This is a genomic window from Acinetobacter sp. TY1, from assembly GCF_048551395.1.
Classification (GTDB): Bacteria; Pseudomonadota; Gammaproteobacteria; order Pseudomonadales; family Moraxellaceae; genus Acinetobacter.
Genome location: NZ_JBLYZK010000004.1, coordinates 57,672 through 115,342, shown reverse-complemented (window position 1 = coordinate 115,342; position 57,671 = coordinate 57,672). Strand labels below are relative to the sequence as shown.

55 protein-coding genes and 1 riboswitch (2 of these 56 cut by a window edge) are annotated in these 57,671 nt (G+C 38.0%); of the genes, 37 read left to right on the top strand and 18 right to left on the bottom strand.

Translation table 11 applies throughout. The features are described from left to right. Window positions 1-302 carry the 3' portion of a DNA topoisomerase IV subunit B gene (gene parE / locus ACK2M2_RS04125; RefSeq protein ID WP_419346205.1) on the top strand. 1,576 nt of this gene lie to the left of the window's left edge, so the window shows 302 of its 1,878 coding nt (coding positions 1,577-1,878); the start codon falls outside the window, past its left edge; it ends in the stop codon at window positions 300-302. A 41-nt stretch (window positions 303-343) separates the two neighbouring features. On the opposite strand, the gene ACK2M2_RS04120 is transcribed toward parE, so the two are convergent. The 4 genes from ACK2M2_RS04120 to ACK2M2_RS04105 all read right to left on the bottom strand — a co-directional run bounded on the left by ACK2M2_RS04120 (window position 344) and on the right by ACK2M2_RS04105 (window position 3,248). Further along, window positions 344-1,042, bottom strand: a complete 699-nt coding sequence (locus tag ACK2M2_RS04120; RefSeq protein WP_419346204.1) for a phospholipase D family protein — start codon at window positions 1,040-1,042, stop codon at window positions 344-346. Between the two features lie 60 nt (window positions 1,043-1,102). After that, on the bottom strand, window positions 1,103-1,858 hold the full coding sequence (locus tag ACK2M2_RS04115) for a hypothetical protein (protein ID WP_419346203.1): 756 nt from the start codon (window positions 1,856-1,858) through the stop codon (window positions 1,103-1,105). 28 nt (window positions 1,859-1,886) lie between these two features. Further along, window positions 1,887-2,399 carry an N-acetyltransferase family protein gene (locus tag ACK2M2_RS04110; RefSeq protein ID WP_419346202.1) on the bottom strand — a complete coding sequence of 171 codons (513 nt, stop codon included), beginning with the start codon at window positions 2,397-2,399 and terminating at the stop codon, window positions 1,887-1,889. A 111-nt stretch (window positions 2,400-2,510) separates the two neighbouring features. Beyond that, window positions 2,511-3,248 carry an outer membrane protein OmpK gene (locus ACK2M2_RS04105; protein ID WP_409510675.1) on the bottom strand — a complete coding sequence of 246 codons (738 nt, stop codon included), beginning with the start codon at window positions 3,246-3,248 and terminating at the stop codon, window positions 2,511-2,513. A 490-nt stretch (window positions 3,249-3,738) separates the two neighbouring features. Here ACK2M2_RS04105 and ACK2M2_RS04100 point away from each other — a divergent pair, with 490 nt between their 5' ends. The 4 genes from ACK2M2_RS04100 (at window position 3,739) to ACK2M2_RS04085 (ending at window position 6,464) form a co-directional block, all read left to right on the top strand. Beyond that, window positions 3,739-4,104 carry an HPF/RaiA family ribosome-associated protein gene (locus ACK2M2_RS04100; protein ID WP_409510676.1) on the top strand — a complete coding sequence of 122 codons (366 nt, stop codon included), beginning with the start codon at window positions 3,739-3,741 and terminating at the stop codon, window positions 4,102-4,104. 282 nt (window positions 4,105-4,386) lie between these two features. Beyond that, window positions 4,387-4,929, top strand: coding sequence for an ankyrin repeat domain-containing protein (locus tag ACK2M2_RS04095; protein WP_409510677.1), 543 nt, complete (start codon window positions 4,387-4,389; stop codon window positions 4,927-4,929). Between the two features lie 19 nt (window positions 4,930-4,948). Beyond that, window positions 4,949-5,716, top strand: coding sequence for a transporter (locus ACK2M2_RS04090; RefSeq protein ID WP_419346200.1), 768 nt, complete (start codon window positions 4,949-4,951; stop codon window positions 5,714-5,716). Window positions 5,717-5,822: 106 nt separating this feature from the next. Next, window positions 5,823-6,464, top strand: a complete 642-nt coding sequence (locus ACK2M2_RS04085) for a glutathione S-transferase (protein ID WP_419346199.1) — start codon at window positions 5,823-5,825, stop codon at window positions 6,462-6,464. Between the two features lie 13 nt (window positions 6,465-6,477). Here ACK2M2_RS04085 and ACK2M2_RS04080 read toward each other — a convergent pair whose 3' ends face one another. The 3 genes from ACK2M2_RS04080 to ACK2M2_RS04070 all read right to left on the bottom strand — a co-directional run bounded on the left by ACK2M2_RS04080 (window position 6,478) and on the right by ACK2M2_RS04070 (window position 9,673). Then, the gene (locus ACK2M2_RS04080; protein WP_419346198.1) at window positions 6,478-7,569 is read right to left on the bottom strand and encodes a GGDEF domain-containing protein; all 1,092 of its coding nucleotides are present in this window, start codon (window positions 7,567-7,569) and stop codon (window positions 6,478-6,480) included. A gap of 197 nt (window positions 7,570-7,766) precedes the next feature. Continuing rightward, window positions 7,767-8,375 carry a GGDEF domain-containing protein gene (locus tag ACK2M2_RS04075; protein ID WP_409510681.1) on the bottom strand — a complete coding sequence of 203 codons (609 nt, stop codon included), beginning with the start codon at window positions 8,373-8,375 and terminating at the stop codon, window positions 7,767-7,769. Window positions 8,376-8,758: 383 nt separating this feature from the next. Next, the gene (locus ACK2M2_RS04070) at window positions 8,759-9,673 is read right to left on the bottom strand and encodes an alpha/beta hydrolase (protein WP_409510682.1); all 915 of its coding nucleotides are present in this window, start codon (window positions 9,671-9,673) and stop codon (window positions 8,759-8,761) included. A gap of 154 nt (window positions 9,674-9,827) precedes the next feature. On the opposite strand from ACK2M2_RS04070, the gene ACK2M2_RS04065 reads away from it, so the two are divergent. After that, a complete protein-coding gene (locus tag ACK2M2_RS04065) occupies window positions 9,828-10,259 on the top strand; it encodes a DUF2147 domain-containing protein (RefSeq protein WP_409510683.1) in 432 nt (143 codons plus the stop codon). A gap of 107 nt (window positions 10,260-10,366) precedes the next feature. On the opposite strand, the gene ACK2M2_RS04060 is transcribed toward ACK2M2_RS04065, so the two are convergent. Further along, window positions 10,367-10,714, bottom strand: a complete 348-nt coding sequence (locus tag ACK2M2_RS04060) for a Spx/MgsR family RNA polymerase-binding regulatory protein (RefSeq protein WP_419346197.1) — start codon at window positions 10,712-10,714, stop codon at window positions 10,367-10,369. 605 nt (window positions 10,715-11,319) lie between these two features. Further along, window positions 11,320-12,138, bottom strand: a complete 819-nt coding sequence (locus tag ACK2M2_RS04055) for an exodeoxyribonuclease III (RefSeq protein WP_419346195.1) — start codon at window positions 12,136-12,138, stop codon at window positions 11,320-11,322. 40 nt (window positions 12,139-12,178) lie between these two features. On the opposite strand from ACK2M2_RS04055, the gene pyrE reads away from it, so the two are divergent. Next, window positions 12,179-12,829 (top strand): orotate phosphoribosyltransferase, encoded by a 651-nt coding sequence (gene pyrE / locus ACK2M2_RS04050; protein WP_419346193.1) that lies wholly within the window; start codon window positions 12,179-12,181, stop codon window positions 12,827-12,829. A 108-nt stretch (window positions 12,830-12,937) separates the two neighbouring features. Further along, window positions 12,938-13,480: a hypothetical protein gene (locus ACK2M2_RS04045; RefSeq protein WP_419346191.1), complete on the top strand. Its 543-nt coding sequence runs from the start codon at window positions 12,938-12,940 to the stop codon at window positions 13,478-13,480. A gap of 104 nt (window positions 13,481-13,584) precedes the next feature. On the opposite strand, the gene ACK2M2_RS04040 is transcribed toward ACK2M2_RS04045, so the two are convergent. Continuing rightward, entirely contained in the window at window positions 13,585-15,012 is a 1,428-nt protein-coding gene (locus ACK2M2_RS04040) for a hypothetical protein (protein WP_419346190.1), read from the bottom strand. Between the two features lie 201 nt (window positions 15,013-15,213). On the opposite strand from ACK2M2_RS04040, the gene gshB reads away from it, so the two are divergent. From gshB to lpxC, 8 genes are all read left to right on the top strand, one after another. Continuing rightward, window positions 15,214-16,158 (top strand): glutathione synthase, encoded by a 945-nt coding sequence (gene gshB, locus ACK2M2_RS04035; RefSeq protein WP_419346189.1) that lies wholly within the window; start codon window positions 15,214-15,216, stop codon window positions 16,156-16,158. A 291-nt stretch (window positions 16,159-16,449) separates the two neighbouring features. After that, window positions 16,450-17,547, top strand: coding sequence for an undecaprenyldiphospho-muramoylpentapeptide beta-N-acetylglucosaminyltransferase (gene murG / locus ACK2M2_RS04030; RefSeq protein WP_419346188.1), 1,098 nt, complete (start codon window positions 16,450-16,452; stop codon window positions 17,545-17,547). Between the two features lie 17 nt (window positions 17,548-17,564). Then, on the top strand, window positions 17,565-19,013 hold the full coding sequence (gene murC / locus ACK2M2_RS04025; RefSeq protein ID WP_419346187.1) for a UDP-N-acetylmuramate--L-alanine ligase: 1,449 nt from the start codon (window positions 17,565-17,567) through the stop codon (window positions 19,011-19,013). A 93-nt stretch (window positions 19,014-19,106) separates the two neighbouring features. Beyond that, window positions 19,107-20,036: a D-alanine--D-alanine ligase gene (locus ACK2M2_RS04020; RefSeq protein WP_409510692.1), complete on the top strand. Its 930-nt coding sequence runs from the start codon at window positions 19,107-19,109 to the stop codon at window positions 20,034-20,036. Between the two features lie 3 nt (window positions 20,037-20,039). Then, on the top strand, window positions 20,040-20,894 hold the full coding sequence (locus tag ACK2M2_RS04015) for a cell division protein FtsQ/DivIB (protein ID WP_419346186.1): 855 nt from the start codon (window positions 20,040-20,042) through the stop codon (window positions 20,892-20,894). Between the two features lie 63 nt (window positions 20,895-20,957). Then, window positions 20,958-22,220, top strand: a complete 1,263-nt coding sequence (gene ftsA, locus ACK2M2_RS04010; RefSeq protein ID WP_419346185.1) for a cell division protein FtsA — start codon at window positions 20,958-20,960, stop codon at window positions 22,218-22,220. 158 nt (window positions 22,221-22,378) lie between these two features. Continuing rightward, on the top strand, window positions 22,379-23,578 hold the full coding sequence (ftsZ, locus tag ACK2M2_RS04005; protein WP_409510695.1) for a cell division protein FtsZ: 1,200 nt from the start codon (window positions 22,379-22,381) through the stop codon (window positions 23,576-23,578). A gap of 124 nt (window positions 23,579-23,702) precedes the next feature. Beyond that, a complete protein-coding gene (gene lpxC, locus ACK2M2_RS04000; protein WP_409510696.1) occupies window positions 23,703-24,605 on the top strand; it encodes a UDP-3-O-acyl-N-acetylglucosamine deacetylase in 903 nt (300 codons plus the stop codon). 98 nt (window positions 24,606-24,703) lie between these two features. Here lpxC and ACK2M2_RS03995 read toward each other — a convergent pair whose 3' ends face one another. Further along, on the bottom strand, window positions 24,704-25,144 hold the full coding sequence (locus tag ACK2M2_RS03995) for a DUF721 domain-containing protein (RefSeq protein WP_409510697.1): 441 nt from the start codon (window positions 25,142-25,144) through the stop codon (window positions 24,704-24,706). A 107-nt stretch (window positions 25,145-25,251) separates the two neighbouring features. On the opposite strand from ACK2M2_RS03995, the gene ACK2M2_RS03990 reads away from it, so the two are divergent. From ACK2M2_RS03990 to ACK2M2_RS03980, 3 genes are all read left to right on the top strand, one after another. Continuing rightward, complete coding sequence (locus tag ACK2M2_RS03990; protein ID WP_409510698.1) at window positions 25,252-25,962, top strand: M23 family metallopeptidase; 711 nt, start codon at window positions 25,252-25,254, stop codon at window positions 25,960-25,962. 233 nt (window positions 25,963-26,195) lie between these two features. Continuing rightward, window positions 26,196-28,904 (top strand): pyruvate dehydrogenase (acetyl-transferring), homodimeric type, encoded by a 2,709-nt coding sequence (aceE, locus tag ACK2M2_RS03985; protein ID WP_419346184.1) that lies wholly within the window; start codon window positions 26,196-26,198, stop codon window positions 28,902-28,904. 2 nt (window positions 28,905-28,906) lie between these two features. After that, complete coding sequence (locus ACK2M2_RS03980) at window positions 28,907-30,889, top strand: 2-oxo acid dehydrogenase subunit E2 (protein ID WP_419346286.1); 1,983 nt, start codon at window positions 28,907-28,909, stop codon at window positions 30,887-30,889. Between the two features lie 96 nt (window positions 30,890-30,985). Here the strand turns inward: ACK2M2_RS03980 and ACK2M2_RS03975 are convergent, their stop codons facing one another. Further along, window positions 30,986-31,657 (bottom strand): methyltransferase type 11, encoded by a 672-nt coding sequence (locus ACK2M2_RS03975; protein ID WP_419346183.1) that lies wholly within the window; start codon window positions 31,655-31,657, stop codon window positions 30,986-30,988. Between the two features lie 68 nt (window positions 31,658-31,725). Further along, window positions 31,726-31,868, top strand: a riboswitch (yybP-ykoY riboswitch). Between the two features lie 114 nt (window positions 31,869-31,982). On the opposite strand from ACK2M2_RS03975, the gene ACK2M2_RS03970 reads away from it, so the two are divergent. From ACK2M2_RS03970 to recJ, 7 genes are all read left to right on the top strand, one after another. Then, window positions 31,983-32,558 (top strand): TMEM165/GDT1 family protein, encoded by a 576-nt coding sequence (locus ACK2M2_RS03970; protein ID WP_409510702.1) that lies wholly within the window; start codon window positions 31,983-31,985, stop codon window positions 32,556-32,558. Window positions 32,559-32,727: 169 nt separating this feature from the next. Further along, the gene (locus tag ACK2M2_RS03965; protein ID WP_409510703.1) at window positions 32,728-33,525 is read left to right on the top strand and encodes an MBL fold metallo-hydrolase; all 798 of its coding nucleotides are present in this window, start codon (window positions 32,728-32,730) and stop codon (window positions 33,523-33,525) included. Between the two features lie 137 nt (window positions 33,526-33,662). Further along, window positions 33,663-34,028 carry a YkgJ family cysteine cluster protein gene (locus tag ACK2M2_RS03960; protein WP_419346182.1) on the top strand — a complete coding sequence of 122 codons (366 nt, stop codon included), beginning with the start codon at window positions 33,663-33,665 and terminating at the stop codon, window positions 34,026-34,028. 248 nt (window positions 34,029-34,276) lie between these two features. Further along, window positions 34,277-35,743, top strand: a complete 1,467-nt coding sequence (guaB, locus tag ACK2M2_RS03955; protein ID WP_409510705.1) for an IMP dehydrogenase — start codon at window positions 34,277-34,279, stop codon at window positions 35,741-35,743. A gap of 116 nt (window positions 35,744-35,859) precedes the next feature. After that, on the top strand, window positions 35,860-37,191 hold the full coding sequence (gene glmM, locus ACK2M2_RS03950; RefSeq protein ID WP_409510706.1) for a phosphoglucosamine mutase: 1,332 nt from the start codon (window positions 35,860-35,862) through the stop codon (window positions 37,189-37,191). Window positions 37,192-37,252: 61 nt separating this feature from the next. Continuing rightward, window positions 37,253-37,909, top strand: coding sequence for a pyridoxamine 5'-phosphate oxidase (pdxH, locus tag ACK2M2_RS03945; protein ID WP_419346181.1), 657 nt, complete (start codon window positions 37,253-37,255; stop codon window positions 37,907-37,909). A 140-nt stretch (window positions 37,910-38,049) separates the two neighbouring features. Next, window positions 38,050-39,744 carry a single-stranded-DNA-specific exonuclease RecJ gene (gene recJ, locus ACK2M2_RS03940; RefSeq protein ID WP_419346180.1) on the top strand — a complete coding sequence of 565 codons (1,695 nt, stop codon included), beginning with the start codon at window positions 38,050-38,052 and terminating at the stop codon, window positions 39,742-39,744. Window positions 39,745-39,834: 90 nt separating this feature from the next. On the opposite strand, the gene ACK2M2_RS03935 is transcribed toward recJ, so the two are convergent. Continuing rightward, complete coding sequence (locus ACK2M2_RS03935; RefSeq protein WP_409510709.1) at window positions 39,835-40,605, bottom strand: putative porin; 771 nt, start codon at window positions 40,603-40,605, stop codon at window positions 39,835-39,837. A gap of 446 nt (window positions 40,606-41,051) precedes the next feature. Between ACK2M2_RS03935 and prfB the strand changes: the two genes are divergently transcribed. From prfB to ACK2M2_RS03910, 5 genes are all read left to right on the top strand, one after another. Then, a protein-coding gene (gene prfB / locus ACK2M2_RS03930; protein ID WP_409510710.1) for a peptide chain release factor 2 occupies window positions 41,052-42,147 on the top strand; the annotation gives its coding sequence in 2 pieces (ribosomal slippage) (window positions 41,052-41,123 and window positions 41,125-42,147; 1,095 coding nt in all). A 165-nt stretch (window positions 42,148-42,312) separates the two neighbouring features. Further along, window positions 42,313-42,612 (top strand): ArsR/SmtB family transcription factor, encoded by a 300-nt coding sequence (locus ACK2M2_RS03925; RefSeq protein ID WP_409510759.1) that lies wholly within the window; start codon window positions 42,313-42,315, stop codon window positions 42,610-42,612. Window positions 42,613-42,650: 38 nt separating this feature from the next. Beyond that, complete coding sequence (locus ACK2M2_RS03920; RefSeq protein ID WP_419346179.1) at window positions 42,651-43,736, top strand: alkene reductase; 1,086 nt, start codon at window positions 42,651-42,653, stop codon at window positions 43,734-43,736. Window positions 43,737-43,826: 90 nt separating this feature from the next. Next, window positions 43,827-45,116, top strand: coding sequence for a 3-deoxy-D-manno-octulosonic acid transferase (locus ACK2M2_RS03915; protein WP_419346178.1), 1,290 nt, complete (start codon window positions 43,827-43,829; stop codon window positions 45,114-45,116). Then, entirely contained in the window at window positions 45,113-45,829 is a 717-nt protein-coding gene (locus ACK2M2_RS03910; RefSeq protein WP_419346177.1) for a 16S rRNA (uracil(1498)-N(3))-methyltransferase, read from the top strand. Before ACK2M2_RS03915 ends, ACK2M2_RS03910 begins: the two co-directional genes overlap by 4 nt. On the opposite strand, the gene ACK2M2_RS03905 is transcribed toward ACK2M2_RS03910, so the two are convergent. Beyond that, window positions 45,813-46,799 carry a mechanosensitive ion channel family protein gene (locus ACK2M2_RS03905; protein WP_419346176.1) on the bottom strand — a complete coding sequence of 329 codons (987 nt, stop codon included), beginning with the start codon at window positions 46,797-46,799 and terminating at the stop codon, window positions 45,813-45,815. The two genes, ACK2M2_RS03910 and ACK2M2_RS03905, sit on opposite strands and share 17 nt — an antisense overlap. 408 nt (window positions 46,800-47,207) lie before the next feature. Here ACK2M2_RS03905 and parC point away from each other — a divergent pair, with 408 nt between their 5' ends. Together parC and ACK2M2_RS03895 are read left to right on the top strand one after the other, a co-directional pair. Continuing rightward, window positions 47,208-49,427 (top strand): DNA topoisomerase IV subunit A, encoded by a 2,220-nt coding sequence (gene parC / locus ACK2M2_RS03900; RefSeq protein WP_419346175.1) that lies wholly within the window; start codon window positions 47,208-47,210, stop codon window positions 49,425-49,427. Between the two features lie 147 nt (window positions 49,428-49,574). Beyond that, window positions 49,575-51,248, top strand: a complete 1,674-nt coding sequence (locus ACK2M2_RS03895) for an AMP-binding protein (RefSeq protein ID WP_409510716.1) — start codon at window positions 49,575-49,577, stop codon at window positions 51,246-51,248. Window positions 51,249-51,333: 85 nt separating this feature from the next. On the opposite strand, the gene ACK2M2_RS03890 is transcribed toward ACK2M2_RS03895, so the two are convergent. Continuing rightward, window positions 51,334-51,729, bottom strand: coding sequence for a hypothetical protein (locus ACK2M2_RS03890; protein WP_409510717.1), 396 nt, complete (start codon window positions 51,727-51,729; stop codon window positions 51,334-51,336). Window positions 51,730-51,836: 107 nt separating this feature from the next. On the opposite strand from ACK2M2_RS03890, the gene ACK2M2_RS03885 reads away from it, so the two are divergent. Both ACK2M2_RS03885 and ppa read left to right on the top strand, forming a co-directional pair. Continuing rightward, complete coding sequence (locus tag ACK2M2_RS03885; protein ID WP_409510718.1) at window positions 51,837-52,235, top strand: MAPEG family protein; 399 nt, start codon at window positions 51,837-51,839, stop codon at window positions 52,233-52,235. 105 nt (window positions 52,236-52,340) lie between these two features. Further along, a complete protein-coding gene (ppa, locus tag ACK2M2_RS03880; RefSeq protein WP_086191770.1) occupies window positions 52,341-52,877 on the top strand; it encodes an inorganic diphosphatase in 537 nt (178 codons plus the stop codon). A gap of 87 nt (window positions 52,878-52,964) precedes the next feature. Here ppa and ACK2M2_RS03875 read toward each other — a convergent pair whose 3' ends face one another. Continuing rightward, complete coding sequence (locus ACK2M2_RS03875) at window positions 52,965-54,278, bottom strand: OprD family outer membrane porin (RefSeq protein WP_419346174.1); 1,314 nt, start codon at window positions 54,276-54,278, stop codon at window positions 52,965-52,967. 294 nt (window positions 54,279-54,572) lie between these two features. Between ACK2M2_RS03875 and ACK2M2_RS03870 the strand changes: the two genes are divergently transcribed. Both ACK2M2_RS03870 and ACK2M2_RS03865 read left to right on the top strand, forming a co-directional pair. Further along, the gene (locus ACK2M2_RS03870; RefSeq protein ID WP_419346173.1) at window positions 54,573-55,343 is read left to right on the top strand and encodes a TorF family putative porin; all 771 of its coding nucleotides are present in this window, start codon (window positions 54,573-54,575) and stop codon (window positions 55,341-55,343) included. A 510-nt stretch (window positions 55,344-55,853) separates the two neighbouring features. Then, the gene (locus tag ACK2M2_RS03865; protein WP_419346172.1) at window positions 55,854-56,624 is read left to right on the top strand and encodes a TorF family putative porin; all 771 of its coding nucleotides are present in this window, start codon (window positions 55,854-55,856) and stop codon (window positions 56,622-56,624) included. A gap of 143 nt (window positions 56,625-56,767) precedes the next feature. Here ACK2M2_RS03865 and ACK2M2_RS03860 read toward each other — a convergent pair whose 3' ends face one another. Beyond that, window positions 56,768-57,280 (bottom strand): GNAT family N-acetyltransferase, encoded by a 513-nt coding sequence (locus tag ACK2M2_RS03860; protein ID WP_419346171.1) that lies wholly within the window; start codon window positions 57,278-57,280, stop codon window positions 56,768-56,770. 78 nt (window positions 57,281-57,358) lie between these two features. Further along, window positions 57,359-57,671, bottom strand: partial view of a YifB family Mg chelatase-like AAA ATPase gene (locus ACK2M2_RS03855; RefSeq protein WP_419346170.1) — the final stretch only. Its footprint extends 1,175 nt past the window's final position; the window shows 313 of its 1,488 coding nt (coding positions 1,176-1,488); the start codon falls outside the window, past its right edge; its stop codon occupies window positions 57,359-57,361.

Sequence of the window (57,671 nt, the reverse complement as noted above, 5' to 3'; positions counted from 1 at the left end):
ATCGTATAGATGATGCTAAAGATGTCTACTATGCTTTAGATGATAGTGAACTTGAGTCTATTTTGAAAAAAGTAAAATCAAAAAATCCACAAATTACCCGATTTAAAGGTTTGGGTGAGATGAATGCGAGTCAATTACGTGAAACGACTTTAGATCCAAATACCCGCCGTTTGGTGCAGTTAGATTTGGATGATACGCAGTTCACAGCAGGTTTATTAGATAAGCTTTTGGCAAAGAAACGTGCGAGTGACCGAAAAGAATGGCTTGAACAGAAAGGTAATTTGGCTGATTTAGTTGTTTGATTGTTCATAAAAAATCCCCGATGATCGGGGATTTTTTATGATTAAATTTCCATATTTTCAATCCATAGGAAGTAGCCACCATATTGGCTTGTTTTAAATTCAGCGCCTATAGCTTTGCCTTGCTCCGTCAAAAAGTGTTTTCCATTTTCGTTTAAGGTCAACAAGCCCTTTTCTACAAATTTTTCTAGAAGTTCTGCCGTTTTAAGTTTATGTTTTGCTGCTAATTTAGATGAAGTTAATTTGTTAGAACTTTCATTGGATTCTACAATATTTTCATTTGTATTTTCTATTTTGACTTCATCAAGTGAGATTCTAACTTCATCGCTAATACGAATAATACGTTGAGCTTCTTCATAAGCATCTTTATAAACATCAAAATCATCATCTTTTTGAATTAAAATTCCCATTTCATTGTTATTGACTTGGCTAAACTCGTATAAGTTCAGACTAGAAATAATACAGCTTTGTTCATTTAAATAGCATTTAGCATGTAAGTTTTTGCAAAAACTGATACGGATATATTCTAATTTTTGCATCCATTTAATTTCATCTGGGTGTAAATCACTTTTACCATAAATAATACGAATATCAATTTTCAGACGATTTTTATCTTCTAATAATTCTTTGATCCGATCATTGAGTCTGAGATATGGGCTGATTAAAATAAGACGTTCTTTTGCATTTTTAATCAGTTCTTCTAAAAAGAAATTTGTTGCGCTCGTATTCAGGAATTTAGCCATTAACCCACCAAATTATTTCAAATATTTATATATGCATTAAAACATATAAATATCAAATTCTTAATTGTTTTCAACTTTAAAATAAATACCATCTGCATATACATTGTGTCCAAAACCACAGCCTGAATTGCCATCACTTTGTGTAACTTTAATTGAGTTTCCAGAAGTAGTATCACTTTTAAAATTTAAATCAATTTTACAATCTTCATAACGGTAAACGGCTTGTTTTTTAGAAAGTGGCATTGTGATATCAAATTCTCCCATATTTGGTCCATAAACCAGACTGCGAATGCCCATATATAAGCCATCAAATTCAATTTGATAAGACGTTTTATTATTTTTGACAGTAAGGTAATTCCACTCACCAAAACCAGCATAACGCACATATTGCCCTGATAAGTCTGTCGATGGTTTTGGCTTTGGTAGTTGTTGTAAATTAAAACGGGTACTTTGAGGTTCTATTTCATCTCGAATATTGAGTAAATACCATGCTCGTGCCCATAAAGGCTGATTCATTTTGGCATAAGTTAAACCAACATTATTATAGGCGATCGCAACATCACGATCGCTGACTTTGACTGTAGTATCATCAGCATTCAGCATACAGAATTGAGACCAAGATGCTTGATTTTTAAATTGCTCTAATGCTTTTTTATATTGTTTTTGATCATAGAGTTTTTTTCCATTATTGGCATATTGTTTTAATTTGGCACAGCCTTGTTGTAACTCTTGTTCATAAGAGAGCTCTGCATGAGTGGAGGTCATTGCGATTAATCCTAAAGCGCAAAGCGATCCTGAAAAAATTGTTTTGATCATGATGCTAATCCTAAAATATATTTCTGATTTAATGAGATTCATCTAAATTTAATTGCATTAACACTAAGTCACGCCATTTTCCAAATTTTTTCCCAACTTCGGGCATAAAACCCGATTGTTTAAAGCCTAATTTTCCATGGAGTTGAATGGAACTTATATTTTCTGAATCAATTGCTGCAACCATAACATGCTTGTGATGAGCGGTAGCATGTTCAATCAATTTACTCATTAATGCTTTGCCTAAGCCCAAACGTGTAAATTTCGGATCAATATAGACAGCATGCTCAACGGTTTGATCATAACCATTAAAATTTCTAAAACTGGAATATTCAGCATAGCCTGAAATGACTTGAGTTTCTGTTTCTTCTGCGACAAATAGTGGAAACTCTGCTTCCTGTAAATACTGAAACCATTGCTGATATTCTTCTAATGATTTTGGTTGATTATTCCATGTTGCAACACCATACTCAATTTCAGCATTGTAGATTTGCATAATATATGGAATATCGTGTAGCTGAGCGGGGCGGATGATTAAATTCATAAAAGACGGCATGGTAGCTTATTTATATTTTATTGTAGATCATCTGATTGATCAGGCAATAAAAAAGCAAGACCATAGTCTTGCTTTTCAAAAACATTGTTAAATATCGAATTAGAAGTGATATTTAACTAAAGCGCTGACATTATTTTCGTCTTTGCCTTTAATGCCGAATTTGTTATTCCACACAGAATGTTCAATACCTAAGTATAAACGTGTATCTGGAGAAATGTGTTTACCTGCATTCCATTTCCACTGAGTTGTCCAGTTGAGTTCGCTTGCATGAGGAACATCATCTTTTTCAGCAGTTGACCAATCTAGGAAACCATCAACTAGGAAATCTTCTGACCCTAGTTTAAATGGCACACCGTAAGTGATGGTCATTTGATAGTCATCTTTTTGGATGTCATTATTCGCGCGGTAAAAGTTTACACTTGCAAATTGTGTGTAAGGAATAGCAAGATCAAAACCAACGCCATAAAGGAAGTTGTCAAAATCGTTACCAAAATCGTCTTGGTTACTTTCCCATGTAGTTGAAATTAATACATCTTTAACAGGACCAGCAGAAAGTTTCATTCCAGACACTTCACCAAGGCTTAAACGAGGAGATAACTCGAAATAAGTCAGTTTATTGTCATCACCGCCACGCATACGATCCATAAAGAAGAATACATCTGCATATTTTACTTTTGCAGCATATTCAACGGTCAGCGTTGTTTGTTGCTCATCGACAACTTCATAGTTTTCACCATAAAGTCCAGTTAAGCTGAAGTCTTGCCAAATAGGCGCAGCTTGAGTGAATGTCGCAGTTGTTGCTAAGGCACAAATTGTTGCAAGTTGAGTCAGTTTCATGTGATTAATCTCTCCCCCAAGAAAGCGCCTTAAGGATACAGATTATTAAGCAAAAATAAAGTTAAAACTGATCAGACGTTGAAGAATAATGTAAATGCTGTCTTTAATGTAAAATTGTAGCAATTGATTAAAAGACAGAGCAAAAGACATTTTAAAATAATATTTGGATGACTTTTGATCAAAAAAAATTATTTTAAAATTAATAAAAAACAATCAGATGAATTCAAGTGTAACAAGTTGTCAAGTTTCATATTGTTTTCATAAATAATTGAAAAATATACTTGCATATTTTCCAATAAGGCTTGATATTGAAGACATAAGAACACGAATCTGCAGACTCAAAGGTGTTCATCCGATCAATTGTGGAGGTATATTCCAGTACATTGAAGATGATCAAGCTGATATGGAACAGCAAGCTAAAATTGAGCCCAAAATATAAAATTTTGTGCAAATTCTATAACTCTCAATTAAAGAAAGAGGATGATAATTTATGAACATTGAAATCCGTACCGATAAAAATATTCAAAATAGTGATCGTTTAATTACTTATGTGCGAGATGAGTTGAATAATGAATTTCAGCGTCATACTGAGCGTATTACGCAAATTTCAGTACATATTAGCGATGAAAATGGTGACAAGGGCGGAGATGATGACATCCGTAGCATGATTGAAGTGAAAGCTGCTGGTTTAAAACCTGTCGTTGTTACCCATAACGGTAAAAATATTGATACTTCACTGCACGGTGCAATTGAACGAGTAAAACGTAGTCTTGAGCATGTACTTGAGAAAAAAGAAAATATTCGTGGAGGTAAGCTTGAGCTTGCTGATGTCGATGCTGATCTTGATGAAGCATAAGTCGACATTTAAATAATACAAAAAAGCCCTTCGGGGCTTTTTTTATGCGTGAATTTTTTAAAAATTGAAAAATAATACATAATTTTTCTTTATTTAAATCTTTAATTTTAGAATGGCTTAGATATTTTTATAATGAGTTAGAATTAAAAAATGTTAGTTGATTTCAATATCGTTAAGTTGAATAGATAAAAAATACATTATTAGTATAAATTTTCATCAGACCCTAGATAAAGTTAACAAGAATTCGGCATAATGTTTATTCAGATAGAAAGAGTGATCAATATGTTAAATGCGCAGCAGCAAGTTTTTTTACAGGCCTTGGAAGAATTAGATCTTGCACAGGTTCAGCGTCTGCTCGCAGACGGTCTTGATCCAAACTTTATTGATCCTGAAAAAGGTCCTGCTGTGTCAGTATGGTCAGATGGTTTATTTAAATGGTGGGAAGCTATTTGTGAAGCCTATGAAGCAGGTCAAGAATTGACGGCTGAACAAAAACAACAGACTTTACAAGTACATCTTGATATTTTGGATGCACTTATTCTGGCAAAAGCAAACCTACATTTGTGGGATGCTGAAGAAAGCTATGGTCCGCTTTGGGATGCAGCAAGTGCAGCATGTACACCTGCGGTATTACGCTTACTTGATCATCAGGTTAATCCAAATACCCGTGATGAAGAAGGTAAAACTATTTTAACATCGATTAGTGATCTATTCTTTGATCAAGATTTTGATCAAATTGATTGGTCACAAGCATTACCTGAAGAAAAAGAAACACTTGAGTTACTGCGTAGTCGTGGTGCGAAAATGTCAAAAGAATTGAATTAATAGACCCCTGAGTAATAACATGATAACAATGCAAAAATTGACTTTAATCCTTGCTTCTACTGTGAGTATGGGAAGTATGGCTGCGGACTTTTCATTTGATCGTCCAGGAAGCGGTTTTGGTACAGGTATTACACCTGTAGGACAAGTGGCTTGGGAGCAAGGTTTACCAAGCGTAAACTATACCGAGTCTACTGTTGATGGCGCTAAGCAAAAAACACTGTCTTTAAACGGTGATACGTTACTTCGTACAGGTTTGGCATCAGGTTTAGAATTACAACTTGGTTGGCAAGGTCCTGCGTGGACTCAAGTCAAATACAAGGGCGATAAATTTGATGATTCAGGTTTAGGCGATGTCAGTATTGGTTTGAAAAAAGCAATTGATCTAGATGATGATAAATTATCTATGGCAATTTTAGCGCAAGCACAAATTGCAACGGGTAACGAAGGATTTACTGCAGAAGATGATATTTATAGCATTGGAACAGCTTTAGACTACCAATATAACGACTTACTGACTACAAGCTTAACGATGAATTATCAAGTTCAAGATGGTGAGTGGGGTGTGACTGCAATTCCAACTGTTGGCTATAAAATTGCAGGAAACTTATCAGGTTACTCAGAATTTGTTTACCGCAAAATTGAAAGCCAGCCTTATGAGTATGCTTTGGGTACAGGTTTAATTTATGCATTAAATGACCGTACGCAACTCGATGCGAGCATTGGTATTGATTTGGAAGGTCGTGACAAAGCTTATAATGGTGGTTTAGGGATTTCGTTCTTGTTCTAAGATCATAAGCTATTGACCATATAATAATATGAGAGAGTGGTTCGCCACTCTTTTTTATGCACTGTAAATTTGATTAAACTGAAAACGAATATAAAAAGAGGTTGTCATGGATTTATGGATTGGAAATAAAAAATATTTAAGTTGGTCAATGAGAGCATGGTTGGTCTGTCGCCATTTTGACATTGAATTTACAGAACATTTAGTCCAGTTAGATGGTTTAGCTGATGGGATATTTAAGCAAACCATTCAATCTATGAATCCTGTTGGTAAAGTACCTATTTTAGTGATTAATGATTTTTCGATTTGGGATTCATTTGCAATTTGTGAGTTTCTTGCTGAACAATTTCCACAAAAGCTTTTGTGGCCACAAGATACTCTAGAGCGTGCAAGGGCACGTTCACTTTGTGCAGAAATGCATAGTGGGTTTAGTGCATTACGTTCTTATTGTCCCATGAATATTCATGCCGATTTAAAAGAACTTGGGCAACAACTATGGCAACAGCATGCAGACCTTCGAAATGATTTACAGCGAGTAGAACAGATCTGGGAACTACATGAGCAAACAGGAGATTTTTTATTTGGTAAATTTAGTATTGCCGATGCTTTTTTTGCACCTGTAGTAATGAGGGTAATAAGTTACGGGTTACCCACCAATCAAAAAAGCCAAGCTTATATGAACAAAATAATACAAGTTCCTGCTATAGCTCAGTGGATTGCTGAAGCAAAGCTTGAGCTAACTTCTATTTAAATGAATATGAATATCAGCTTTGATAAATGTGTACCTGATTACGGCCTTTTTGTTTTGCAATATATAGCGCTTTATCTGCTGAATGAATAACAGAATCAATGCATTGTGTTGGGTTTGACATTGCTAGCCCGAAACTTGCTGTGAGTGAAATAAATTTATCGGCTGATACAGGAATGCGCAAATATGAAATGGCGAGACGACAGTGTTCAGCAATCGCATGTGTTTGTTCTAACGTAATATTTTGTAAAGAAAAAATAAACTCTTCACCACCAAAACGAGCAACAAGATCTTGTTCAGGTAAATGAGATTTTAGGCATTGAGCAACTTGTTTTAAAGCATTGTCACCCACGCTATGTCCATATTGGTCATTGATGGTTTTAAAATGATCAAGGTCGAGTAGAATAATGGCATAGTTGTGTGCAACTGCTTGAACTCTTTTTAATTGTTCATTGAAATGGCGACGGTTAAACAGAGTGGTCAATGGGTCTGTTTGGCTGAGGGTTTTAATTAAAGACTCACGATGACGCCATTGAAAGAGTAGAATTTCGCAAAGGATTAAGCTAGCAAATGCGATTGGTATCACAAAATAAGCCATGCTACTGACCCAAAATATATTTAAAGTGGGTGAAAGAAGTGCAGGTGTAAATAAAGGCGAATAAGGTAAAGCATGGGTTAGCGTCAGATAGCTGAGAATAATATATACAATACAAGCAAAAATTAGAGGGAAATAGACAAAGCGGTGTTCAAATAGAATTAGCCCCAAACCAGATATACAAATAAATGCGATCACGGTCGCTGGACTAAATAATCCAATGAGATAGCCATCACGCATGATCACGGCAACAAAAATATTGAGCATGGCATAGGGGAGAGCTGTTTCAGCCCATTGTTTACCTTGGAATAACCAGCATGGCAAAATTAAAAACAATAATAAAAAAAAACTAGCAAGATTGAGATAAATTTGAAATTTCAATAAACTCATATCGACCCAATGCCAAAGTGAAGGGGTCAATAAAATAAAAATTTTCCACAATAGCCAAAGCAAATGCATCGTACATGCAAGACTTAAAATCAAGATGCACTTATTGAGATTGCTCCAATTCATAATGATATTATTATGTAATATTTTATTAAGAACAAAGTGAAGTTTTTTTGTCTGTTTTCCAAGATTCATATGTGTATGTTGAGCGGTATGCTCTTAAGATATGGAATGATGTTCTACTAATAATAGGGCATCCAGATCTATAAAAAATTACAATATAAAATAGAAATTATTTCGGTAAACAATTTCTATTTTAGGTCTTAGCTTGCAATAGTACTGTGATCACGAATTTGGTTAATACCATTCGATTTCGCTGCAAAAAGTGCCTGATCTGCTTGTTGTAAAATGGCATCACTATAAGCATCTTGTTCAGAAACAGAAATACCACAGCTTGCCTGTAATAATATAGATTGAGTTTTTACTTTGAGTAATTTACTTTGTACATTTTCCGCAATTCGGCGTGCAACGCTGTTTGCATATTCAAGGGTAATATTGCTCAGAATAAGAATAAACTCATGCTCGCCATAACGACCAATTAAGTCGGTTTCACGCAAATTATCGGAAATAATACTTGCAGTTGAAATCAATGCGACTTCAGCAGCTTTAATTCCATATTGTGCTTGAATGTCTTTATAGTTATCGACATTGAGTAACACAATTGCATAGCTAATTCCAATTTGTGGATGTAATTCTTTTAAGTATGAATTGATACCAAATTGATTATATAGACCTGTTAAAGGGTCTGTAATCGTATCATCTGCCATTGTTTGGTTGTTATTAATCCATCCGTTTATAAACGAATTTTTAATCACATTTTTAAAAAATGTATGTAATTTGCGACGTCTTTCGGAATAAATTTTATTTCGCATAGCAAATTTCTCCTCCGATTATTTATGTATTTTTATTGCTCATTGACGAAAATATACGCTTTTAAATAATAAAGATCAAACATACTTATTCGTTAATTTGTTGAATTAACTCAATAATAATTATAAATAAGTGATTTTTATCACACTATTTACAAAAATAATCAGAGTAAGCGCTCTAATAATTTGGATGAATAACTAATCTTGTCACATTCCTATTTTTGGGAAAGACTATATCGTAAAGTATTGGTATTTATTAATTTGTTATTATTTTTAAATATAAACTATAGATTGTTAATTTAAAACTTAAAATTGTAAGTAAATTTAACGTCCAAAATTTAAAATTTGAGCCTAAATTTGATTTAAGCTCATAATATATATTTGTATTAATCTTGATCTAGTCGATGCGCAAAAGTTGCAATATCTGCTAAAGAAGTTTTAGCTTCATCAAACCATGGGCTAAACATTTGGAAGTTATGCCACATGCCTGTATACAGTTTTAATGTTACATCAACTTTGGCTGCTTTGGCTTTGGTTTCAAAGCGATTTGCATCATCGAGTAAAATTTCTTTAGAACCAATTTGAACGAGTGTTGGAGGTAAGCCTTCAAAATCACCAAAAATAGGTGAAAGTTCAGGTTGGGATTTATCCATGCCTTTGGGTACATAAAATTCTATACCTGTCTCAAGGGCTTCGATTGACAGTAAAGCATCATGTTTTTGATTGTAACGTAAAGACTCACTTGTCAATGTTAAATCTAAAAAAGGAGACATGAGAATCAGACCCGAAGGCAACAATTCAGGATCTTCGTTTTTCAGTTTTAGTGCTAAGGCAAGTGCTAAATTTGCACCACAAGAATCGCCTGAAATAATAATATCTTTGGGTAAAATACCTTGTGATAAAAGTTGTAGATAAGCATCATAAACAGCTTCACTCGCTTCAGGATACTGATGTTCAGGTGCAAGTGGGTAGTCAAGATGCAGCACCTGCATTTGAGTACGTACCGCAATTTCAGATAAAAATGCCCGATGCGTTTTGAGTGAGCCGACAAAAAATGCTCCACCATGAATATGAAAGATCAGTTGAGTGGCACTTTTTTGCGGTTTAATTTCTTCAGCAGGAATACCTGCGAGGCGTAAAGAACGAATTTTTACATCTTTATGTTGGGGGAAAACTCGAGTGAGTTGTTCCAATGCAAAACGCACTGCAGTCGGTGGGATATTGAGACGACTAGGCATTTTAAAACTTGTCTTTAAAATGCTCTCTGTAAGATATTGTTTCAAAGCAGGATTAAACTTCATATTTTGTCCATTTTTTTTTAAATTAGCAGTTGTTTATGAAGAAATATTGGCTAATATTTACAAGGCTACACTAAATAGTCACATTGAAAAATTGCATATTTGTTTTGAGTTTTTAATAATATATAGGTCAAATATGACTAGGGAAATGAAAAAAATGAAAAAAATCGCACTCACGTTAGGATTACTCGCAACTGCTACTTTTGCTAATGCTGCAGACCCACTCAATGGAACTGTATGGAAAACCATTGATGATGCAACAGGCAAACCAAAAGCTATTGTAAAATTTACAGAACAGAAAAACGGCACCCTTTCTGCAACGATCCAAAGCATTGTGACACCAGGTGAAGAAAATGCTTGTACGAAGTGTGAAGGGACGTATAAAAACAAATCTCTCAAAGGCGTGACCATTGTTCATAATCTTAAAAATGTCGGTGGTACAAGCTATGAAGGCGGATCTATTTTAGATCCTAAAAATGGTAAAACCTACAAGCTAAAAGGTGAGCTTGCGGGGAATAAATTGAATCTACGCGGTTATATTGGTGTATCGGCTTTAGGTCGTAATCAAACTTGGATTCGTGCGCAATAAACACATCTAAGTATTTGATTAAAAAATTTTACTTTAGAGATTTTTAAAAAAGCCTGATGTATTCAGGCTTTTTTAATCAATAAATTTTGAGGTTTTTAGCAGGGGATTTATTTCAATATACGAATCGCATCCTCATTAAAGCCCACAATATACTGGCCATCGCTTTCAATAACCGGTCGTTTGATCATACTTGTATGCGTTGTCAGCGTTTCAATCAAATTTGTTTCACTAGAAAGTGCATGTTGTTGCTCTGCTTCGGTTAGTTTTTTCCAAGTTGTGCCTTTTTTATTTAAGATGATGTCCTGTCCAACCTGATCGAGCCAAGTTTTTACCGTTTCAGCATCAATACCTTGCTTTTTATAATCATGAAAATCGTATGCAATACCGAGTTCTGTGAGTAGGTCAAAGGCTTTTTTCATAGAGCTACAATTTTTGATACCATAAATTTTTAACATCAGGTTGATCCATTCTTTAATCTGCAAAATAGCATAACAAAAGCAGTCAATTTACGCATGAATGATGTTTGAATAAAAATTTGAGGCAGTCATAAAACTGTAAGGAAAATTTGGCATTATGTAATCAATAAAGCATAAGAATGATAAAAGAACATAGCTCGTTAGATTATTGTGATAATAATCTATCGATAAAAAACTTCATAATAAAAATTGGTTGTTGTGGACAGGGCTTTATTTGATTTTGATGATAATAAAAATAAGTTTTGTCTTACTCTAATAAATAATAATGGAAATATTAATTGAAAATAAAAAAATTAAAGACTATAAAAGAGAAAACCCGCATTTAATCATCCTGATCATGCGGGTCTCAATACAACGTCCATTGTTTCGTCCTTGGAAAATATTCACTTGCGTAACTATTTTCTATCCATCCTACGGCTTCCTATCCCTATTTGATCATCCTGATCACATCCCTTTGCCGTGAAGCAATAATGCCGTTTATTATGTAGAAAAAACATCCACAACTTCGTCAAGCGATGTGAGATATTTACGCATATTGAGTAAACGGTTGTTCACTCAATATGGTTTATTGAAAAAAATTAAATTTAGATTTTATAGTCAATAATGACGGGGGCATGATCGCTAAACCATTGTTCCTTATAGACCCAAGCATTGACTGTGCGCTCTTTCCAATCAGGTGAACAGGCTTGATAGTCAATCCGCCAACCAACATTTTTCGCACGAGCTTGCCCTCGGTTTGACCACCATGAGTACACTTCAGCTTCTTTACGCACTTCACGGAAGGTATCGACATAGCCTAATTCATCATAAATATGATCGAGCCATGCACGTTCATGTGGTAAACAGCCCGATGCTTTTTGGTTACCTGACCAGTTTTTAATATCAATACGTTTATGCACGATGTTGTAATCGCCACAAATAATCACAGACTTATTTTCATCACGCCATTGTTTCAATATTTTTGAATATTCTTGAAGGAAGCGATCTTTACGTGCTTGCGCTTCATCGCCTGAAGAACCTGAAGGCAAATACAGTGAGCAAATATGGACAGGTTGATCGAGTCCAAGATCAAACTCAGCTGAAATAAAACGTCCTTGGCTATCTGCAAGTTCAAAACCTAAGCCATCGGTAATCGATACAAAGGGAAGGCGACTATAAATGGCTGTACCTGCGTAACCCGCTTTTTCAGCAGGAAAAAGATGCGTATACCAACCTTCAGGTTTAAATTTATCTGTCCATTGTGCGTGGGTAATGCGACTTTCTTGCATGCAAACCACATCAGCATCGGACTGTTCAAGCCATTCAAGTAAGCCTTTGGTCACAGATGCACGTAAACCATTTACATTAATTGAGACAACTCTTAAAATTTTTTGATCACTTGGATAGCTACTCTTTGGTATCATGCGCAGTCATAACCTTTCTGTATGAATTTTGGAGCACCTCATGACCTCGCAAGCTCAATTTGATCCACAAGCTTTTATCGAACTCGCATTATCACGTGGTGTGCTTAAATTTGGTGAGTTTACTTTAAAATCGGGTCGTGTGAGTCCTTATTTTTTTAATGCAGGCTTACTCAATGACGGTGAAGCATTATCATTATTAGCTCAGGGCTATGCCGATAAACTCAGTCAGTGTAATAGTGTTGAAGTGATTTTTGGTCCAGCGTATAAAGGCATTCCATTTGTTGCTGCAACTGCTGTGGCATTATCGCAAGTGCATGGTCAAAGTGTACCTTGGGGCTTTAACCGTAAAGAAGCCAAAGATCATGGTGAGGGTGGTGTCTTGGTTGGAGCTTCTGTTGAAGGCAAAAAAGTGTGGATCATTGATGATGTGATTACCGCAGGTACAGCTATTCGAGAAGTGGTTACTATCTTGAAAAATGCGGGTGCAAGTATTGCAGGTGTATTAGTTGCGCTTGACCGTCAAGAAAAAGGTCAAGGTACATTGTCTGCAATTCAGGAAGTTCAGCAAGAGTTAGAAATTCCTGTACATGCACTGATTACTATGCGTGATTTGATGACATTCTTAGATACGAAAGGCGATCAAGAAGCTTTGGCAAAAATGGAAGCTTATCGTGTGAAATACGGTATCTAATATTAATGATTTCAAACGATGTAATAGTCATTATATAATTTAAGGAGCAATGCGCTCCTTATTTTTAGCACAAATTTTGGGTTTGAGTTTATTGGGAAGCGGATTGAGATGTTGTGGTTGCTTTTAATAATCATCTGCGTGATTGTTGGCTTTCTAGTGATTCGCCAAAGTGATCAACGTAGATGGGGGCGTTATCAAATTGAACGCGATATGTATTTTCAAATGTATCCCTATCAGCTTGATCCATTGTTGCCATTTAGTGTTGTGGTACCTTTGGGCTATATTGCTCAGCGAAAATTACAAAACGAATTGATGCTAAAATTTAATCAAGAAGTGATTTATATAACTGCACTTGTTCAGCGTGAAGAGGCACGACAAAATCAAACTTATGTGGTGCAAGTGCGTATCCACGATCATAAAGTCGGTGAACTAGAGCCAAAGTATGCAGAAAAACTGTGTTTGAATTTAGCTCAGACTGATTTTTTTATTGGTCGCCCCATTTCTTTACAGGCTGAAATTACAGTATTTCAAAAATCTGAGACTGAATGTGGTTGCCGAATTAAATTAAACCTACCACCCGATCCACAAAGTGCTGATGAATATGTGATTAGAAATAATAAAGATGATGCAAAAAAAAGATTTAGTTATTGAAAAAAATAAAAAAAATAATTTGTAAAATGTAATAATCCTGTTTCTCAATGCTCTTTAAAGAATTGAGAAACAATCTAAAAATGATCTACTAATATTTATAAAAATTAGTGTCTTAAGCAATCAGGACTAGAACCATAACAACTCCCCGATTTGATTTCATAAATGGTTGAATGTCCCGGATTGCCTTGAGGTCGTGGTACGCCTTCAGGTACAAAGATCGTAACCGAGTGAGCTCCATATAAACCTGCGGGCATCGTCATTTCTTTTAAGACCACATAAGCACGGTCAAAATGTACATATTCCATACCTGTACCTGAAGAGGGTGTGCCTCCAATAACAGGTGGTGTGTGAATATTTTGCGCACGATTATTCGCAGTTTTCCATGCGTCAATATCTGCTCGGGTTGCAGGTCTGAGTAAACCTTTTGCAATAGCATCTTGTATGCCTGCTTGCCCTGCTAAAGGTGCATTCCGATCAATCACATCTTTCATTGTGCGATCTTGGGAAAATTGCAGTTGTGCATTTGAGTTGATATTTCCAATTGTTGCTCGCCCATTTTGTGCTAAGACAACGGCTTGAATATCACGCTGTAAAATTTTCTGCGATAATTGATTGATTTCTGAGGCATTGTCACTAGAAACATAACTATAACCGCACTGTGAGTTTTCAGAAGTCGTTTCTAATACAGGAATAGATTTAGGTAATCCAATGACTTTTTGGGTGTGATATCCCGTTGCGATAACACCTACAATATGTGTATTCGCTTCCCATTTTATATTCCAAATAGTGGGTTCATACGCACCTAAAATAAGTAGAATTGGGCGGGTGTGTTGAACTTGTATATCCATTTCATTGGCTTGGTGACCGCTGTTATCAATTTGATAATTGGATTCACGTCCTGAATATGCACCTGTGGCGAATACATCAAATTGTTGCGGAAGTTTGGTTTTAAATTTTGTGCAATCATTTTCAATAGGTGGTGTATGCGTTGATCTTGTATGATCTCGTCGATATTCGGATGTGTTTGCAAGTATAGCTTGGCGTAAAAGATTAGAATTATCAGGTACTTTTTCACTATAGAGGCAATATTTTGGTCGAATATTGTCTGTTAGATCTGAAAAACATTGCCATGAAGTAATTGTTCGTCCATCTAATGATTGCGGTTGATAGTAAATTTTGTGCTGAGCCAATTTTTCTGGAATTTTACTATTGTTTTTTAAATCAACGATCAGTTGCAATTGATTGAATTGAAAATTCACACCATCTTGAGTTTGCAAGTTAGGGATAATTGTATTTTGAATGTCTGAGGATTTTCGAAGTAATTGAATGAGTTGTCCATTGTTGTTAGATAAATACTGTTGATTTACTTGATCAGCAAAATTTTTTTGCTGTTGTGAGATATACCCCAAAACTTGATGTATTTGATATTGCATATAAGCATTTTGCCCTAGAAAGCCTAAACCAACGATTGCAAAGCTACTTAATACACCAACGAGCACCCCAGTTTGAAAGTTTTGTTTATTATTTTTCATAGATTTAACACTAGTATAATTTATAGTTATTTAAAATACAGTAGTGGCTAAGAACTAAACAGAATAATGCGATATTTTGTATTAATTTTTAAATACACAATTTTATATTGAATCTATGATAAGTATCTAAAAAAAGCAGAAAACTTTGTATTTGATCTCGGCTATACTCCTAGGAAGCCAAAATTTTATAAGAGCAATTGTATGCGTGTACTTGTGGTGATGGATCCCATCGAAAATGTAAACCTAAAAAAAGACTCAACGATGGCAATGCTGTGGGCAGCATCACGTCGTGGGCATGAGTTAGGTTATGCATTACAACAGGATTTATATATTGATCAGGGCAAAGCTTTTGGTCTGATTTCACCACTCAAAGTGTTTGAAGATTACAATCACTACTATGAATTAGGTGAGCAAAAGAAAGAATCTCTTGCGACATATGATGTGGTGTTAATGCGTAAAGACCCACCATTTGATATGAACTTTGTGTACACCACGTATATTTTAGAACAAGCGGAACGCGAAGGTGCGTGGATTATTAACAAACCACAAAGCCTACGTGATTGTAATGAAAAAATATTTGCAACCCAATTTCCCGATTTACAAGTACCAACATTGGTTACTTCACAGCAAAGTTTAATTCGTGAATTTTTAAAAGAGCATGGTGACGTTATTGTCAAGCCACTTGACGGTATGGGGGGAATGGGAATTTTCCGTTTATACCAAGATGGTGTGAATATTGGCTCAACCATTGAAATTTTAACTGAAAATGGTACGCAGCCAATAATGGCTCAGCGTTATATTCCAGAAATAGTCGATGGTGACAAACGTATTTTGATGGTGAATGGTGAAGCTGTACCTTATTGCTTGGCACGAATTCCGCAAAATGGTGAAGTTCGTGGTAATTTAGCTGCGGGTGGTTTGGGTGAAGCACGACCATTAACTGAAAATGATAAAGCGATTGCAGCTAAAGTTGGACCATTTTTAAAAGAAAAAGGTTTGGTTTTTGTGGGTCTAGATGTAATTGGTCAGTATGTCACTGAAATTAACGTGACGAGTCCAACGTGTATTCGTGAAATTGATGATCAGTTTGGAACGTCTATTGCAGATGATTTATTTGCTGTACTTGAAGCAGGTAAAACAGTTTAGGACTTAATGTTTCATTGATTTAGTCTTTATTGTAGTAAAAAATGAAACGAACACAGAGCGCTCGTGTTAGGTGCTCTGTGAATTTTTATTGAAGTTGATGTAAAACTCACTTTCTTCAGTATTTTTTGACTGATGAATGATAAAATTGGTTTAAACTCGTAAATCAGTAGAAAAAAACAATGAAGCACTGAGTGAAAAAAAGTAAATAAACTTTTCCCCGTAGTGCTTTGTGATTACAATTGTATATCTAAAATGTACGTACTTTTTATTTTTGAATTGAAGAATTAGACCGTGACCAAACCTCAGCAAAGCACACCTCGACACGTCATGATGATGGCAGCAGGAACTGGTGGACATGTATTCCCAGCACTTGCGGTTGCAAAAGAATTGCAACAACAGGGTTGCCAAGTGTCTTGGCTTGCAACACCGACAGGGATGGAAAACCGACTTTTAAAACAACATGATATTCCTATTTATCAGATTGATATTCAGGGTGTACGTGGTAATGGTGTTATCCGTAAACTTGTAGCGCCATTTAAAATTATGAAAGCAACGCTGAGTGCGATGCGCTATATGAGACAGTTAAATGTCGAAGCTGTTGCTGGTTTTGGTGGCTATGTTGCAGGACCTGGTGGCTTGGCAGCACGCTTACTTGGCATTCCAGTGATTATTCACGAACAAAATGCGGTTGCAGGGTTTACCAATACTCAATTATCTCGTATTGCAAAAACAGTATGTCAGGCATTCCCAAATACATTTGCTGAAGCGCCAAAAATTGTAACTACAGGTAATCCTGTACGTTCGGAAATTACGGCAATTTATAATCCCTCATTTCGCTATAAAGAGCGTATGAGTATAGGTGAACCTATTCACGTTTTAATTGTGGGGGGGTCGCTTGGGGCACAGGCATTAAATGAAACCGTACCTTTGGCATTGAAACAGCTCAATGTACCTTTGAAGGTTTTTCATCAATGTGGTCAAAATAAACAAGAAGCAACTCAAGCTTTGTATGCCGATATACCGCAAAGTATGCATGTGCAAGTTGAACCATTTATTGAAGATATGGCGAAAGCTTATGCTAATGCAGATTTAATTATTTGCCGTGCAGGTGCATTGACTGTGACTGAAGTAGCAACAGCAGGTTTAGCAGCAGTTTTTGTTCCTTTGCCAAGTGCGGTGGATGATCATCAAACAGCAAATGCACGCTTCCTTGAAACAATAGGTGCAGCGAAGATTTGTCCACAAAATAGTATGACACCAGATTCGTTAAAAGATTTACTGACGCCACTGATGGATCGTCAATTGTTGATGGAAATGGCGATAAAAGCCCGTCAACACGCTCAGCCCGATGCCACACAGCGTGTGGTTGGTTTAATTCAAGATTTGTAAATTTTTTAGAGTAAATTATGTCTCCACAAAGTCCGGCTGATAAAGCAAAAAATCTGATCAAAATTCCTGAGATGCGTCGTATTAAACACATTCATTTTGTGGGTATTGGCGGTGCAGGAATGTGTGGTATTGCCGAAGTGTTAAAGAATCAGGGCTATAAAGTTTCTGGCTCAGATATTAAAGCATCGAAAACTACTGCACAGCTCGAAGAGAATGGCATTAAAGTTCATATTGGTCATCATGCTGATAATATTTTGGGTGCAAATGTTTTAGTAGTATCTACTGCCATTGATCCTGAAAACTTAGAAGTAAAAGCTGCGATTGAAGCACGTACACCTGTCGTACGCCGTGCTGAAATGCTTGGTGAGCTTATGCGTTACCGTCACGGTATTGCAGTTGCAGGCACACATGGTAAAACCACCACAACAAGTCTTGTGACATGCATGCTTGCTGAAGAAAACATGGATCCAACTTATGTAATTGGTGGCTTGCTCAATCGTACAGGTGTGAATGCCGCATTGGGTGCGAGTCGTTATATAGTGGCGGAAGCGGATGAGTCAGATGCATCATTCCTACACTTAGAGCCTATGGCTGCAATTGTGACCAATATTGATGCAGATCATATGGACACTTATGGTGGTAGCTTTGATGTATTGAAAGATACATTCATTAAATTCTTACAAAAAATGCCATTTTACGGTTTAGCCGTTGTATGTGGTGATGATGCTAATATTCGTGAAATTATGCCACGCATTGGTCGTCCTGTATTGACCTATGGTTTTAACGAAGATAATGATATTCGTGCAGTTGATGTTGATCAAACGGGTATGCAATCAAGTTTCACAGTATTACGTAAAGGTCGTGAGCCTCTTCGCTTGACCATCAATATGCCAGGTTTACATAATATTCTAAATGCACTTGCAGCCATTGGTATTGCAACCGATGAAGGCGTTTCAGATGCAGCGATTGCACGTGCTCTTGAAAGCTTTAGTGGAGTTGGTCGTCGTTTTCAAGTTCAAGGTGAGTATGAACTAGGTGAAGGCACGGTGAAATTGGTCGATGACTATGGTCATCATCCGAAAGAAGTAGAAGCGACGATTAAAGCAGCACGAGCAAGTCACCCTGATCGCCGTTTGGTCATGATGTTCCAACCGCATCGTTTTAGCCGTACTCGTGACTGTTTTGATGATTTCGTTGATGTATTGTCACAAGTTGATCAATTGTTATTACTAGAGGTCTATTCTGCGGGTGAAAAGCCAATAGTTGGTGCAGATAGTCGTTCTCTTGCACGTAGTATTCGTCTACGCGGAGAAGTTGAACCGATATTGATTGACCCAGTCGAAGGCAATTTACAAAATGTGATACAAAAAGTGTTACAAGCGAATGACTTGTTATTAACACAAGGTGCGGGTAACGTGGGAGCAATTTCTGTAGAATTGGCACAGAACCAGCTGTATTTAAAATAATTGTATGATGGGTTGTGGAAATGCATCACTCTATGCGCCATAACCGATGATTAAATTGAAATTGACTTATTTGTAAAGTTTAAGGATATAAACGTGTCAAATGCTTCTAAATTTGGAAAAGTAGCGGTATTGCTTGGTGGTAAATCTGCTGAGCGTGAAGTTTCATTGGATAGTGGTAAAGCCGTACTCGAAGCATTGTTACGTTCAGGAGTGAATGCAGAAGGCTTTGATCCCCAGGAACGCAGTGTGACTGAATTGGTCAATTATGATCGTGCCTTTATTGTGCTACATGGTCGTGGTGGTGAAGATGGTCAAATTCAGGGTACTTTGGAATGGATGAATATTCCATATACAGGTACTGGTGTTCAAGGTTCTGCAATTGGCATGGATAAAGTCAAAACCAAGCAAATTTGGCAAGGTTCGGATTTACCTACTGCGCCTTATCGTATTATTGGTAAAGATGCTGATTTCAATGAAGTCATTGAGAACTTAGGTTTACCGCTCATTATTAAGCCTGTGCATGAAGGCTCAAGTGTCGGTATGAGTAAGGTTGAAAAAGTAGAAGATCTTGCAGCAGCACTTGAAAAAGCAACACAGCATGATGCTATTGTGATGGCGGAAAAATGGATTACAGGTCGTGAATTTACCATTTCATTTTTAAATGGTCAGCCTTTGCCTGTGATTCGTCTGCAGCCACCAGCTGATGTTGCTTTCTATGATTATGAAGCAAAATATAACCGTAATGATGTGGAATATGGTATTCCATGTGGTTTAAGCGAAACAGAAGAAAAGCAATTACAAGAATTATGTTTACGTGCATTCCAAGCGGTTGGAGCAAGCAATTGGGGACGTATTGATGCGATGCAGGATGAGCAAGGTAATTTTTGGTTACTTGAAGTCAATACTGTACCTGGAATGACGAGCCATTCATTGGTGCCAAAAGCAGCCAATGCGGTGGGTTATAGTTTTGATGAATTGTGTGTAGCAATTCTTGAGCAAACATTAGCAGAAAAAGCACACTAATTTATGGCTCAACTTCCTGCATCTATGCGACGCAAACGTGTCGCTACGACCTCTATCCATGAGAAACCGATTACTCGCAAAGATAAAATGCTCAATGCGGGGAGTTGGATACTCATGGTGGTCGCTTGTTTTGTTTTAGCAGCAGGAGTGTTCGGGCTATATAAAGTCATTACTGATGCTCAAGTTGCAAATCTACAAGTGATTGGTACAGATTTGGAACAAGAAAATACACAGATGATGCGACACTTGTCACCTGTTGTGACCGATAATTATTTTACTTCCGATTTGGAAGTGATTCGTGATCGGGCACTTGAGGTTTCATGGGTTGATCGAGTGGTGGTTTCTCGTGCATGGCCAGATGGTATTCGTGTACGTGTGATGCCTCGACATGCCATTGCTCGGTGGGGAACAGGGCGTCTGTTAAGTGATGCGGGTGATGTGTATTCTGAAGCAGTGATTCGGAATCATACGCAACTGCCATTGCTTCATGGGCCACTCAGCCAATCCAAAGTGATGATGCGTCGTTATAATGAAATTAATCAGTTATTTCATCCTACAGGAATGCGCCTGAAAGAGCTTTATCTGACTGAGCGTATGACGTGGTTTATGCAGTTTGACACAGGTCTACGTATTATTGTGGATCAAGATCAAACCATGAGCAAATTGCAGCGTTTGAGCTATTTGGCACAGCATGATTTAAAGTCTGCTTGGCCAAATATTACGGCAATTGATTTGCGTTATCGAAATGGTCTTTCGATACAATGGAAAAATTCAGCTGCACCACAGATTAAAAGTGGTCAGTTTGTTGTAAGAAATAGTGACAGTAATGTTGCGAATAGAAATGTTACACAGCCATAATGTATGGCTTTATAAGAGGCGTTAAGCCAAAACATAATCAATCAAGATAAAATGGTAGACGTGATGAATGAAGCTGTTCCCTCAGTTGTGGCGATAGACATTGGGACACATAAAGTTTCAGTATTGATAGCTAAGGTACATGCCCCTGATAAAATTCAGGTTATTGGTATGGCTTCTGCACGCAATAAAGGTATGAATAAAGGCAAGATTGTGAGCCTAGATAAAGTCACAGCAGCCATTAAAAATGCAGTGCAGGAAGCAGAAGATATAGCAGAATGTCGTGTTCATTCTGCATGGATTTCAATTCCAAGTACCGAATTACAAAGTCATTATGCAGTTGGACGTACACCTATTGCCAATCCTGAACATACCATTACTACGACAGAAATGGTTCGCGCACTTGAGCTTGCGAAAGCCAGCCATATGACAGCTGACTATTATCTTGCAAGTGCAGTACCCATGGGGTTTGAACTCGATGGTGAGGGTGAGTGGGTACAAAATCCTCTTAATTTATCTGCACATAGCTTAACAGGGCATTATCAGTTGATGATGCTACCCATTAGTACCATGCAAAACTTGGATCGCGCGATTAAAGGAGCGAACATTTTTGTTGAAAAAATGGTGGTGTCTTGTTTAGCTACTGCTGAAAGTAGTTTACTCAAAGATGAAAAAGAATATGGCGTATGTTTGCTTGATATTGGTGCAGGAACAACCAATATTGCGGTGTATATTGAAGGTCAATTGGCACTTGCACATACCATACAGCGTGGCGGTGAAAATGTAACACGTGATATTGCAACTGTTTTACAGACCACGACAGAAGAAGCGGAACGTCTAAAATTATTGCATGGATGTGTTGATTTACAACAAGTAAAACCAGAACACATGATTCAATTTGAAGCAATTGATGGACCGCAATCAATTAGTCGTATTGAGCTTTCAGACATTATCATTGCGCGTTATGAAGAAATTTTACACACAGTCCGTACAGAACTTGAAAATAAAGGTGCATTACAGAGTCTGTATCATGGTGTAGTATTGGCAGGTGATGCATGTCAGATTGAGGGTATGGTGACGTTGACACGTCATATACTCGGTGTTTCAGCGCATTTGGGTAATTCACCTTTAGAAGTATTTGCTGAAGATCAGCATTTATCGGTACTGCGCCGTTCGATGTACACGACTGCAACAGGTTTACTCATGTTTAGTCAGGGTGATTTGCAGGAAGCAATTGAAGAGCCTGACACTTCTGGGAAACGTCCATTTTTTGAACGAGTCGCAAATGGATGGTCAACGTTCAATGATAAATTGAAAAGTTTTTTTTAGTTTTTGGGGAATATTGTTAGGAAGTTGTAAGTATGTCGCTCTGTACTTGACAAGCTCAAACAGGCACAGCATTCTAAAAACAATTTTTTATTATTGAAGATCAAGGCAGTATACGGGCTTCAAAGTGGCTGCCGAATTTATTAGGAATCCTGAAGGTCATGGCCTCATTTGAATTATTAGACGACGAACAAACCGATGGTAACGGTCAAGCCCGTTTTACTGTATTTGGTGTAGGTGGTGGTGGTGGTAATGCCGTTCAGCACATGGTGCAATCGGATATTAAAGGTGTAAAATTTGTTTGTGCAAATACAGACAAACAGGCACTTGATCGTATGAACGCACCTTTTAAAATTCAGTTAGGTGAGCAAGGTACACGTGGTCTTGGTGCAGGTGCCAATCCTGATGTAGGTCAAATGGCTGCAGAAGAAAGTCGTGAACAAATCCGTCAGCACTTAGAAGGTGCGGATATGGTATTTGTAACAGCAGGAATGGGTGGTGGTACGGGTACTGGTGCTGCACCTGTTGTTGCTGAAATTGCCAAAGAAATGGGTATTTTGACTGTAGGTGTTGTAACGACACCATTTAACTTCGAAGGTCGTCGTCGTCAACGTTCCGCTGAAAAAGGCATTGATGAACTTGAACAGCATGTTGATTCTTTGATTATCATTCCAAATCAACGCTTACTAAGCGTTTATGGTGATATTTCAATGCAAGATGCTTACCGTAAAGCAGATGATGTTCTGTTAAATGCAGTACGTAGTATCTTCGATCTTGTTGTTCGTCCTGGTCATATTAACCTTGACTTCGCCGATTTGAAAACAGCGATGAGTACTCGTGGTTATGCGATGATGGGTGAAGGGAAGAGTAGTGGTAGTGAGCGTGCTGAAGAAGCTGCTCGCCTCGCAATTCGCAGTCCATTACTTGATAATGTTAATATTATGAATGCCAAAGGTGTTTTAATTAATATTACAGGTGGTGCTGATATTACCCTTCGTGAAACAGAAGTGATTACTGATGTTGTCAATCAAATCGTCGATTTAGATGATGGCGAAGTTTTCTTTGGTACTGTATTTGATCCTGATGCACGTGATGAAATTCGTGTAACAGTGATTGCAACAGGTCTTACACGTAATGCTAATGATGCGCCTGAAACACGCCGTAAAGTTGTCACTTCAAGCGCTTCTCAAAATTATGCGCAGCAAGCATCTACACAGCAATCAGCAGTAGATGAAGATGATCAACCAGCTATTCATAACCGTTCGAACAAAGAAGATTCATCTGCGCCTACATCAAGTGCAGCACCGCGTTCAACGCCAATGAGTATTCAGGATTATCTGAAAAATCAGCAACGTAAGTAATGCTTGAAATATGGTTTTAATTCTGTATATGAAAAAGGTAATGAGAATTCATTACCTTTTTTGATTTTTATCAATGGCTAAATGTGCTAACGTATAGCTGATTGAGGTTGAAGACCATTGAAGTATGTTGAAACAACGAACCCTGAAACGTGTCGTGAAAGCGAGCGGCATTGGACTGCATAGCGGGCAAAAAGTCTTAATTAACTTTTTACCTCATGTTGCGGATGGGGGAATTGTTTTTCGTCGAATTGATTTGAATCCACCTGTCGATATTCCTGCGGATGCAATGCTGATCCAAGAAGCATTTATGTGTTCTAATTTGGTTCAAGACAATGCCAAAGTGGGAACAATTGAACATGTCATGAGTGCTATTGCTGGACTTGGCATTGATAATTTGATTGTTGAGGTGTCGGCATCTGAGGTTCCAATTATGGATGGTAGTGCAGGTCCATTCATTTACTTACTTATGCAAGGTGAATTGGTTGAGCTAGATGCACCTAAAAAATTCATTCGTATTTTAAAACCTGTCAAAGCATTACTTGATGATAAAAAGGCTATTTTTAGTCCACATGATGGCTTTCAAATCAACTTTACAATTGATTTTGATCATCCTGCATTTGCCAAAGAATACCAATCTGCAACCATTGATTTTTCAACAGAAACATTTGTTTATGAAGTGAGTGGTGCAAGAACTTTTGGGTTTATGAAAGATTTAGATTATCTCAAAGCGAATAATTTAGCTTTGGGGGCAAGTTTAGATAATGCAGTAGGCTTAGATGACAATGGTGTCGTCAATGAAGAGGGTTTACGCTTCGCTGATGAGTTTGTACGCCATAAAATTTTGGATGCGGTAGGTGATTTATATTTGCTTGGGCACCAAGTTATTGCCCGTTTTGATGGTTATAAGTCAGGTCATGCACTCAACAACCAACTTTTACGCAATGTTAAAAGTGATCCAGATAGCTATGAAATTGTAACATTTGATAACGGGGAATTTTGCCCGATTCAATTTGTCAGTGTGACATAAGTCATTGTCTTTATATGTTAATGTTATAATATATCATGTTTTAATGTGATTTGATTCACATAATAAAATGTACTAAAAAATAATAATAGGAACTTTGTTTACTTTTTATTGCTTGCCAAACGCAGTAGAGCTTGGCTAAGCTTAGGGTCGCACACAAAACTAGCGGCATTATGTAACATTTCGCGTGTTTCTGGACTAATTTGTTTGTCAGTTTTAATAGGTTTCTGTTCTGGTTGTGACCGTGGTCTTAATCGAACTTGAAGTTTATTTAAATCTTTCAGACCATCAAGTTGTGCCAAATGAGAAATATACTGTTTTTGAAGATAACCGAGCTGACTAATCATGGCTTGATTTTCTCCGGTTAGGGTCAATATACCGTATTGATAACAGACAATCTGCCATTGTTCCGGTTGGGGCAAAAGCGGTTGAATTAATTTAGTAAGTTTTTGCCATTCGGCGACTTGCTTTGTAAGAAACGACAAGTTTCCTGTTTTTATGTGCTGTCTTGTTTGTTGGAAGACATTTTTTGGTTCAGACATACATCGTTCCTACATGATTATGTTTTAGTCTTAAAATTTCATTCTAGTGAATATCAAGGAAGAGATCACACAAGAAGCTTAATTAAGGACAGTTTAAGAGGTTTTTTATGCATTCGCGACGTATTTTATTAGCATTTTCGTTGGCAGCTTCTGCTGCATCTGTTGCTTTTGCTGACATGGTTCAGCTAGATGCAGCAAGTGGTACAAATCAAGACCGCCTAGGTGAGCTTACAAGAACTTTATCTCAAGGTTCATTTACTCACCCTGATGATATGGATATTCCTGCAAATACTAAACTTGATGTGACCATTCGTGCTTCATCTGAAAAAGTCATTGAATTGAACAACGACTCTATTGCTAAAAAATATGGTTCAGCTGCATCAGTTTCTACTCCACGTTATAGTGGTAGTTCATCGCCATATTCATGGTTGGTGACACATCCTTTACCTGATTTAAAGCGTGTTAGCTCAAATTATGGTGGTCGTACCATGGGTGGTCGTGCTGAAAACCATTCAGGTTTAGATATGTCTGCGCCAAGTGGTACGCCAATTTATGCGACAGGTCCAGGTATTGTGACTAAGTCAGGTTGGGGTACAGGTTATGGTCAATATGTTGAAATTAATCATGGTAATGGTTACCTCACTCGTTATGCACATGCATCACGTCTGATTGCTCGTGTTGGTGATCAAGTAAAAGCAGGTGAGCAAATTGCCAATGTAGGTTGTACTGGCCGTTGTACTGGTCCTCATTTACATTATGAAGTAGTGAAAGATGGTCAACGCAAAAATCCATCAACTTATTTAGCAATGTTGCCATAATTGCGTTGTAAGGGAATATGGTTGTTTTAATAACAAACAGTTAAGTATCATCAAAATTGTATAAAAACCGCCAAAATTGGCGGTTTTTTGTTATTTTGCGTAAATAAAAGTCATTAAGTATTTAGTTCCTAAATAGTGGTGCTACTTCACATTCATCTGTAACGATAACTTGATTGGTGATAATCATGGTACATATAGAACATGGTTATTTAAGAAAAAGGAACAGGTGAATTATGGCGTACTATGCTGATACAGACGCTCAAGAGACACAGGAATGGCAAGAAGCCTTTGATTCAGTTTTGAAGCATATGGGTACAGATCGTGCCGCTTTTTTATTAGAAAAATTATATCAACAAGCGATCGCGAAGCATGTTCCTATTCAGCGACTGAATACTCCTTATCTCAATACGATTTCTGTTGAAGAGTCTCCTGCAATGCCGGGTGATCAAGACATGGAACGTCGTATTCGTGCATTGATTCGTTGGAATGCCTTGGCAATGGTTCTTCGTGCCAATAAAACAGGTGATGATTTAGGTGGTCACTTGGCAAGCTTTGCATCTTCAGCAACGTTATATGATGTTGGTTTTAACCACTTCTTCCGTGCCAATAGCGATAGCTTTGGCGGTGACATGATTTATTATCAAGGTCACTGTGCGCCAGGTATTTACGCACGTTCTTATCTTGAAGGACGTTTGACTGAAGATCAGCTCAACAACTTCCGCCGTGAAGTGAATGGTAATGGACTATCAAGCTATCCGCATCCATATTTGATGCCTGATTATTGGCAGTTCCCAACGGTATCGATGGGTTTGGGTCCAATCATGTCGATTTATCAAGCGCATATTCAAAAGTACTTGATGAATCGTAGTTTGATTAAAGAAGAAGACCGTAAAGTCTGGGCTTATCTAGGCGATGGTGAAATGGATGAGCCTGAAAGCTTAGGTGCTATTTCACTTGCTGGTCGTGAAAAATTAGACAACCTGATTTGGGTTGTAAACTGTAACTTACAACGACTTGATGGTCCTGTACGTGGTAACGGTAAAATCATTCAAGAGCTTGAGTCAATTTTCCGTGGCGCAGGCTGGCGCGTGATTAAAGTAGTTTGGGGCCGTCATTGGGATTCACTACTTGATAAAGACACTACAGGTGCATTAAAAGCACGTATGGAAGAAGCCGTTGATGGTGATTATCAGCGTTATCAAGTGAAGGGTGGCGCGTATACTCGTGAAAAATTCTTCGGTAAATATCCTGAAGCAGAAGAATTGGTTAAAGGTTTAAGCGATGAAGACATCGACAACTTAAACCGTGGTGGTCACGATCCGTATAAAGTCTATGCAGCCTATGCCGCAGCAATGACTAGTAATGGTCAACCCACTGTAATCTTAGCGAAAACAGTGAAAGGTTATGGTTTGTCTGATGAAATTGAAGCGGTGAATAAAACGCATCAAATCAAAAAAATGCAGATTGACTCTTTAAGATATGTGCGTGATCGTTTCAATTTGCCATTTAGCGATGAGCAATTGGAAGAAGTGCCACTTTATCGTCCAAGTGAAAATTCTCCTGAATTGAAATATTTGAAAGCACGCCGTGAAAGTTTAGGTGGCTATTTGCCTGCACGTCGTAAAGATAGTGAAGCACTGCCAATTCCTGAACTGTCAATTTTTGATGGTGTGTTGAAAGGCAGTGGCGATAAAGAGCAATCAACGACAATGGTGATGGTGCGTTTAATCGCGACATTACTGAAAGATAAAGCCATTAAAGATCGTGTTGTACCAATTGTTCCAGATGAAGCGCGTACTTTTGGTTTAGAAGGTATGTTCCGTCAGTTGGGTATTTATGCCGCACATGGTCAAAAATATACACCTGAAGACCAAGAACAGCTAATGAATTATCGTGAAGCTAAAGATGGTCACATGCTCAATGAAGGCATTAACGAAGCAGGTGCGATGAGTGCTTGGACTGCGTTGGGTACAAGTTATTCAACCAATAATTTGCCAATGATTCCAATGTACATGTATTACTCAATGTTTGGTTTCCAACGTATTGGCGATTTGGCATGGGCGGCAGGTGATTCTCAAGCACAAGGTTTCTTGTTAGGTGCAACAGCAGGTCGTACTACACTAAACGGTGAAGGTTTACAGCATCAAGATGGTCATTCTCACATCTTGGCAAATACTATTCCAAACTGTGTGGCTTATGATCCTTGTTTTGGCTATGAGCTAGCAGTAATCGTGCATGATGGCTTGAAGCGCATGTATGTTGAACAAGAGCGTGTGTTCTATTACTTGACCGTAATGAACGAAAACTACGAACATCCTGAAATGCCACAAGGTGCGGAAGAAGGCATTAAACGTGGTATGTATCAGTTTGAAAAAGATGAAAAAGCCACTGTTCAGTTACTTGGTTCAGGCGTGATCTTACGTGAAGTGATCAAAGCTGCGAAAATTTTACGTGATGAATATCAAATCCATTCTAATGTTTGGAGCGTAACAAGCTTCAATGAATTGGCTCGTGAAGGTATGGCTGTTGAAGAATACAACCGCTTACATCCACTTGAAGATGGCAAAGAAGCATGGGTATCTCAGCAATTACGTGGTACAGATGGCATTGTGGTTTCTGCAACAGACCATGTACGTGCATATAGCGAACAAATCCGTGCCTATCTACCAGATAGCCGTCCATTCGTAGCATTAGGTACAGATGGTTATGGTCGTTCAGATACACGTGGCACGCTACGTAGTTACTTTGGTGTCGATGCTGCACATATTGTTGTCGCAACATTGAAAAAATTGGCGGATGAAGGCGAAGTAGATGCACGTTTGGTGAAAGATGCAATTTCATCATTTGAATTGGATGTTGATCGTCCAGTGGCATGGTTACCACAAGCGCATCCAACGACTCAAGATGTTGCGCCTTATGCTGAACCAACTGAGGAGAAATAATGATGCAAATTAAGACTCCTGACATTGGTGTCGATAAAGCCACCGTTGCAGAAATTATGGTTAAAGTGGGCGATACGATTGCTGTCGATGACAGTATTGTGTTGCTTGAATCGGACAAAGCCTCTGTCGAAGTGCCTAGCACTTCGGCAGGTGTAGTGAAAAGTATTTCGGTTGCTGAAGGTGATTCAGTTTCAGAAGGTGCTGTCTTGATTGAAGTTGAATCAGCAGATTCAGTTCAAACTAAAGAAGCGCCTGCGCCAACAGAAGCTCAAAAAGTTGAAGCTGTACAAGCCACGCCTGTTGCCCAAGTCAATACAGCACCAAGTCAATCAACTGAAACAACAGCACAAACTGTCGAAGTGAAAGTGCCTGATATTGGTGTTGAAAAAGCATTGGTTGGCGAGATTCTTGTTCAAGTTGGCGATAGCATTGCTGTAGATGACAGTATTGTTGTGGTTGAATCTGATAAAGCAACGGTTGAAGTGCCAAGCACAGTTACAGGCATCGTTGAATCAGTGATTGTTAAAGAAGGTGATTCAGTCAAAGAAGGCGTTGTCCTGATTACTGTGAAAACTGAAGTGGTGGAAGCGGTTGTTTCTGAGTCTGTAAGTTCAGTCACACCGTCAGAAGCGGTTCAACCTGTTGCTGAAAAAACAGCAGTTGTGGCGACCACGACTCAAGCAGGTCCTATTGAAGTGGTTGTACCTGATTTAGGTGTTGATAAAGCAACGATTTCAGAAATTTTAGTCAGCGTGGGTGACACAGTCGAAAAAGACCAAAGTCTATGTGTTGCTGAATCTGACAAAGCGTCGGTTGAAGTTCCAAGTACAGTTGCTGGTGTTGTAAAAGCTATTCATGTCGAGTTAAACCAAGCGGTGAAACAAGGCATGGCTTTGGTAACAATTGAAGCACAAACAAGTGAAGTTAAAGCACCACAAGTGCAGACTACACAAGCATCGCAAGTAACTGCACCTGCGAAACCTGTAGCACCTCAAGCGCAAACTGTGAAAGCGAATGCGCAAGTTGCACCTGTAGCGAATGGCGATAAATTGAGTTCTGCTCAACAGGCTGAAAATGCCAAAGTCTATGCGGGTCCTGCGGTACGTAAACTTGCACGTGAATTAGGTGTGGTTCTGTCACAAGTACAAGCATCGGGTGTACATGATCGTGTCGTGAAAGATGATGTTTTTGCTTATGTAAAAACCAAATTGACTGCGCCACAAGTTGCTCCACAAGCGACTGCACCTGCTGTTGCATCAGGTTTACCATCATTACCAGACTTTAGCTCATTTGGTGGTGGTGAAGTCGCACCAATGACACGTTTACAGCAAGTGTCTGTACCACAATTGTCATTGAATAACTTCATTCCACAAGTGACTCAGTTTGATCATGCGGATATTACTGAACTTGAAGCATGGCGTGGCGAGCTGAAAGATGGCTTTAAAAAGCAAGGTGTAAGCCTGACTATTTTGGCATTTATTGCGAAAGCTGTGGCATTCTTGTTGAAAGAAGAGCCTTATTTTGCAGGGCATCTGGCTGATGATCAAAAAGGCGTACTGTTGCGTAACGAAATCCATATGGGTATTGCAGTGGCGACGCCTGATGGTTTGACTGTGCCTGTACTGCGTAACCCTGATCAAAAGTCGATTAAGCAAATTGCAATTGAGTTAGGTCAGTTGAGTCAAAAAGCGCGTGATAAGAAATTATCACCAAAAGATTTGCAAGGTGCGAATTTTACCATTACGAGCCTTGGCTCAATTGGTGGTACTGCATTTACACCGCTTGTGAATTGGCCTCAAGTTGCGATTTTAGGGATTTCACCTGCAACTATGCAACCTGTTTGGAATGGTAAAGATTTTGATCCACGCTTGATGTTACCGTTGTCATTGTCTTATGACCATCGTGTAATTAATGGTGCAGATGCAGCTCGCTTTACCAATAAACTCAGCAAGCTTTTGGCTGATATTCGTAATATTTTGCTGTAAATAGTATTTTAATCTTGTTAAAAATCTCGTTTCGGCGAGATTTTTTTAACTTAGATTATTATTTAAAGACAACAAATGCCTAGCATTTTCTGTATATCAAATAAAGTCAGCTAACTTCTTACTCTTATCATAAAGTTCTAGAGCTGAGTCAGGATTAAGGTTCCAAATTTTTGGCATCTCAATATTTGGAAAAGCTACATTCCATTGTATTTTTTTTAGTTGTTCAAATCGTTTGAAATCTTTTAAGAATATATTCCAAAATTTTTGATAATGTTCAATTGATGTAAGGTCTGCTTTGTTATAACCATGCGTTGTATTATTGGTTGCTTTAAAATCAAAACCAATCAATATGATATGTTGTGGCTTAAATAAGTGAGCAAGCACTAAGGCTTGCAAGCCACAATTATTCCCTGTAATCATGGTGGGTAATGTAAACAATTCATGATGGTTCTCGTAGTGGCTTGTAAATAAACGTGTCACATTTGAAGGGTAGCTAAGGGTACTGCCTAAACCACAGCCAGTAATGAGATCACCTTTAAATTGCTGTTCTAGTTTTATTTGGTATTGTTGCCACCAGTTGTAATCGCTGTGATGTGCAATCCGAGCATTTGGAAAGAGTTGAAATGCTTGATTACAACAAATAATGAAATGATCTGAATGTTGTAAAGATAAAAGGTCGATTTTCTTTAAAGATGGTCCGCCACCAATGATGAAAATTAATTTAGGTTTCTGATATTGTTGTAAATAGTATCTGAAATTATCACTCATAGCTGATGTCTTAATATTTTTATTTATTTAAAATTAGTGTGCAATTATCTTGGAATATTGTAAACTAATTAAACTTCATTGGGGAGTAGCCGCTATTTACGTTCTGTAAATAGGTGATGGTCAACATAATTGCTCAACAGAGCATGGTCATCATAGCAAAGAACCAATTTGACTCAATATTTGTAAATTCAAATATTTAGTTTCTTTTGTTGGCAAGACCTTTGATTTATCACTCTGCATTTCATGCAGTGCTTTTTGCACACATGATACTTGGCTAGCAGGAGGGATAAGTCATCGGTATATATTTGCTAGCCAGAGAATCCTTATGCAAGAACTCCTTTCTTCAACTGTGATTGTTGCCCTCGCTGAAATGGGTGATAAAACACAGCTTCTCGCTTTACTCCTTGCTGCACGTTTTCGTAAACCTGTTCCGATTATTGCTGCCATTCTTATCGCAACTTTAATTAATCATGGTCTTTCTGCTGTTCTTGGTCAGTGGATTACGCAATTATTTAACCCTGATATTTTAGTATGGGTACTTGCTGTTGGTTTTATTGCTATGGCAGGTTGGATGCTCATTCCCGATGAGTTAGATGATGAAACCGACAGTATTAATAAATGGCAAAAATTCGGTGTTTTTGGTGCCACATTTATTTTATTTTTTCTCGCAGAAATTGGTGATAAAACTCAAATAGCCACCGTTGCATTGGCTGCTAAATATGACAGCATTATTCTCGTTACCATAGGTACAACCTTGGGTATGCTGATTGCAAACGTGCCTGCGGTCTTTGTTGGTGACAAGTTTGCAAGCCGTCTACCAATTTCACTGATTCATAAAATAGGTGCAGCCATTTTCTTAGTGATTGGTGTAAGTGTTTTAGTGCAACATTATTATTTTTAAATTCATTCGCCTTGTTACTAATCCCGTCAATTGGCGGGATTTGTTTTTGAGTATTCATGTAATTATTATCAAAATATTATTGTATATTTGTTGTAACTTTAAAGAAATCCTTATATGTTGTATGGAATAAATAAATTTTTAATTTTTAAAATATTTCGGGGTTTCTTTAATGTCATTGGATCGTACTACATCGCAGGTATTGTTTGATAATGGAGTGCATAAGTGCATTAGTTTTACCAGTCTTGTGAAAGGCGAAGGTGTTCAAGCAAATCAATTTTTAATTGTCAATAATGACCGTGCAGCAGTGATCGATCCAGGTGGTGATTTGACTTATGTGCCGTTGACGATGGAACTCAATAAATACACTCGTTTGGCAAATTTAGATTATGTGATTGCATCGCATCAAGACCCCGATATTATTACTTCTATGCCACGTTGGTTGGTATATACCGATGCCAAAGTCGTAGCATCGAAATTGTGGGCACGTTTTTTACCGCATTTGAACTCAGCATTTATGAGTGATCGAATGAAAGGTGGTTGGTTGGAGCGTTTGATTGAACTACCAGACCAAGGTGATTCTATTTATTTAGGCAAAACACGTATTATTGCTGTGCCTGCGCATTTTTTGCATTCGGTTGGTAATTTTCAATTTTATGATCCAATTTCGAAAATTTTATTTTCAGGCGATATGGGTGCTTCAATGGTGGCGGATGCTTCGACGCCAATTACGGATTTCGTTACGCATATTCCTAAAATGAAGGGTTTTCATCAGCGTTATATGTGTACCAATCGTGTGATCCGTCTTTGGGTCAATATGGTACGTGGTATGGATATTGAAATGATCGTACCGCAGCACGGCACACCATTTGTAGGTAAAGCACAGATAACTGAGTTTTTAGATTGGATTGAAAATTTACAATGTGGTGTCGATTTGATGGATCAAACAGTTTTTACTTGTCCGCAATAAAATAAACATCTACGTTCAAAAAAAATATTGAGTTTATACGCATTTTTTTTTACGATTTACGTTGCCAAAATCCACTTTAAACCTCTTTCATTGTATTTGATGAAGGAGGTTTTTTTGACTACGAGAATTTTAAAAAAATGTTGTCACAAATAATTGCACAGGATGCGTGTTTAACTTGCGGGGCGTGTTGCGCCTTCTTCAGAGTTTCATTTTATTGGGCAGAAGGGGAAGGTATGCCAGAAGAGGCTGTTGAAGCAATAACGCCTGTATATTCGTGTATGAAAGGAACCAATCAAAAAAATCCACGTTGTATTATGTTGTCAGGTGAAATTGGTCAGCAGGTTAGTTGTACCATGTACGCACAACGCAGTTCTTCATGTAAGGACGTACAAGCGGGCGATGAGCAGTGTCATAAAGCACGGGCAGGATATGGATTAATTCCATTGATTGAGATTGAACCTGCATATCCAAGTAATGACGAAGACTATGACCAAGTGGTTTAAACTGTATTGAATGGTCTGAGAATAAAGATTAGATAATTTAAGTTAGATTTAAAGTCGATTGTTCAGATAAAAATGTATACAGGTCTGATGTTGAGTTGAATATTTGACTTCGGATGATAGCAATAGCTAGTTGAAATTACATTGAATTTATAAATACTCAACAAAGACTTTAAATCGGACTAATAAAAAATGAAATTTAAACTGAAATTTGTATATAATAGCTCACGGAAATTACCAGCGAGACTGTTATGTTGACCATCGTTCAAGAAGCCCTAACCTTTGATGATGTCTTATTACTCCCTGCCTATTCTACTGTCCTCCCAAAAGATGTCTCCCTAAAGACACGCCTGACTCGTGGCATCAATTTGAATATCCCTTTAGTTTCAGCAGCAATGGATACTGTGACAGAGTCACGTATGGCAATTGCGATGGCGCAAAACGGCGGTATTGGTATTCTTCATAAAAACATGGATATTTCTGCTCAGGCAGCAGAAGTTCGCCGTGTGAAAAAATTCGAAGCAGGAATGGTGAAAGATCCAATTACTGTGACGCCTGAAACAACGGTACGCGAGTTGATTTCGATTACTCAATCGAATAACATCAGTGGTGTACCTGTTGTTAAAGATGGCAAAGTGGTTGGTATTGTGACAGGACGTGATACACGTTTTGAAACCAATCTTGAACAGCCAGTAAGCAACATCATGACAGGTCAAGACCGTTTGGTGACTGTACGTGAAAATGCTTCAAAAGAACACATCCAAGCATTATTGCAACAGCACCGTATTGAAAAAGTATTGGTGGTGGGTGAAAACAACGAATTAAAAGGCTTAATTACTGTTACTGACTTTAATAAAGCTGAGCTTTATCCAAACAGCTGTAAAGATGATTTAGGTCGCTTACGTGTAGGTGCAGCAGTCGGTACAGGTGCTGAAACACCTAGTCGTGTTGAAGCGCTTGTTGATGCTGGTGTCGATGCGATTGTTGTTGATACAGCGCATGGTCATTCTGCTGGTGTGATTGAGCGTGTACGTTGGGTTAAAGCTAACTATCCACAAGTACAAGTCATTGGTGGGAACATCGCAACGGGTGATGCTGCATTGGCATTACTTGATGCTGGTGCAGATGCTGTTAAAGTCGGAATTGGCCCAGGTTCAATCTGTACGACTCGTATTGTTGCGGGTATTGGTATGCCGCAAATCTCTGCAATTGATGCTGTTGCAAATGCATTGAAAGATCAAATTCCATTGATTGCAGATGGCGGTATTCGCTTCTCTGGTGATATGGCGAAAGCAATTGGTGCAGGTGCAAGTACCATCATGGTGGGTTCACTCATGGCGGGTACTGAAGAAGCTCCAGGCGAAGTTGAATTTTTCCAAGGTCGTTACTACAAAGCATACCGTGGTATGGGTTCATTGGGCGCAATGGCGGGTGCAACAGGTTCTGCTGACCGTTATTTCCAAGACTCTAAAGCAGGTGCTGAGAAATTGGTTCCTGAAGGTATTGAAGGTCGTGTGCCTTATAAAGGTCCAATGGGTAACATCGTTCATCAAATGATGGGTGGTTTACGTTCATCTATGGGTTATACAGGCTCTGCGATTATTGAAGACCTTCGTCAAAATGCTAAGTTTGTGAAAATCACATCAGCAGGGATGTCTGAATCTCACGTACATGATGTAACGATTACTAAAGAAGCACCAAACTATCGTGTAGGTTAATCTTTCGTATCGTTTTGATTGAAAAAAGCCGTCATGTTATGACGGCTTTTTTATTTTGGTGTAAAGTGAGGAAATTAAACAGGCAGCTAAACAACACATAATAAGTTGGGGTACAGATGAGTTATTTTGGAACAGATGGGATTCGTGGAAAATTTGGTCAGCTACCGATTACCCCAGAGTTTGCATTAAAATTAGGTTTCGCAGCGGGTAAAGTCTTAAAACAATTAAGTCCGAAGTCAAAACCGATTGTTGTATTGGGCAAAGATACACGTTTATCAGGTTATATTCTTGAAGCTGCCTTACAGGCAGGTTTGAATGCCGCAGGTGTGTACGTGCATTTGTTGGGACCACTACCAACACCTGCAATTGCGCATTTAACACGTGCTTTACATGCAAATTTAGGCATTGTGATTTCTGCATCACATAATCCATATTTTGATAATGGGATTAAATTTTTCTCAGATGAAGGTAAAAAATTGCCTGATTCGATTCAAGATGCCATCAATAAAGAACTTGAAAAAGATATCGTGATTGATGACAACGCAAACTTGGGTAAAAGTGTGCGTGTGAAAGATGCCAATGGTCGTTATATTGAATTCTGTAAATCGACATTTCCATACCATTTCAATTTGCGCCATTTAAAAATTGTAGTGGATTGTGCCAATGGTGCCGCATATAACGTCGGACCTGCCGTATTTCGTGAGTTGGGTGCAAAAGTTATTGCCATGAATAACACACCTGATGGCCTGAATATCAATGAAAATTGTGGCTCAACACATCCTGAAGGTTTACAAAAAGCGGTTGTAGAACAGCAAGCTGACTTGGGTATTGCCTTCGATGGTGATGCAGATCGTGTAGTTTTGGTTGATCGTTATGGTAAGTTGGTCGATGGTGACCATATTCTTTATATTTTAGCGACTCAAGCTACCAATAAACCAGCAGGCATTGTCGGCACAGTGATGAGTAATATGGCACTTGAACTTGCTCTTGAAAAAGCCGAAGTGCCATTTGTTCGTGCAAATGTTGGCGATCGTTATGTTTTACAAAATCTTGAAGCGAATAATTGGTCTATTGGTGGCGAGCCATCAGGTCATATTTTGACTTTAGACAAGAGTACAACAGGTGATGCAATTATTGCTGCATTACAGGTATTGACTGTTTTAGTTGAACAAAATAAATCACTTGATGAATTGGTTGCTGATTTTGAAATCTTACCTAATGTCTTAGTGAATGTACGCTTAGAAAATATGTTTGACCCATTCTCTGTACCTGCATTGGTTGCGGAGTTTGACAAAGCAGAAGTGCAGTTGAAAGGACGTGGTCGTCTTTTGATTCGTAAATCTGGGACTGAACCCGTGATTCGTGTCATGGTTGAAGGTGATAATCTTCAAGAAGTAACTGATCTTGCAAATCATTTGGCTGATGCTGTACGTCAAAATGCAGTTTAGTCCTTGATCAAAGTTTAGCTTAGTTTTTGAATATAAAAATTTCGATATTAAAGGTTAAAGCATGAGTGATGTAATTAAGGATTTAAGTGAATTACGTTTAAGCTACCAAAAAGGTGAGTTGCATGAACAGCATGTCAATGCTGATCCGCATGAGCAGTTTTTAGGTTGGTTTAATACAGCTTTGGAAGCCAAACTTCACGAACCTTATGCCATGTCACTTGCGACTGCAAATGCTCAGGGGCGACCACATGTTCGCACTGTACTACTGCGTGGCGCGACTGAAGCAGGTTATGATTTTTATACCAATTATGACAGTCAAAAAGGATTGGATTTAGCGGCTAATCCTTATGCTGAATTGTTATTTTATTGGCCTGAACTTGAACGTCAGATACGTGTTGCAGGGAAGGTAGTGAAAATTTCAGTTGAAGAATCAACCGATTATTATCACAAACGCCCCCGTGATAGCCAAATTGCAGCGCATATCAGTACACCGCAAAGTGGTGTGATTGAAAGTCGTATGTTATTACAACAGCGTTTTCAAGCGTTGCATGATCGTGTAGAGCAACAAGCGACATTGACCAAACCTGAGTTTTGGGGAGGGTATCGCCTAAAAGCTGATTATTATGAATTTTGGCAAGGCCGTCCGAACCGTTTACATGATCGTTTGGTGTATGAAAAAACTGAAAATGTATGGCAGATACAACGTTTGATGCCATAAATTTTGATTGGAAAATGAATAAGGCGATGAATTTATATTGAATTAATCGCCTTTATTTTTCTTTAAAAGGAGGTGTTGGTGTCCTGCCTCGGAAGGCGATATACTTTTTAATCTTCTTTTTCACTGTTGCTATATCTCATATGCAAATTCAGCAAAGACCTTATTTGAGTGATCCGAAACAATTTTCCAATGTTTCAGATTTTATGGCTGAAATTTTGGCACGACGTGGTGTACAGTCAGAAAAAGAATTTGATTTAAAACTCAAATATTTGCTTGCACCGACCATGAAAGGTTTACAGCGGGCTATTGACCTCGTGAATGATGCGATAGATCAACAGCTCAAAATTGTGATTGTGGGCGATTATGATGCCGATGGTGCTACGAGTACTGCACTGATGATTTTGGCACTCCGTGAAATGGGTGCAAATGTTGAATATTTAGTGCCTGACCGTTTCAAATACGGTTATGGCTTGACTCCAAAAATTGCAGATTTAGCATTTGAACGTTTTCAACCTGATCTTTTGATTACGGTGGATAACGGTATTTCAAGTCATGCAGGTGTGAAGCAGGCGCAGTCGTATGGTGTGAAAGTGATTATTACCGATCACCATTTAACAACCAAGGAAATACCTGATGCAGAAGCGGTAGTTAATCCAAATCAGCTCGGTTGTGATTTCCCAAGCAAGGCATTAGCAGGTGTTGGTGTTGCCTTTTATTTACTTGCAAATTTGAGCAGTCAACGTACTCAAGCAGGCAAGTCGAGTGCGAAAATGGCACAATATTTAGACTTGGTGGCGTTAGGAACTTATGCCGATGTCGCAAGTCTCGATTATAACAATCGAATTTTGGTTGATGCAGGCGTAAAACGCATTCAGCAAAATCAATGTCGTGCAGGTATTAGCGCACTGCTTGATATTGCAGGTCGTGACCCGATGAGTTTAAAAGCCTCTGATTTAGGTTTTGTTTTAGGACCACGCATCAATGCGGCAGGGCGTATGGAAACCATGGACATCGGCATTGAATGTTTACTTGCCAACGATATGCAAACAGCTTATACCTTCGCTCGTCAGCTTAATGATTTAAACCTTGAACGCCGTCAAGTTGAATCACAAATGAAACAAGAAGCGCTTGCTGAAATGCAGTCCTTACACTTGGATGAAGATAATTTACCTGCAGCGTTGGTGATGTTTGATGAACAGTGGCATCAAGGCGTAATTGGGATTGTCGCAGGGCGTTTGAAAGAGCAGTTCCATCGTCCGAGTATTGTTTTTGCTGCCGATAAGGATGGTATTCATATTAAAGGTTCAGCACGTTCAATTGAAGGTATTCATATTCGAGATGCCATTGAGCAAGTGGCAGAACAGTATCCGCATATGGTAAGTTTTTTTGGTGGACATGCGGCAGCGGCAGGTTTAACTATTGAAAAGCAAAATTTTGAACGGTTTAAACAAGTATTTACTGATTTAATTTCACAGTCCGATGAAGCCTTGTTTGATGCAGTATTATGGACAGATGGAGTTTTGCATGAACAAGATATTCAATTACAGACAGTTGATTTAATTGAGCAATTGGGGCCATGGGGGCAAAAATTTCCATCACCAGTATTTGAGGGCGAATTTGAACTATTGGAGCATCGTTGGCTTAAAGAGGTTCATTTAAAGTTAAAATTGGGTTTGAACAATGGTCAATTTGTTGATGCAATTGCATTTAATGCCCGAGATAAATTCCAATTCGATGCCACAAAAAATAAAGTCCGAGTGGTATATGAACTCGATAAGAATGAATTTAATGGACGAGTAAATTTGCAATTACGTATGTTACATGTTGAAAATTAACCGTATTTCATAATAAAAAAACCGCTATGAATAGCGGTTTTTTATTTCTATTTAAATGGTTGGAACCTTTAAGTTGGGTAATGCCTTAACTTAGAAGCGGTATCCTGCACGAACGCCATAAGTGTTGTAGTCATCACCGAAACCAACACGACCTTCAAGGCTTACATTTTGGTTAAAGAATTTCTTAGCAGAAATACCAAACTCATCATGATCATATAAATCGTTGTTGTAATAATCTGCACCGACACTTAAAGTTTTATCTAGGTATAAATCACCACGAACACGGTATTCATCAAGATCACCAAATGCACCAAATGCTTCAAAGTTAGCGTCATATTGACCTACTTTAGTCACGTATTTAGCACGTACTGTTGGGTCTGCACCATCATCACCATCTTTTACGTCATAGCCTGTTACACCTAACGCAAGTAATAAACCTGGTGCTGGTAGATAACCAACTTCAGCACCATAAGTGGTTACTTTGTTATCTATAGGTGTATCTTTAACTTCTTGTTCATTACGACCTACACGACCACTCACATAGAAATCAGAATTTGGAACATAGTATTCAAGACCTGCACCGTATTGGCTATTTTTTACGCCGTCATTATTGGCATAATCGACATTCGCTTTTACATTACTTGCACGGTCAAGGAACGCTGCTTCATTGAGTGGCGAATTACGTGTTTGAACTGGGTTGAAATAATATGTGCCATCTACACCGAACTGATGTGTTGCGTCAAAATCATCTGGGTCATTGTATGTATATGAACCACCGACTTCTGCTTGGTAAGCATGTGCTGCTGTACCAGTCATGACCAACGCGGATAAGACTGCTGAAGCGATTGCTAATTTTTTCATGGTTATTGCCCTCTGAAAATGATCCATTTCGATATACATTTTTTGTTACATATTTAGTCTAGGTGAAATAAAAATACCGTCAATAGAACTCAGGTAATAAAATTGAAACATTAGTAAAGTTATGTAAATTAATTAAATATAATATTGAAATATATAAATAAAAAATAATGTTTTGTTTTATTAAAACTGTGTGGATACTGTGAAGAAGATTTTATATGATGCAAATTTAAACACAATTTGTAATAAAATAGTGATTTTAGTTCATTGCATCTAGGGAATAATTTTTACTAAAAACCATCATTTTAGTGTTGATAGAAAGCAAATAAATTCATCTTACAAACACATGTTAATTCAATAAAACACTAAAAAATGACGATTCTGAACTTTAGCTGCTCTGTGGTAGAATGCCTGCAAATGAAAAGATGTCAAATGTGAGATGAAAACTCGTGGAAATTAATCCTTATCTAGTACAGCTAAAAGACTTAAATGACCGTGGTCAAACACTACGGGGGTATCTTTGACTACGATCTAAAGAAAGAGCGTTTAGAAGAGGTTCTCCGTGAGTTAGAAGACCCGAGCATTTGGAATGACCAAAGTCGTGCACAAGCTATGGCAAAAGAAAAAGGCGAACTTGAAAACGTGTTAAACGTTTTAGAAGGTTTGTCTACACAACTTGAAGATGCACAAGCATTGCTTGACCTTGCTGTTGAAGCAGATGATGAAAGCTTATTGGCTGATGTTCAGGCTGAACTTGATGCAAGTGAAGCTGAATTGGCGAAACTTGAATTCCGTCGTATGTTTAGTAATCCAATGGATCCGAACCCATGTTATGTGGAAATTCAAGCGGGTTCAGGTGGTACAGAGGCGCAAGATTGGGCATCTATGCTACTTCGTATGTATTTACGTTGGATTGAACGTCATGGCTTTAAAGCTGAAGTGATGGAAGAGTCGGATGGCGATGTTGCGGGACTTAAATCGGCAACTATTCGTGTAGATGGTGAGTATGCCTATGGTTGGTTACGTACAGAATCTGGCGTACATCGTTTGGTACGAAAATCGCCATTTGACTCAGGAAACCGCCGTCATACATCATTCTCAGCGGTATTCGTTTCACCTGAAGTTGATGATAATATCGAAATTGATATTAACCCTGCGGATGTTCGTACCGATACTTACCGTGCATCGGGTGCGGGTGGTCAGCACATTAACAAAACCGATTCTGCTGTACGTTTAACGCATGCGCCAACAGGTATTGTGGTGGCTTGTCAGAACCAACGTTCACAACACGCTAACCGTGACCATGCTTGGAAACAGTTACGTGCAAAGCTGTACGAACGTGAAATGCAAATTCGTAATGATGCTGCGAAGGCACTTGAAGATACCAAGTCTGATATTGGTTGGGGAAGTCAAATTCGTTCATACGTTTTAGATGACTCACGTATTAAAGACTTACGTACTGGTGTTGAAAGTTCAAATACTGGTGCGGTGTTGGATGGTGATTTGGATAAATTTATTGAAGCAAGCTTGAAACAAGGCTTATAAGTTTTCAAATAAATTTAATTTAAAAGCAAAGTCTTAAGATTTTTTTGCAAATATATCTAAAATATTCGATATTAAAATCGATAAAATGCGATATAGTGTTTGTAAAGATGTTGATCAAGGCTTTGCAGTTTCATATTTAGCTCTCAATTAAACGTGCCTTATATGATGGATATAGATTTAATTTTTAAAGCGCTGGCAAATCCGACTCGTCGGCAGATTCTTGAATGGTTGAAGAACCCTGAGCAGTTTTTGTCTGAAGAGCAATGTGGTGGCTTTAATCGTGGTGTGTGTGCAGGGAATATCGAAAAGCTCGGTAATGTCTCTCAATCGACCATGTCAAATCATTTGTCTGTTTTACAGCAAGCAGATTTAATCCAAGCCGAAAAATACGGTCAGTGGTCGTATTTTTCCCGAAACGAAGCTTTGATTCAGCAGTATATCGATTATCTACAAAACTCACTTTAATTCCTAATTTAAATTGGAAAGTGAGTAACGAGGCGAATATGGCTCAATTAAACTCACCTTTAACCCTTGGCGAATTGAAACTCAAAAACCGAGTGGTCATGGCTCCTCTAACACGTAGTCGTGCAACAGCTGAACGTGTTCCAACTGTAATGATGGCTGAGTATTATGCCCAGCGTGCAAGCGCAGGCTTAATCATTTCTGAAGCAACGGTGATTTCTGAAGAAGCTAATGGTTATTTAAATACTCCCGGGCTTTTCACTGATGCACAAGTTGAAGGTTGGAAGTTGGTTACAAATGCGGTACATGACAAAGAAGGTTTAATCGTTGCTCAACTCTGGCATGTCGGTCGTGTTTCGCATCCTGATCTTTTAAATGGTGAAACACCTGTATCTGCAAGTACAGTCCAACAAGCGGGATATGTCAGCTTATTGCGTCCAAAACGTGAATATGTTATGCCACGTCCATTGGAAATTTCAGAAATCCAAGCCATTGTTGAACAATACAAACAATCTGCAATCAAAGCCAAACAAGCAGGTTTTGATGGTGTTGAATTACACGCAGCCAATGGTTATCTGATTGACCAATTCCTACAAAGTTCAACCAATCAACGTACCGATCTCTATGGTGGTTCAGTTGAAAATCGTGCACGTTTCTTGTTAGAAGTCGTTGATGCTTTGATTGAAGTGTGGGGCGCAGGTCGTGTGGGCGTGCATCTTGCGCCGCGTGGTGATGAGCATGACATGGGTGATGAGAATCCACGTGAAACATTTGGTTATGCACTCGAAGAATTGGGTAAGCGCAAAATTGCATTCTTCTTTACTCGTGAGCATTTGGACGAAGGCAGTATTAGTGGTTATTTGAAACAGCGATCGAATGGTGTGCCATACATTGCCAATATGAAGTTAAGTCGTGAAGATGCGATTGATTTATTGGCTTCGGGCAAGGCAGAAGCGGTGTCATTTGGTAAAGACTATATTTCTAATCCTGATTTGTATGAGCGTTTAGTTGAAGATGCGCCATTGAATGAATTAATTTTCGACAATATGATCGGGACGGATGTTGCTGAAGGCTATGTGGATTATCCAACTTTGGCAGAACTTGAAGCATTAGAACCGAACGCTTAAAAATAAACACATTTCCTTAAGCTTCATTGGTTAACAAGCCGATGAGGCTCTGCTATATTCGTGCAGTTTTGATTAGTTTGAGATTATTATTTGGCTACTCCTTTTTGGTATAACGCTGCTTTGGCGATGGTAAAACCACTATATAAGTGGAAAATAAAACAGCGTGCACAAAATGTAGAGGCATATCAACAGGAATGTCTTGAGCGTTTTGGTCCATTTCAGAGTGCCAAAAATAAGCAAGCAATTTGGTTTCACTGTGTTTCGGTGGGGGAAACCAATGCTGCACAGCCTTTAATTGAACATTATTTAAAATTGGGTCAGCCCATTTTAGTGACTAATACGACTAAAACAGGTCAGGCTCGTTCTAAAGCACTATTTTTAAAAGCTCCTTATGAGGCTTTGTTTCAAGCCGTGTATTTACCTGCCGATCAGAAGTCTTTAATTGCCGATTTTTATCAAAAATATCAACCCATATTACTTATTCTCGTAGAAACTGAGTTGTGGCCAAATCTGATTGATCAAGCTGATAAGTTTGAAGTGCCTTGTATTTTGGTCAATGCGCGCTTATCTGCAAAATCAGCACAAGGCTATAGCAAAGTGCCGAGTTTAACTCGTCCCATGTTGCAAAATTTTGATGTGTTACTTGCACAAGATGTAGCGACACAGCAACGCTTTATCGAATTGGGTTTAGAGGCTTCAAAAAGTGAAGTTGTGGGCAGTATTAAATTTGATATTTCCACACCTGAAGTTTTTATTGAAAAAGCACAGCAGTTAAAACACGATTGGAATTTAGCAAGACGTAAAATCATTACCCTTGCAAGTACACATGCACCTGAAGAAGAAAAATTACTCAATGGACTGAAACCTTATTTAGAACAGCATTCTGATTGCTTAGTCATAGTTGTTCCTCGTCATCCTGAACGTTTTGATGAGGTTTTTAAGGTTGCACAAAGTTTAAATTTAAATACGCAACGCCGTAGCTTAAATCAGTCTATTCAATTAGATACACAAGTATATTTAGCAGATAGTATGGGCGAAATGTGGTTGTGGTATGCACTCAGTCAAGCCAGTTTTGTTGGTGGTTCACTCAATGAACCGGGTGGCGGTCATAATATTTTGGAGCCGATGGTTTTGAATGTACCGACGGTGATTGGTCCGAATTATTTTAATTTTCAAGCGATTGTTGATGAGTTTTTACAGGCGAATGCTGTTGCCATTGGTCAGTCTGAACATGATGTTGTGCAGTTATTGGTGCGTTGTGTAGAGGATCAGGATTTTGCAACGCAATTGAGCCAGCATGCGATTGAAGTGTTAAATCAGAATAAGGGTTCTTTGCAGAAGCATATTGCAGTGATTGATCGGTTCTTATCAAAATTATGAACATCGTCCTTTTAGACCCTCGTCAAACCGAATCTGACCTTTGGAATATCACAGCAAGTCGCCAACTTGAACATTTAAAAACCCATGTCAATGTCCAAGTTGGAGATACTTTGAAGGTCGGCATTCGTGAGGGGAAGCGCTATCTCACAGAAATCGTCGAAATAACCGAACATAGTATTCGGGTAAAATCCTTACAAGAAGAAAGTGTGCCTGAAAAACTGCCTGTGACTTTGGTCGTTGCGATGCCTCGCCCGAAAGTGTTGCGCCGTTTAATGATGGATGCAGTGACGATGGGTGTGGAAAAACTCATTCTGATCCATAGTTATCGGGTCGATAAAAGCTATTGGCAAACACCATTTTTACAGCAAATTGAACACTATATAATGCTTGGTTTAGAACAGGCGGGTGATACGATTGCACCGCAAGTTGAAATTTATAAACGATTTAAACCTTTTACTGAAGATGTGCTACCAATATTAATAAATGAACATTGTCCTGCCTATGTTGCACATCCATATACGACACTAAAAATGCCCTCTGCAATCGAACATCCGTGTATTGTATTGATTGGTCCTGAAGGTGGCTTTATTCCGTATGAGGTTGATTTACTCATAAAAAACGGTTGCCAAGCTGTAAGCCTAGGCAACCGTATTTTGCGCACTGAAACTGCAATTTCTTATGTACTTGGTCGTTTATTTAGCTCGACTGTTTAGCACGACCTGACTCAGTATCATCAACAGATGGATCACCACGATAAACTTTCACTTCCTGTACAGGATAAGGAATTGAAATATTGTTTTCAGCAAAAGCTTTTAAAATGTGTTCTTGAATTTCACTGATTGATGCAGATGTTGTGGTTTCAGTGGTATTGACCCACCAACGAACGGTTAAGTTTACTGAGAAGTCTGCAAGCGCAGTAACATTCACGGTAAAACCTGGTTGACTCAAGATTTTTTGATCACGATCAAGCTGTTGCAAAATAAGATCTTTAGCAGTTTGTACATCATCTTCATAACCAATACCCACAACAAACTCACAACGGCGACGCTGATAAGCTGTATTAACTGTAACAGGGCTGGTATAGACAGTAGCATTTGGAATAACAATACGACGACCATCTGGAGAACGTAGAAATGTCGCACGAATTTGAATATCTTCGACCGTACCTTCCATGCCAGACACAATAATATCATCACCAATTTTGAATGGTTCACTCAATAAAATAAGAATACCAGACAGTAAATTTTGAAAAATATCTTTAAATGCAAAACCGATCGCAACCGAACCAATCCCCAGTGCACTCATGAGCTGAGCAGGGGTAAAGCCAGGAATAGCAATAACCATCGCAATGAGGAAGCCAAAGAACATGATTGCAGTACTACCGACACGGTTGAGTACTAGAACTAAGTTTTGACGCGTATATGATTTATTTTCTAACGTTTTACGGACAAAAAATTTGAACAGTTTTGACAGTAACCAAAAAATAATAATAACGGTTAAACCGATGCAAAGATACGGTACACGTTCCCAAAAGCCGTCAACAAATTTATCAATGGTCGAGTAAGCATCATTATATTTTGCAGTATGTTCAATCACCGATTGCGCAGTTTTTTCACCTGCAGAATGGATGAGCTGTGAAGTGTCTTGTGCCACTTCACTGAGTTTGGTTGCTTCTTCAGCCACTTTTGTGTCCGTTAAAAAATTTGTAATATTTTGCCTGATTTTTATAAAAAATGAACCCTTAGAAGTGTTTGAATTCTCGGCGATTGATGTGTTTACGTGTAGGTTTATTTTACTGATCTGTAGCTTGTCTGGACTTAAAGGGTGTATTCATGTCCATTTTATTGAATGTTTTGGCTTAGCTTGAATTTATAAAGAATACATCTATTACAAGAGAATCTGATAAATCAGTTTATAAGGCTTGATCATTTGACTGAAAGTGGATAATTTTACCTCAGTAGGGACATAGAGTGTCATAAATTGTCGTTATGGAACAGACTTCCCCTTGTTTCATTAGACCCTGCGATTTAGCATAAGAACATAGATACATAAACACATTTAGAACGCATTTATTTAGGATTAAAGGTTGTTATGACAATCCTTACGCATCAAGCGACAGAAAATCGCTCCGTAGCAGAATTTACCGAACAAGCTTATCTCAATTATGCCATGTACGTGATTATGGACCGTGCATTGCCACATATCAGTGATGGTCTGAAACCTGTTCAGCGCCGTATTGTTTTTGCAATGAGTGAGCTTGGACTTAAACCAAGTGGTAAGCCAAAAAAATCTGCACGTACTGTTGGTGATGTATTGGGTAAATACCATCCACATGGTGATTCTGCATGTTATGAAGCTATGGTACTGATGGCACAGCCGTTTAGTTATCGTTATCCATTTATTGAAGGACAAGGCAACTGGGGTTCTCCTGACGATCCAAAATCATTTGCAGCAATGCGTTATACCGAAGCGAAATTGTCGGCATATAGCGATTTATTACTGACTGAACTTGGACAAGGCACAGTAGATTGGCAGGACAATTTTGATGGTTCAATGAAAGAACCTGTCAATTTGCCTGCACGTGTACCGAATATCCTACTCAATGGTACAACGGGTATTGCGGTGGGAATGGCAACCGATATTCCTCCGCATAATTTACGTGAGGTGGTCAAAGGAACAATTGCGCTGATTCGTAAGCCACATTTGACCGATGAACAAGTCGCAGAATATATCCCTGCACCTGATTTACCAACCCGCGCAGAAATTATTACACTACCTGCTGAATTGCTTAAAATTCAGATTACAGGGCGAGGTAGTTATCGCACACGTGCCATTTATACCATCGAAAAAAACGAAATTATTATTAGTGAACTGCCATATCAAGTGTCAGGTTCAAAAGTCATCACACAAATTGCCGATCAGATGCAAGCCAAAAAGTTACCATTAGTAAGTGACTTACGTGATGAATCGGATCATCAAAATCCAACACGTTTGGTTATTGTTTTACGCTCTAATCGTATTGATGCAGAGTCAGTGATGAGCCACTTATTTGCAACGACAGATTTAGAATCAAGCTATCGTGTCAATATGAACATGATTGGTGCTGATGGTCGTCCACAAGTAAAATCGATCCGCCGAATTTTATTGGAATGGATTGAAATCCGTAAGACTACGGTCACACGTCGTTTGCAATATCATTTGAATAAAATTGAAAAACGCCTGCATATTTTGGGTGGTTTAATTATTGCCTTTTTAAATATTGATGAAGTGATTCGTATTATTCGTGAAGAAGATCAGCCAAAACCTGAGTTGATGTCACGTTTTAATATTGATGAAATTCAAGCGGAAGCCATTTTAGAATTGAAGTTGCGTCATTTGGCAAAACTTGAAGAAATGGAAATGCGCCGTGAACAAGAAGAACTTGAAGCTCGCGCAGCGATTATTAGGGAGCAGTTGGCAAATCCTGAATCTTTAAAAGCATTGATTATTGATGAACTTAAAGATGATGCGAAAAAATTTGGTGATGATCGCCGCTCTCCAATTGTGCAACGTGCAGAAGCATCTGCAATGAGTGAACAAGATTTAATGCCTGCGGAAGCCGTGACAGTGATACTTTCAGAAGCTGGTTGGATCCGTTGTGCTAAAGGTCATGATATTGATGTTGGAAAATTGAATTTCCGTGCAGGCGATCAGTATTTGAGTTCTGCTCAAGGGAAGTCCAATCAGAAAGTTTATGTATTGGATGAAACAGGACGTAGTTATGCGCTTTCAATTAGCAGTTTGCCATCTGCACGAGGTTTAGGTGAACCGCTGAGTTCAAAACTTTCACCTGCAAATGGTGTGGGTTTTATTCAAACCTTAGTTGAAGAAGATGATAGTGAAATCGTTGCATTAAGTTCTAGTGGTTATGGATTTAAAACACAAGCAAAACAATTAGATACTAATGCTAAAGCAGGTAAATCTTTCCTTACAGTTGCAGATGATGCGAAAGCATTCCCCTTAGAGGTTATTAAGGATGGAACACATCTTGCGATTTTAAGTACAGCAGGGCGTTTGCTGTTGGTTGATCTTGCTGACTTACCTGTTTTAAATAAAGGAAAAGGGAATAAGTTGATACAACTTGAAGCGAGTGACCAAGTCTTATCTGTAGCGGTATTGAATTTAAATGAAATGATTCATGTGGTTGCGGGACAACAGCAATTAAAACTGAAAGGTGATGATTTACAAAAATATATCGGAAAAAGAGCAAGTAAAGGTTTGCTCTTACCACGAGGATATCAGAAAGCAAATAAACTGCTCATTCAAAGATAATAGTGGCATCCATAGCTTGAAATACGTTATATATGTGAGTATTCGAGCAGATGGATGCAATATTGAGCAAAAGAAAGTTAAAAAGCATGCTTAATATTGAGAAAAACATTTTAAAACCAAGGATTAGAGATTGGAGAATAGGGCATTATGGAAAAGATATGGTTCACTGAATACCAAAAAACTGGGATTCCAGAGACAGTAGAATTGCCGCCGGAAAATACCTCACTTATTGATATTTTTGAGCGTAATTTCCAAAAGTTTGGCTCACGTGACGCTTTTATCTTTATGGATAAAGCGTTGTCATTCAGTGAACTTGAAGTTGCAAGCCGTAAATTTGCAGCCTATCTTCAGAGCCTTGGTTTAGCAAAAGGCAGCCGTGTTGCTGTGATGATGCCGAACGTATTGCAGTATCCAATAGTTGCATTGGCGGTCTTCCGTGCAGGTTTGGTTTTGGTTAATGTTAACCCGCTGTACACTACACGTGAGCTTGAGCATCAGTTAAATGACTCTGGTGCTGAAGCCTTAGTGATTATTGAAAACTTTGCTACCGTATATCAAGCGATCCATGGCAAAACACCAGTGAAGCATGTGGTTGTTGCTTCAGTTGGCGATATGCTTGGCACATTAAAAGGTACATTGGTTAATTTTGTTTTACGTAATGTTCGTAAACAAATTCCTGCTTGGAATATTCCAGGGCATATCAAGTTTAATGCGGCACTTGCGAAAGTTAGTGCTGATAACTACAAACGTCCAAATATGACATTGAGTGATACTGCTGTACTCCAATATACAGGTGGTACGACAGGTGTGTCTAAAGGTGCGGAACTGACACATCGCAACTTGGTTGCCAATCTGTTGCAGTGTGACGGTATTTTCCAAAGTAAATTTGGGCAAGGTGATGGTGCGAAAGATGACCGTATCTTCTGTGCTTTACCGCTGTATCATATTTTTGCATTTATGGTTTGTGCACTGTACGGCATGTATAAAGGTCAAGCGAATATCTTGATTCCGAATCCACGTGATTTACCTGCGGTGATTAAAGAATTACGTAAATATCAACCAGGTTTCTTCCCTGCTGTAAATACATTATTTAATGCACTTGTACATAACGAAGAATTCCGTCAGCTTGATTTTAGTCGTTTGAAAATGGCGATGGGTGGCGGTATGGCTGTATTGCCATCGACTGCTGCTGAATGGAAAAAAGTGACAGGTACGATCATTATCGAAGGTTATGGTTTATCTGAAACTTCTCCTGTTGCATCAGCAAATCCACCTGCAACGACAGAATTTAGTGGCACGATTGGTGTTCCAATTCCATTAACAGATATGGCAATTTTGGATGATGATGGCAACCATCTACCACAAGGTGAGCAAGGTGAAATCTCGATTCGTGGTCCTCAGGTCATGAAAGGTTATTGGAACCGCCCAGATGAAACTGAGAAAGTGATGACTGCAGATGGTTATTTCCGTACTGGTGATATCGGGATCATGAATGAACGTGGTTACTTCAAAATTGTTGATCGTAAAAAAGACATGATTTTGGTTTCAGGCTTTAACGTTTATCCTTCTGAAATTGAAGAGGTGATTGCAACTCATCCTAAAGTGTTGGAAGTTGCAGCAATTGGCGTACCTGATGAAAAATCGGGTGAAATTCCAAAGCTGTTCGTTGTTAAAAAAGATCCATCATTAACAACAGAAGAAGTTCTTGCTTTTGCAAAAGAAAATCTAACGGGTTATAAACGCCCACGTTATGTGGAATTTATGGATGAATTACCAAAATCAAACGTAGGTAAAATTCTACGTAAAGATTTACGTAAGTAATTTCATAAAAATAAAAAGCACCCTATAGGGTGCTTTTTTATGTGTTAAAGTATTGTTTTAAATCGTAAAATTGAAGTATGCATGATTATTTAAGCTGATTGTTTTTGGAACGAATAAACCAACCATCAATATAAGGGCGACTCAAACCGACAATGCCTGTAAAGGTCAGCATGGTTCCCATTTGACGACCCAATGCAGTTGGCTGAATTGTTCCATAGCTGAAATAGATATCAATGAGGCAATATACCGCAATAATGGCAAGCCAAAGATATAAATTCATTCTCTTAATACCAACCGCCCAAAATGCTACGACTAATACGAGCAGTGTGCCAAGCGTAGATTGCCAATTGTAGTTGGCACAAATTACACACAACAAGAATGCTAAAATGGGCAATACAACTTTTAAAATACGATCAATTTCAGTTTGTTGTTGACGTTGCTTATCTAAAACCTCAAGCAGTTCATTTTGATCTGGTTGCACGATGCTGCCCTCACTACACAATTTTGCAAATCTCTAAACTTAGACAAAATTATAGCAGTAATGACATGCTATGATGGTTTGTATTCAGACTTTACGAGAATAAACCCATGTCCGGGATAGATGGCATCATATATCTAATTTTAATTGCCTGTTTATTGCCTTATGTTTTTACCATTCTTGCCAAAGTTACAGGTGGTTTTAAACCCCGTGACAATCAAAATCCACGTGATTTTTTAGCCAAGACGACAGGTTTAGCAGCACGTGCCAATGCAGTACAGCAAAATTCTTTTGAAAGCTTACCCTTATTTATTGCTGCTGTATTGATGGCTGAATATATGGTGGTGCCACAAGTCATCATTATGAAACTTGGTATCGCGTATATTGTCTTACGTATTATTTATGGTATTTGCTATTTATTGAATCTAGCAACATTACGCTCGATCATTTGGTTTTTGTCGATGGCATGTCCTATTATTTTGATGATTACTGTGATCCGTATCATTTGATTTTACAATCTAAATACAGACTGTATTCAATTTATTTCTTCAAATGACATAAAGCGTTATAATCGTCCAGATTTTTAAATAACACCTCAGTTAAAGAGCAATTCTATGAGCTATAGCAATATCCCAGCGGGCAAAGATGCACCGAATGACATCTACGTAATCATTGAAATTCCTGCAAATGCAGCGCCAATTAAATACGAAATTGACAAAGATTCTGATGCATTGTTTGTAGACCGCTTCATGGGTACTGCAATGTTCTATCCAGCGAACTATGGTTATGTACCAAATACATTGTCTTTGGATGGTGATCCACTCGACGTACTTGTTGTAACACCATACCCAGTTGAACCAGGTTCAGTGATTCGTTGTCGTCCTGTTGGTAAATTGAACATGGAAGATGATGGTGGTGTAGATGCGAAATTGATCGCAGTTCCGCATGACAAATTAACACCGCTTTATAAAAATGTTCAAGAATATACAGATCTTCCTGAACTATTGATCAAACAAGTTGAACACTTCTTTGCTCACTATAAAGATCTAGAGCCAGGCAAATGGGTTAAATTAAGTGGTTGGTCTGGTGCTGATGTTGCAAAGCAAGAAGTATTAGATTCAATTGAAGCGTATAAAGAAGCAAACAAATAATTTTGTTGATTTATATGATTCAAATATTGAATAAAAAAACCTGCATCCGATGATGCAGGTTTTTTTATGACTTAAATATCGTGTGAATTAGAATAATTTCACAGGAATATCTAAGAAGATACGCCATTCATTGGTATCACCAATATATGCGCCGTCATAAGCATTATTTGCGCGGTAGATTGAGTTACGTAAGCGTAAGCTAGCATCTTTAGCAAAACCAGATTGAACGGTATATTTTACTTGGTTAAAGAATTCGCGTTCTTTACCTTCTTCTGGATTATTTGCAACTTTAATATCCCAGCCATAGACATATGCAGTCGTCCAATTTAGCCCTGGAACACCATAACTACCTAGGTCTAAGTTGTACTGTACTTGAACCGACTTTTCATGATTACCAATAAAATCAGATAAGTAAGAATTTGGTAGATAGATACTTTGGAAGCCATCGGCATTTTGACCATAGTCATAACCAGTATTGCCTGTATTTTGCTGGTAAGCCAACATTACAGTGTGTGCATCCTGGTTATAAGTACCTGAAAGTGCCCAAATATTATTGCTACGACCATCTACATCTTTATCGCCAAGAGGGGATGAGTAAGTTAAAGCTTGTTTATCCCATTCAGTGTGATAACCACTGAAATCTACAGTGAAAGAGCTTTTATTTGCCAATGGATATTTATAGTTGGCATTAACATAGTGACGTTCTAAAGCATTTTTAGAATCTAAACCATAATAAGATGCGTTGAATTGGTCATCAAATTTGTATTTGGCACCCCAAACAATAGCACTATCGAGTCCATTGCCATTCACATCAGAATCTGTATTGATTTGATCGGACATCTGGTTTTTAGTAAATTTACCCGCAGTTAATTCTAAACCTTTAATTTCACGGCTTGTTGCAAGCACACCTTCAAAGTATTCAGGAACCATACGGCCGGTATTGCTCGCAAGTACAGGCAAATCTAAAACTTGAGTACCGTAACGAACTTCTGTATTTGAAATACGAGCTTTAACACTTGCGCCACCACGAGTCCAATGATCGTATGCGTCTACATGACCATTTGCATCTTTTGCACCGTCATTGTGTAGAGGAATCATTTGGTTGCCAGCATGATTGTTCTTACCTATTTTGAAAGAACCATCACCTACAGCACCCACACCAAAGCCAACAATACCTTGAGTATAGCCAGATTCTAATTTGAAAATTGCAGATTGAGCTGTAGAGCGAGTATCTTCTACACCATTTTTCTTATCACGGTCGATAAAGCCAGTACGTAGTAAAACAGAACCAGAAGCATCTTCTAAAAAGCCCTTAGCTTCACTTTGTTCACTTGCGTATACTGAAGAAATAAGAGCAGCATTAATGAGTACTGCTAACGTAAGTTTCTGAGCGGTTGGCATCGAAAATTCCCACAATTAAATTATTGGTTACAATATTGTTTAAATAGAACACGGTTCTTTTACTGAATTGTATAAGTAAAACATAAAAAAATAACAGTGTTTATCATTTTATTTTACTAAAGTTACATGTTTTTCAGATATTATTCTGTTTTTCTTAACTTAGGCATCACTTTTTTATGAAATAAGCCCATTATAAAGAATGAAATAATGTCATAAAAATAATAGGTGATTTATTTTTACTAAAAATTAAAAAAAAAGTAGAATCGCTGATCTTTTTGTTCCAAGTCTTTCCATATGTCTTGCTTTTATCTCTCCAAACACACGCTTTCTGCTTTATGTATTACTTCACTTTTAACTCAAACAGCGATTGCTGAGACTGAAAAGGCGACACAGCACTTATCAGGGAATATTGGTGTTGTTTCACAATATGTTTACCGTGGTGGTGTAGAAAATGATGAACCTGCTCTACAAGGTGGACTTGAATATGCCTTTAATAATGGCATTAGTGTGGGATATTGGGGGTCTACACTTGACTATGATATGACTGATGACAGCAAAGATCATGGCATCGAAAATGATCTTTATATCGCTTATGATCATGAAATTAATCAAGACTTGAGTTATCGTTTACAAGCAACGAGCTATATTTACCACAATGGTGGCACTGTTTATGCAGACAATAACGAGAAACGTAAGACCACAGGTTTTGATGTCTTAGGTGCACTTACTTATAAAGATTTGACTATGAGTATGACTGTTATGCTTGCCGATGCGGCATTTGCCAATGCAGGTGATTTGTACCTTAGTGCGGCATATAGTCATACATTGCCATATGAGTTTATGTTGAATACATCGATTGGTGCTTCTGTGTATAACAGTAGTCGTGATGATGCTTTAATGGAAACTGAAAAAGACTTTGCTTTCAATGAAGCACGCCTTGGAATTAGTAAAGAAATTGCTAAAACAGGTTTAAAGATATCTGTTGATTATGTGATGGGTGGTGAAAATCGTATAGGTGATGACTTTGATAACAATACAGTTGTCGGTTTAAATTATGCTTTTTAAGATAATTTAGCTTTGTCATAAAAAGGTGCATATTTAATATGCACCTTTTTTGTGCTTAAAAAACATTCAAATGATGTTTTTGATAAGGTGAGTAAAAATCTAGTAGATGCAGTAAGGTATTGTAAGTGTTTAAAACGCGATAAAGGATTTAAGCGAAAATGCATCAAATTAGATCAGGATAGTATTTAAAAATAGCTGAATGTCGCTTGATTCAATTTTGCACAAAATTAACGCATAATTCATTTGTATATATGCAATTACGCTTAAAAAGAATAAATAAAGGCATGATGTGTATATAAAGTTATATCTAGACTGAAAATTTTAAATTGAAAAGGCTATAACTTCAGCAATATGATTTGAATTTATTAAAAAATTTAAATTTTAAAAGCATGAATTCATTAATTTTTTATTAAAAAAAGATTATCAATATTAAAATTGGCATAGCATTTGCTAAATACCTCTCGAGTTCTTAAACAAAACAAATACACCATTTGATGGGGAGTAATACCAATGAAATTTTCAATTAAACTGATCGCTGCAACTATTTTAACATCTATGACAACTGTCGCAATGGCTACAGAAAATACAGCATTGTCAAATTTGGGTTTGAGCTTTAGTGGCTCTGCGGCGATTACTTCTGACTATCGTTTTCGTGGGATTACGCAAACTCAAAATGATCCAGCAATTCAAGCTGGTTTCACATTGGCACATACATCAGGATTGTATTTTGGACTTTGGGGTTCAAATGTAGATTTTGGTGAGGACTCACCAAGCTTAGAGCTTGACCCATCATTAGGTTTTGCTACAAATTTGACCAGTCTTCCAGGTAAACCTTTATTAGATGTTGGTGTGCTTTATTATAATTATCCAAGTGATAGTGATTTGAACTGGGTTGAGCTTTATGGAAAATTAGGCTTTAAAGATGCCATTATTTCAGGTGATAATATTTTAACCAATGTGAACTATACCAATGATTATGCAGGTTTAGATGGTGACAGTTGGAATTTTAATGTTGGATATACAGTGCCGTTTGGTTCGACAGGTTTTGGTGGTATTGCGAGTGTCGGTTATACAACTGTAGATAAAGATAAATACGACTTTAATGGCGATGATAATTATGTAGATTGGAAAGCAGGTGTGACTTATGGTTTCAAATCTGTTTCGGGTTTAACAGCTGAATTGGCAGCTATTGGAACCAATATTGATACTGATGGTATGTCACATGCAGGAGAACGTGCTGTAGAAACAGGAGCAGTTTTTACCTTGGCTAAATCTTTCTAAACTTTTGTAAATAATAATACTAATTTTAGAATAATAAATGGATATCAAATGCGCTTTGCCCGATGGATTTCATCGGGCTTTTTTATGAATTAAATTATTGAGTTAGAAAATCGAATGTAAAAAATGATACTTCAATATTTAGATTATGCTGTTGCTTCAAATGCTGAAGAATAGGTCACATCACCTTGTGCAAAATTACCGTTAAAGGATAAGGCTTGAAAATATTCAGCAGGAACATCTGCAAGTGTCAGCCCTGATACGACTTGAAAACCAAATCGAGTATAATATTCAGGTTCACCAAGTAGTACACAACCTTCAGCACCTAAGTTTTTTAACTGTTGTAGCGCTTGCTGAATGAGTGCAGAACCGACGCCTTGTCCTTGATATTTAGGTAAAACAGAGATTGGACCTAAACCATACCAATTTTTTTCACCTGAGCTAATGTTCACGGGTGAAATTGCAATATGTCCAATGATTTTGCCATCCAATAATGCGACCAACGAAATTGTAAGTTGTTGCTGCTCGCGTAAAGCATTCACAATAAAATGCTCAGTATGACTACTATGTGGCGCATCAGCGAAAGCCAATTCAGTCACTTGAGTAATGTCATGAATATCTTGATCTTGTTCAGGTCGAATCTGTATAGCAAGGGTCAAGTGGTGTACTCCTGATGAGGCATATTTTATGATTGAATAGTACCTTTAATATATTCGATCATTTAAACAAAACAATCTTTAATTTTCTTGACTACGATAAGATAACGCTTCCGTGAGATGCATACTCTGAATATGTTCGGATTGAGCAAGATCAGCAATAGTACGCGCAACTCGAAGTATCCGATGATAGGCACGCGCAGAGAGGTTTAATCGTTGTTGTGCAAGCGCAATTATTTTTTGTGAACCATCATCAAGTAATGCATATTTTTCAAGTTGTTGTGGTGACAAACTTTGATTTAGAAAGCTTTGACGATATATTTGTAAATCATATGCTTGAGTGACACGTAATCGTACAGTTTCAGAATTTTCAACAGGTTTATTATCCTGTAAT

Excerpts from the sequence above, each read along its gene's own strand:
- ACK2M2_RS04120 (WP_419346204.1), bottom strand. The coding sequence starts at position 1,042 with ATGGCTAAATTCCTGAATACGAGCGCAACAAATTTCTTTTTAGAAGAA.
- ACK2M2_RS04115 (WP_419346203.1), bottom strand. The coding sequence starts at position 1,858 with ATGATCAAAACAATTTTTTCAGGATCGCTTTGCGCTTTAGGATTAATC.
- ACK2M2_RS04110 (WP_419346202.1), bottom strand. The coding sequence starts at position 2,399 with ATGAATTTAATCATCCGCCCCGCTCAGCTACACGATATTCCATATATT.
- ACK2M2_RS04105 (WP_409510675.1), bottom strand. The coding sequence starts at position 3,248 with ATGAAACTGACTCAACTTGCAACAATTTGTGCCTTAGCAACAACTGCG.
- ACK2M2_RS04100 (WP_409510676.1), top strand. The coding sequence starts at position 3,739 with ATGAACATTGAAATCCGTACCGATAAAAATATTCAAAATAGTGATCGT.
- ACK2M2_RS04095 (WP_409510677.1), top strand. The coding sequence starts at position 4,387 with ATGTTAAATGCGCAGCAGCAAGTTTTTTTACAGGCCTTGGAAGAATTA.
- ACK2M2_RS04090 (WP_419346200.1), top strand. The coding sequence starts at position 4,949 with ATGATAACAATGCAAAAATTGACTTTAATCCTTGCTTCTACTGTGAGT.
- ACK2M2_RS04085 (WP_419346199.1), top strand. The coding sequence starts at position 5,823 with ATGGATTTATGGATTGGAAATAAAAAATATTTAAGTTGGTCAATGAGA.
- ACK2M2_RS04080 (WP_419346198.1), bottom strand. The coding sequence starts at position 7,569 with ATGAATTGGAGCAATCTCAATAAGTGCATCTTGATTTTAAGTCTTGCA.
- ACK2M2_RS04075 (WP_409510681.1), bottom strand. The coding sequence starts at position 8,375 with ATGCGAAATAAAATTTATTCCGAAAGACGTCGCAAATTACATACATTT.
- ACK2M2_RS04070 (WP_409510682.1), bottom strand. The coding sequence starts at position 9,673 with ATGAAGTTTAATCCTGCTTTGAAACAATATCTTACAGAGAGCATTTTA.
- ACK2M2_RS04065 (WP_409510683.1), top strand. The coding sequence starts at position 9,828 with ATGAAAAAAATCGCACTCACGTTAGGATTACTCGCAACTGCTACTTTT.
- ACK2M2_RS04060 (WP_419346197.1), bottom strand. The coding sequence starts at position 10,714 with ATGTTAAAAATTTATGGTATCAAAAATTGTAGCTCTATGAAAAAAGCC.
- ACK2M2_RS04055 (WP_419346195.1), bottom strand. The coding sequence starts at position 12,138 with ATGATACCAAAGAGTAGCTATCCAAGTGATCAAAAAATTTTAAGAGTT.
- pyrE (WP_419346193.1), top strand. The coding sequence starts at position 12,179 with ATGACCTCGCAAGCTCAATTTGATCCACAAGCTTTTATCGAACTCGCA.
- ACK2M2_RS04045 (WP_419346191.1), top strand. The coding sequence starts at position 12,938 with ATGTTGTGGTTGCTTTTAATAATCATCTGCGTGATTGTTGGCTTTCTA.
- ACK2M2_RS04040 (WP_419346190.1), bottom strand. The coding sequence starts at position 15,012 with ATGAAAAATAATAAACAAAACTTTCAAACTGGGGTGCTCGTTGGTGTA.
- gshB (WP_419346189.1), top strand. The coding sequence starts at position 15,214 with ATGCGTGTACTTGTGGTGATGGATCCCATCGAAAATGTAAACCTAAAA.
- murC (WP_419346187.1), top strand. The coding sequence starts at position 17,565 with ATGTCTCCACAAAGTCCGGCTGATAAAGCAAAAAATCTGATCAAAATT.
- ACK2M2_RS04015 (WP_419346186.1), top strand. The coding sequence starts at position 20,040 with ATGGCTCAACTTCCTGCATCTATGCGACGCAAACGTGTCGCTACGACC.
- ftsA (WP_419346185.1), top strand. The coding sequence starts at position 20,958 with ATGAATGAAGCTGTTCCCTCAGTTGTGGCGATAGACATTGGGACACAT.
- ftsZ (WP_409510695.1), top strand. The coding sequence starts at position 22,379 with ATGGCCTCATTTGAATTATTAGACGACGAACAAACCGATGGTAACGGT.
- lpxC (WP_409510696.1), top strand. The coding sequence starts at position 23,703 with ATGTTGAAACAACGAACCCTGAAACGTGTCGTGAAAGCGAGCGGCATT.
- ACK2M2_RS03995 (WP_409510697.1), bottom strand. The coding sequence starts at position 25,144 with ATGTCTGAACCAAAAAATGTCTTCCAACAAACAAGACAGCACATAAAA.
- ACK2M2_RS03990 (WP_409510698.1), top strand. The coding sequence starts at position 25,252 with ATGCATTCGCGACGTATTTTATTAGCATTTTCGTTGGCAGCTTCTGCT.
- aceE (WP_419346184.1), top strand. The coding sequence starts at position 26,196 with ATGGCGTACTATGCTGATACAGACGCTCAAGAGACACAGGAATGGCAA.
- ACK2M2_RS03980 (WP_419346286.1), top strand. The coding sequence starts at position 28,907 with ATGCAAATTAAGACTCCTGACATTGGTGTCGATAAAGCCACCGTTGCA.
- ACK2M2_RS03975 (WP_419346183.1), bottom strand. The coding sequence starts at position 31,657 with ATGAGTGATAATTTCAGATACTATTTACAACAATATCAGAAACCTAAA.
- ACK2M2_RS03970 (WP_409510702.1), top strand. The coding sequence starts at position 31,983 with ATGCAAGAACTCCTTTCTTCAACTGTGATTGTTGCCCTCGCTGAAATG.
- ACK2M2_RS03965 (WP_409510703.1), top strand. The coding sequence starts at position 32,728 with ATGTCATTGGATCGTACTACATCGCAGGTATTGTTTGATAATGGAGTG.
- ACK2M2_RS03960 (WP_419346182.1), top strand. The coding sequence starts at position 33,663 with ATGTTGTCACAAATAATTGCACAGGATGCGTGTTTAACTTGCGGGGCG.
- guaB (WP_409510705.1), top strand. The coding sequence starts at position 34,277 with ATGTTGACCATCGTTCAAGAAGCCCTAACCTTTGATGATGTCTTATTA.
- glmM (WP_409510706.1), top strand. The coding sequence starts at position 35,860 with ATGAGTTATTTTGGAACAGATGGGATTCGTGGAAAATTTGGTCAGCTA.
- pdxH (WP_419346181.1), top strand. The coding sequence starts at position 37,253 with ATGAGTGATGTAATTAAGGATTTAAGTGAATTACGTTTAAGCTACCAA.
- recJ (WP_419346180.1), top strand. The coding sequence starts at position 38,050 with ATGCAAATTCAGCAAAGACCTTATTTGAGTGATCCGAAACAATTTTCC.
- ACK2M2_RS03935 (WP_409510709.1), bottom strand. The coding sequence starts at position 40,605 with ATGAAAAAATTAGCAATCGCTTCAGCAGTCTTATCCGCGTTGGTCATG.
- ACK2M2_RS03925 (WP_409510759.1), top strand. The coding sequence starts at position 42,313 with ATGGATATAGATTTAATTTTTAAAGCGCTGGCAAATCCGACTCGTCGG.
- ACK2M2_RS03920 (WP_419346179.1), top strand. The coding sequence starts at position 42,651 with ATGGCTCAATTAAACTCACCTTTAACCCTTGGCGAATTGAAACTCAAA.
- ACK2M2_RS03910 (WP_419346177.1), top strand. The coding sequence starts at position 45,113 with ATGAACATCGTCCTTTTAGACCCTCGTCAAACCGAATCTGACCTTTGG.
- parC (WP_419346175.1), top strand. The coding sequence starts at position 47,208 with ATGACAATCCTTACGCATCAAGCGACAGAAAATCGCTCCGTAGCAGAA.
- ACK2M2_RS03895 (WP_409510716.1), top strand. The coding sequence starts at position 49,575 with ATGGAAAAGATATGGTTCACTGAATACCAAAAAACTGGGATTCCAGAG.
- ACK2M2_RS03885 (WP_409510718.1), top strand. The coding sequence starts at position 51,837 with ATGTCCGGGATAGATGGCATCATATATCTAATTTTAATTGCCTGTTTA.
- ppa (WP_086191770.1), top strand. The coding sequence starts at position 52,341 with ATGAGCTATAGCAATATCCCAGCGGGCAAAGATGCACCGAATGACATC.
- ACK2M2_RS03875 (WP_419346174.1), bottom strand. The coding sequence starts at position 54,278 with ATGCCAACCGCTCAGAAACTTACGTTAGCAGTACTCATTAATGCTGCT.
- ACK2M2_RS03870 (WP_419346173.1), top strand. The coding sequence starts at position 54,573 with ATGTCTTGCTTTTATCTCTCCAAACACACGCTTTCTGCTTTATGTATT.
- ACK2M2_RS03865 (WP_419346172.1), top strand. The coding sequence starts at position 55,854 with ATGAAATTTTCAATTAAACTGATCGCTGCAACTATTTTAACATCTATG.